This window comes from Streptomyces sp. NPDC085946 (assembly GCF_044540485.1).
In the GTDB taxonomy this organism is placed as follows: Bacteria; Actinomycetota; Actinomycetes; order Streptomycetales; family Streptomycetaceae; genus Streptomyces.
This window is the reverse complement of the sequence record NZ_JBITSF010000005.1, coordinates 109,337-166,027: the sequence shown is the minus strand read 5'-3', so window position 1 is coordinate 166,027 and position 56,691 is coordinate 109,337. Positions and strand designations below refer to the sequence as shown.

Sequence of the window (56,691 nt, the reverse complement as noted above, 5' to 3'; positions counted from 1 at the left end):
CTCGGCGTGCCGGGGCAGCCGGTCCACCGCCAGCCCGGACAGGTCGGTGACCAGCTGCTTGCGCTGCCCGGCCGCGTCCCGCAGGTCCTCGGCCGCCTGGGCCAGGTTCCGGCACGCCCGCACGTCGGCCACCGCGTTGATCACGCTGGTCCGGCTGTCGCCGCTGTCGGCCAGCAGCGCGTCCAGGTCGGCCGCCTGCTGCCGGGCCGGGTCCGCGGACGGCGAGGCGGAGGCGGAGGCGGAGGCGCTGTCCGCGGGGGCCGAGGCGGAGACGGTCTGCCCGTCCTCGCCCTCGTCGCCGCCCTCGCCGCCGGCGAGCAGCGCGCCGGCGCCGACGCCGAGGGCGGCGAGGGCGACGCCGACGACCGCGATGACCGGCACCCGGGAACCGGACCGGCCGCCGCGCCCGCCCCTGCCCCGGCCCCGGCCGCCGCCGTCGCCGGGCGGGGCGTAGGAGGGCTGGGCGCGGTGCCCGGACGGCGCGGGCGGCTCGTCGAAGCGGGGCAGCTGCTGGGTGGCGGCCGGGCCCTCGCCGCCCGCGTCGGCGCGGAAGAGGTTGTCGAACTCGGCGGGCGGCTGCCGGTCCCCGCCGCCGGGCCGCACGCCGTACGGCGCCGCGGCGGCCTGGTCGGCGACCGGCGCGATGTACTGCGTGGCCTCGGCGTCCGGGTGCCCGGCGGACGGCAGCGGCCCGGCACCCGCGCCGGTCCCGCCCCGCGGCGCCCGCCCCAGGTACCGCGTCGACTCGGCGTCCGTCTCGGCGGGCATCTCGGGCGGCAGCGCCCCGGCCCGCACGGGGGGTATGTACTGCGTCGCGCCGTCGTCCGCCGCCGGGACGGGCGGCAGGTACTGGGTGGCCTGCTCGCCCCCGTGGTCCGCGACCGGCGGGAGGTACTGGGTGGCGCCGTCGTCGGCCGGCGGCAGGGGCCCGGGTCCGCCGGGCGCCGGGTAGGAGGGCGCTCCCGGCACGGCGGAGCCGTACCCGCCCGTCTGCTGCCCGGCGGGCGGCTGCGGGGCGCCGTACGCACCGGAGTCCGGGTACGGCTGGACGGCGGGCGGCATGGGCGCGCTCCCGCCGCCCGGCGCTCCGTACCCGCCGGGGCCGGCCTGCGGCGCCGGGTGGCCCGCGGGGGCGTACCCGGACCGCGGGTGGCCGCCCTCGGGGGGCAGGGGCCCCGGGCCCGGCCGGGACGCGGGCTGCTGGGCGCCCCACGCGTCGGGCGCGTCCCACTGCTGCGGCGAGGGCTGGTGACCGTGGCCCGGCGGCGGGCCCTGCTGCTCGCCGGGGCCCCAGGCGCCGCCCCAGGTCTGGCCGCCCGCGGGCGCCGAGGCCGGGGACTGGCCGGCGGGCTGCGGGCCGGGACCCCGGCCGCCGGGTCCGCCGGCCGGTCCGCCCGCGGCGCCCGGCACCACGGGCTCGCCGCCGTCGGAGGGCAGCACGATGCCTTCGCGCGCTTGGCGCGCCGAGGGCTCCTCGCCCTGTCCACTCTGCGTCACCGGGACTCCTACTTATGGGGGACCTTGTGAATCGTCGGCTCACGCTACCGGGTCGCCCGAGCCCGGTGCCAAGCAGCGGGGGGCCTCGCCCCCCGCCCGGTCAGCGCCGCAACGGACCGGTCCCCGTGCGCCGTCGGCCGCACCTCCTCCACGTCAACCCGGTGTTCCCCGCCCGTTCACACGCCACGCGGCCGGCCCGCTCACCGGACCGGCCGCGCGGCGGGGCTCACGCCGCCGTCTGGAGCTCCAGCCGGGCCCCGAACTCCCGCACCACCGGCTCGTCCCGGTACGGCTCCAGCCGCTGCTGGAAGTCCTCCAGGTACTCGGCGCCCCGGTTGGACCGCAGGCCGTCGAGCAGTTCCACGGCCTTCATGCCCGTGCTGCAGGCCTGCTCGACCTCCCGCTGCTGCACCTGGGCCGTGGCCAGCAGCACGTAGCCGATCGCCCGCCGCCGCGCCCGCGAGGCGGGGTGCCCGGCCAGCGCCTCCTGCGCGTGCCGGGCCGCCGCCTCGGCGTGCCCGAGGTCCCGGTGGCAGTGCGCCAGTTCGTCGGCGAGGTACGCCTCGTCGAAGTGCGCGATCCACGCCGGGTCGTCCCCGGAGTCCGCGCCGGCCGCGTCCAGGGCGCTCACCGCGCGCCCCGCCGCCGTCTGGGCGGCGCGCGCGTCGCCCAGCAGGGCGTGCCCGCGCGCCTCGGCCGCGTGGAACATCGCCTCCGCGCGCGGCGTCACCCGGCCGCGCGCCCCTTCCTGCGCCGCGCGCGCCAACTGCGCGATCTCGCGCGGGTTCCCGAGCTGCGCGGCGAGGTGGCTCATGGAGGCGGCGAGCACGTACCCGCCGTAGCCCCGGTCCCCCGCCGCCTGCGCCAGCCGCAGCGCCTGGATGTAGTACCGCTGGGCCAGCCCCGGCTGCCCGGTGTCGACGGCCATGTACCCGGCGAGCTCGGTCAGCCGCGCCACGGCGGCGAACAGGTCCCGCCCCACCGCCTCCCGGTACGACCCGGCCAGCAGCCCGGAGACGACGCTGTTGAGGTAGTGCACGACGACCGGGCGCACGTGCCCGCTGCCGTACTGGTGGTCCAGGTCCACCAGGGCCCGGGTCATGTCCCGCACGGCCGCCACGTCGGACTGCCCCACGCGCGGCCCCGCCGAGCGCGCGACCTGCCCGTCGGGCGCGGAGATCAGCCAGTCGCGGCTGGGCTCCACCAGCGCGGACGCGGCGACGGAGGAGCCGGACAGGAAGTCCCGCCGCCCCACGTCGCTGCGCCACAGCTCACACACCTGCTCGATGGCGCCCAGCACGGTCGGCGAGAACTGGAGGCCGACGCCCGACGCGAGGTTCTTGCCGTTGGCCATGCCGATCTCGTCGATCGTGACCGTACGGCCCAGCTTGCGGCCGAGCGCTTCCGCGATGATCGCCGGCGCCCGTCCCCGCGGCTGCTGTCCGCGCAGCCAGCGCGCCACGGACGTCTTGTCGTAGCGCAGGTCGAGGCCGTGCTCGGCGCCGCACATGTTGACCCGGCGGGCCAGTCCGGCGTTGGAACAGCCGGCTTCCTGGATGAGCGCCTGCAGCCGTTCGTTCGGCTGCCGCGCGACGAGAGGCCTTGCGGCCATGGCGTACCCCCTGAGGCTGCGGTGCCTGCCCACACACCGAGTTGTCCGTGTCTCCAGCGGCCGAACCCCTCACGTCCCGGCGAGGAGATCCGGCCGTGAAGATCAATGCCCCGCCGACATACCGAGAATGCGAGGCTTGCGAGGATTGCCGGGGTAGGACGGGTGCCGACCCCACCCCTGGCTACCCAGCCCCGGCCGCGGATCCTCGCGCGCGCCCCCGCACATGCACCCATGCGCCCCGGGTACGGGTCCGGTGCTCTCCCCCGCGCACGCGCGCCTGCGTAACCCCTGGTGACGCCCGGAGTTGTGTTCATCGTGGAAGAGACGATCCCGGGCACCGAAGCCGCTCAGATCCCGAAGCAGCGCGGGGACTCGCTGCTGGACACCGCCGTTCGCTACGCCGAGGAACGCCACTGGGACGTGTTCCCCGGCACCTGGCTGGAGGCCGTCGCCGGCGTGCAGCGCTGCTCCTGCGGTGACGCGGCGTGCCCCGCGCCGGGTGCGCACCCCGCGCGCCCGGACTGGGAGAGCCAGGCGACCGGCAGCGCGACCGTCGCCCGCCGGATGTGGCAGAAGCAGCCGACGGCGTCGATCCTGCTGCCCACGGGCCGTACCTTCGACGCGATCTCCGTGCCGGAGACGGCCGGGTTCCTCGCGCTGGCCCGCATGGAGCGGATGGAGCTGACGCTGGGGCCGGTGACGCTGACGCCGGACCGGCGCATGGAGTTCTTCGTGCTGCCCGGCGCCGCGGCGAAGGTGCCGGACCTGGTGCGCAAGATCGGCTGGTCGGTGTCGTCCCTGGACCTGAGCGTGCTGGGCGAAGGGGCGTACGTGGCGGCGCCGCCGACGCGGTTCGGGTCGCGGGGGGCCGTGCAGTGGGCCTGCCGGCCGACCCCTGCCAACCGGTGGCTGCCGGACGCGGAGGAGCTGATCTCGCCGCTGGCCTACGCCTGCGGCCGGGACCGCTGAGAGCGCACGCGGCCCTCCGGACCGGCCGCCCCCGTAGGGTGCTTGCTGACGGAGGGAGTTCGGGGTGGGTGGCAGTGCCGTACGGGTGCGGAACCTCTGGAAGCGGTTCGGGCAGCAGGTCGCGGTCGCGGGGATCGATCTGGAGCTGCCCGCGGGCAAGTTCGTCGGGCTCGTCGGTCCCAACGGGGCCGGGAAGACCACCACGCTGTCGATGGTGACCGGGCTGCTGCGGCCCGACGAGGGGACCGTGGAGGTGGTCGGGCACGACGTGTGGCGCGACCCCGTCGAGGTGAAGGCCCGGATCGGGGTGCTGCCGGAGGGGCTGCGGCTGTTCGAGCGGCTCTCGGGCCGCGAACTGCTCGCCTACTCCGGGCGGTTGCGCGGACTGCCCGGCGCCGAGACCGACAAGCGGGCCACCCAGCTCCTCGACGTCCTCGACCTCGCCGGCGCGCAGCACAGGCTCGTCGTCGACTACTCGACCGGCATGCGCAAGAAGATCGGGCTCGCGGCAGCTCTCCTCCACAATCCCGAAGTCCTCTTCCTCGACGAGCCGTTCGAGGGCGTCGACCCGGTCTCCGCGCAGACCATCCGCGGCGTCCTGGAGCGGTACACCGCGTCGGGCGCCACGGTGGTGTTCTCCTCCCACGTCATGGAGCTCGTCGAGTCGCTGTGCGACTGGGTGGCCGTGATGGCGGCCGGGCGGATCCGCGCGCACGGCCCGCTCGACGAGGTGCGCGGCGACGCGCCCTCCCTCCAGCGGGCGTTCCTGGAACTCGTCGGCGCGAGCGGCCGGGACGCCGCGGCCGACCTCGACTGGCTGGGCGGCGGGAACCGGTGAGCACGCCCTCGATCACCCCGGTCGTCGTACGGCTGAAGCTGTCGCTGCTGCGCAACGGGCTGCGGCAGTCCGGCGGCCGGCGGGCCGCGTACGTCGCCTCCGCCGCCGTCGCCCTGCTGTTCGCCGTCCTCCAGCTGGCCGGCCTGGTCGCGCTGCGCGGCACCGCGCACGTCGAGGCCCTGGTCGTGCTGCTGGTCGCGGTGCTGGGGCTGGGCTGGGCGGTGATGCCGCTGTTCTTCCCCGGCGGCGACGAGACCCTCGACCCGACCCGGCTCGTGATGCTGCCGCTGCGGCCCCGCCCCCTGGTGCGGGCGCTGCTCGCGGCCTCCCTGGTCGGCATCGGGCCGCTGTTCACGCTGTGCCTGCTGACCGGTTCGGTGGTCGCGGTCGCGCGCGGGGCGGCGGCGTCCGCCGTCGGGGTGGTCGCCGTCGCCCTGGCGCTGCTGGTGTGCGTGGCCTTCGCCCGGGCCGTGGCCGCCGCCAACGTACGGCTGCTGACCAGCCGCAAGGGGCGGGACCTGGCGGTGCTCAGCGGGCTGGTCGTCGCGATCGGCGCGCAGGTCGTCAACTTCGGCGCCCAGCGGCTCGGTTCGTCCGGGCTGGCGCAGCTCGACCCGGCGGCCGACGTGCTGCGGTGGGTCCCGCCCGCGTCCGCGGTCGGCGCGGTGCACGCGGTGGGCGAGGGGGCGTACGGGACCGCCGCCGCCCAGCTGGCGCTGAGCGCCCTGGCGCTGGCGGTCCTGGTGGGCGTGTGGTCGCGGCACCTGACGCGGCTGATGACCTCGCCCGACGGGTCCACGCTCCCCGCGGCCGGCGCCGCCCGGGAGCGGACCTCCACGGGGCTGTCCCGGCTGCTGCCCGGGGGGCGCACCGGCGCGGTCGTGGAGCGCAGCCTGCGGTACGTGTGGCGCGACCCCAAGACCAAGGCGGCCTGGGTGACCTCGCTGGCCATCGGGCTGCTCGTGCCGGTGTTCAACGCCTGGCAGGGCACCGGCTCGGTGTACCTGTCCTGCTTCGCCGCCGGGATGCTCGGCATCCAGATGTACAACCAGTTCGGGCAGGACACCTCGGCGTTCTGGATGGTCGCGACGACGATCTCCTCGACGCGGGACGCCTACGTCGAACTGCGCGCCCGCGCGCTGGCCCTGCTGGTGATCACCCTGCCGTACGCCGCCCTCGTGACCGTGGTGACGGCCGCCCTGCTCGGCGACTGGGCGCGGCTGCCGGAGGCGCTGGGGCTGTCCTTCGCGCTGCTGGGCGCCATGCTCGCGACCGGCGCGTGGACCTCCGCCCGCTTCCCCTACTCCATTCCCCAGGAGGGCTACAAGAACGTCGCCCCGGGGCAGACCGGGCTCGCCTGGATCTCGGTCTTCGGCGGGATGATCGCGGCCGCGCTGCTGTGCGCGCCCGTCATCGCGCTGGCGGTCTGGGCGAGCGTCAGCGCGGACGGCGAGGGGTGGAGCCGGGTGCTGCTGCCGGTGGGCACGGCGTACGGGGCGGTGCTCGCCGGGCTCGGTCTGCGGTTCGCCGCGCCGCGCACGGCGCGGCGGCTGCCGGAGATCCTGACGGCGGTCAGCAAGGGGTGACGGCGGCGCCCCTTGCTGACCTGCTCAGTGCTCCCGCAGGGTCTCCAGGAACGGCTCGATCGCCGCGCGCCAGGCCTCCGGCTGGTCGTAGTGCACGAGGTGGCCGGCGTCGGCGACCTCCGCGTACTGCCCGCGGGGCAGCACCCGGACCATCTCCTGGGCCTCGGCGCGGCCCAGTTCGCCGTCCAGGCCGCGCACGACCAGGGCGGGGCAGCGGACCTGGGCCAGCTCCTCCCAGTGCGCGTCGTACACCCACGTCTCGCGGGACCTGAGCATCTGCTCCGGCTCGAAGACGGGCCGCCAGCCGTCCGGGGACTCGGTCATCACCTCGGCGTAGAACGCGCCGCGGGCCGGGTTGGGCCGCTCCACCCAGGGGTCGTCCTCGCCGAACCACTTGCGGACGTCGGCGAGCGTGGCGAAGGGGGCGGGCCACGCCCGGAACCACTCGGCCCACTCGCGCTGCGAGGCGGCGCCGAGCGCGGAGGCCCGCATGTCGCACACGATCAGCCCGCGGACCAGGTCGGGGCGCTTGGCGGCGAGCTGCCAGGCGGTCAGCGCGCCCATCGCGTGGCCGATGAGGACGACCGGGGCGAGCCCGAGCTGCTCGACGGCGGCCTCGGCGTCGTCGACGTAGGCGTCCCGGGTGTAGGCGCCCTCCGGCGGCTTCTCGCTCTGGCCGTGGCCGCGCTGGTCGAGCGCGACGGCCCGGTACCGCCCGGAGAGCCAGCGGGCGGTGGACGCCCAGTGCGAGGCGCGGCCCATCAGACCGTGCAGTAACAGCACGCCCGGGGCGTCGCCGGACGGATCCGCCGCCGGGCCGGTCTTGGGCGGATCGCCGAACTCCCAGGCGGCGAGGCGTACGCCGCCCGCCCCGGTCACGTCGATGCGTCGCACCATTGGTCCTGGCACCCCCCAAGCTCCGCTCGGACCGCGCACTCCGCATCGAGTCGGCCGGTCCTGTGAACCGTGTACTGCCTGTCGTGCTGGCCGTGCCTGCTGCTGCTGTGTTCCCGCGGGACCGCAGCGTCCGTCTCCGTCCACATCCCTGGAGCGCGGATTCCGCTTCGCCCGTCACCGCAGACTATCGAATGCGCTTTCGAAAATGCTGTCCCGGTGGGCAACACCCCTCGTTCGAGTGACGTCCCTCAAGGGTTGATCGCCGCCGCCGAGGGGAGATCTTCAGCGGGAGGCGGACCGCTCGGGGAAACCGGTCCGCGGGGGATGACCCTGAGAGCTCGGGGCTCCGGGTCAGCACAGGGGAGGACAGGCCCCGGCGCCGTACGGCGCCGGGGCCCTCCACGTCTCGGCGGCACATCCTCCCGCCCCCTCCCCGGCCGGGCGACATCGCTGTCAGACCGCGGCCAAGAGCCCTTCAGGCCCCATGCCTCACGCGACAGCCTCGCACGCGCAGCGGAAGCGCGCTGCGATTCCACGGACTGGATCTTGGTCCGGACGGGCGGGACGCCCGAGGTGCCGATGTCCCGGCCGCCCGTCAGGGCGACGGGGCCGGCCGGACACGGCCGGTCGCCGTCCGTGTCAGGCCTTGGCGACGAACACGTGGGAGGCGACGTCCGCCTCCATCTCGGCCGCCTCGCCGCCGCTGCCGACCAGCACGCCGCCCGCCGACTCGGTCACGCTCACCACCGAGCCGGGCTGCACGCCCGCGCGGCGCAGCGTGTACATCAGCTGCGCGTCGGTCTGGATCGGCTCGCCGATCCGCCGGACGACCACGGTCTTGCCCTCCGGGCCCGGGTCGAGGTCCGCCAGCGACACCATGCCCGCGTCGAGGAACGGCTCCGGGCCGTCCTTCTCGCCGAGCTCCTCCAGACCCGGGATCGGGTTGCCGTACGGCGACTCGGTGGGGTGGCGGAGCAGCTCCAGGACACGGCGCTCCACGGCCTCGCTCATCACGTGCTCCCAGCGGCACGCCTCGGCGTGCACCTGCTCCCACTCCAGGCCGATCACGTCGACGAGCAGGCACTCGGCGAGGCGGTGCTTGCGCATCACGCGGGTGGCCAGGCGACGGCCCTCCTCCGTGAGCTCCAGATGCCGGTCGGTGGCCACGGAGACCAGGCCGTCCCGCTCCATCCGCGCCACCGTCTGGCTGACCGTCGGCCCGCTCTGGTCGAGCCGTTCGGCGATCCGGGCGCGCATGGGGACCACACCTTCCTCCTCCAGCTCGAGGATGGTGCGGAGATACATCTCCGTGGTGTCGATCAGTCCGGACATACGTGCCCCTCGATTAGCTCTGCCGGAGGCTGGACGCCTCGTCGGCGCGTGCGCTGGCCCTGTCCCCAATTCTGACGCATGCGACCGACAACCGTGCCGCGGTGTGGAAAGCCGGGACGCGGGGTGCGGCTCCGCGCCCGTATTGACACCGCAGTGGTCCAGACCGCACCGTGATCCGCGACACACATGCCGAAGGGAACCCGCATGAGCGACCGCAGCCCGGCCGACCAGTTCCTCACCGCCGCGATCGGCCTGCTGCAACGCCTCCGCGACGAGCAGGCCGGGAACATCACCGCCGCCGGCACGCTGCTCGCCGACACCGTCGCCTCCGGCGGCCGGCTCTTCGCCTTCGGCGCCGGGCACTCCTCCCTCGCCGCGCAGGACCTCGTCTACCGGGCCGGCGGCCTCGCCCTGATGAACCTGCTCGCCGTCCCCGGCGTCGTCGGCGTCGACGTCATGCCGGCCACCCTCGGCTCCGCCCTGGAACGCGTCGACGGCCTGGCGGGCGCCGTCCTGGACAGCTCCCCGCTCCGGGAGGGCGACGCCCTGGTGATCGTCTCCCTCTCGGGCCGCAACGCCCTGCCCGTGGAGATGGCCGCCGGCGCCCGCGCCCTCGGCGTGCGGGTGATCGGCGTGACCTCGGTCGCGTACGCCACCGAGACCACCTCCCGGCACAGCTCCGGGACCTTCCTCAAGGACCACTGCGACCTCGTCCTCGACTCGGGGATCGCGGTCGGCGACGCGGAACTCACCCTCGACAACGTCCCCGCCCCCTTCGCCCCCGCCTCCACCGTCGTCACCACGGCCCTGCTCCAGGCCGTCATGGCCACGACCGCCGCGACCCTCGCCGACCGCGGCATCGAGCCGCCGCTGCTGCGCTCGGGGAACGTGGACGGCGGGCACGAGTGGAACGGCCGCATCCTGGAGGAGTACCGGGACCGGATCTTCTACCGGTTCTGAACCGCCCCGTGCGCAGCCGCCGGCGGCGGACTGCCCTTCACCGGGCCGCCGGCGCCGGCCGCCTCCCGGCCGACCGCTCAGCTCCGGCCGGTCGCCGCCGCCAGGTCCAGGGCCGCCGCGATCCGCACCGCCACGTCCTCCGCGTACACCGCGTCGGACCGCTCGAACGCGCCGCGCCCCGCCGTCCGCAGGAACGTCACCACCCCCAGGGTCCGCCCCCGGCTGCGCAGCACCGCGCACAGCGCGTGCACCGCGTCGGCCGGCCACTGCCGCTCCAGCGCCCACGCCCGCGCCTCCTCCGCCGGCACGGCCCCCGCACCGGCCCGCACCGACCCGGCCCGCTCCACGCACTGCAGCGCCGGATGCCCCGTGTCGTACCGCACCGGCAGTCCGGCCTGGCCCGCGATCCGGCTCGGGCCGGGCGCACCGGAGGGCGTGGCGGCGATCCTCACCAGCCGCACCGGCCCCGCGTGCTCCGCGTCCGGCGGCACCACACCGGCCACCCGGTCGATCAGCGCGTGGTCGGCGAACCCGGCCAGCGCGAAGTCCAGGTGGACGGTCGCCGCCTCCGCCGGGTCCTCGCACTCGGCGGCGGCCCGGGCCGCGCGGTGCAGCTGCTGCGCGCGGAACCGCAGCAGCGACGCCTCCTGCTCGCCCCGCTTGGCCTCGGTCACGTCCTGGAACAGCCAGCCGACCCCGAGCGGGACCGGCTCCTCCGCCAGCGGGGAGGCCAGCCGCAGGAAGCCGCTGCGCCAGCACCGCCGCCGCTCGCCCTCCGGCGTGCGCACGCTCACCCAGATCTCGGCCGGGGCGGGCGGCGCCCCCTCGGCCAGCACGTGCGTCAGCGCGCTCTCCAGCTCCTCCACGCCCTGCGCGAGCAGCTCGCCGAGCGGCCGCCCGAGGACGGTCGTGCGGCCGGTGCCCAGCGCCCGCGCCGCGTGCGCGTTCACCACCGCCGGCCGCAGGTCCGCGTCGACCAGCACGACACCCCAGCTCGCGTCCTCGAACAACGCCTCGCTCAGCGCGATCGACCGCTCCAGGTCGATCTGCGCGTGCACCTCGCTGAACGCGCAGTACACACCGGCCGGCTTGCCGTCCGGCCCGCGCACGGCCGCCGACTGGGTCCGCACCAGCACCCGGCCGCCGTCCTTCGTCAGCAGCGCGAACTCGTGCACCTGCCGCCCCGGGGCGTGCATCGCGGACATCAGCCGCGCCTCGACCTCCTCGGCGTCCGCGCTGCGCACGGCCCACCCGGCGAACCCGCGCCGCCCCACGGCCTCGTCCGCCGTCCACCCGAGGATCCGCTCCGCCTCGCGGTTCCAGTGCGTGACGACCCCGTCGGCGTCGAAGGCGCACAGCGCCGCGTCCATCCCGTCCAGCAGCGCGGCGAGCAGGTCGGAACCGTCCGAGCCGTCCCGCTCGGGCTCGTCCGGCCCCAGCTCGTCGGTGGTCCCACTGATCCGGGAAGCACTCACCTGTACCCCCTGCAGGCTGCGTCCGCGTGTACGGCACGCCGTTCGCTGTTCGCCATCATTCAACTTCAACGTGACCCAGCGCACACCGGGTTCCCGCAAGATTGCGGGAATCGTCGTACGGCGCCGGTTCACCGGCCGGGCACCTTCTTCGAAAAAAACGGTTGATCCGCGGCCGAGAGGTTCTTAAGGTTCCTGGTACACGAGAAGGGAGGTGGTTCGGCAGATGTATGCATACCGGACGCGTGAGGTGGCTGCGGGCTAGCGGCCCGTCACCACATCCAGTGCGGTGCCGGACCAGCACGTGACCGACACGTGCAGCCGGCCCAATCCCAAGCAGTCACCCGACCCGCGAGTCGCCGGTACGTCCGGCCGGCTCCTCCGCTGGAGGAACCCGACTCGCGGGTCGTCTGCGTTCCGGGGGACTCAGCGGGCGATGTCCTCGTAGCCCTCGATCGCGCGCGGGGCGCGGGGGCCCGGGCCGGTGTAGCGGGCCGAGGGGCGGACCAGGCGGCCGGTGCGCTTCTGCTCCAGGATGTGGGCGGACCAGCCGGCCGTGCGGGCGCAGGTGAACATCGAGGTGAACATGTGGGCGGGGACCTCGGCGAAGTCCAGGACGATCGCCGCCCAGAACTCCACGTTGGTGGCCAGGACGCGGTCCGGGCGGCGGGCGTGGAGCTCGGCCAGGGCCGCCTTCTCCAGGGCCTCGGCGACCTCGAAGCGGGGTGCGCCCAGTTCGCGGGCGGTGCGGCGCAGGACGCGGGCGCGGGGGTCCTCGGCGCGGTAGACGCGGTGGCCGAAGCCCATCAGGCGCTCGCCCTTGTCGAGGGTCCGCTTGACGTAGGCCTCGGCGTCCCCGGTGCGTTCTATCTCCTCGATCATGTGCAGGACGCGGGAGGGGGCGCCGCCGTGCAGCGGGCCGGACATGGCGCCGACCGCGCCGGAGAGGGCGGCGGCCACGTCGGCGCCGGTGGAGGCGATGACGCGGGCCGTGAAGGTGGAGGCGTTCATGCCGTGCTCGGCCGCCGAGGTCCAGTAGGCGTCGACCGCCGCGACGTGCTTGGGGTCGGGCTCGCCGCGCCAGCGGATCATGAAGCGTTCGACGACGGACCGGGCCTTGTCGATCTCGCGCTGCGGGACCATGGGCAGGCCCTGCCCGCGGGCGGACTGGGCGACGTAGGACAGGGCCATGACGGCGGCGCGGGCCAGGTCCTCGCGGGCCTGCTCGGCGTCGATGTCGAGGAGCGGTTTCAGGCCCCAGACCGGTGCGAGCATGGCGAGCGCGGACTGGACGTCGACGCGGATGTCGCCGGAGTGCACGGGGATCGGGAAGGGCTCGGCGGGCGGCAGGCCGGGGTTGAAGGCGCCGTCGACGAGCAGGCCCCACACGTTGCCGAAGGAGACCTGGCCGACGAGGTCCTCGATGTCGACGCCCCGGTACCGCAGGGCGCCGCCCTCCTTGTCGGGTTCGGCGATCTCCGTCTCGAACGCGACGACTCCCTCGAGCCCGGGTACGAAGTCGGACATCAGGCGGCTCCTCGTGATGGGTGCGGCGGATGGTGTTGTGGGGGTGGGACCGGCCCCGGCGACGATCGGGCGGGCGACCGGCGGGCGGCATCGTGCCGGTCTGCGGGGGCGGCGGTGCCGTCCTGCGGTTCCGCGGTCGTTGCCGGCGACTCGCGGTCCTGGACGGTCCGGTCCCCCTGTGATGCCCCGTGCGGCGGGTGGTCACCCCCCTCGGCGGCATCAGCACGATATCCCCGGGTGCCGCCGTTGGGGAGGGTTCGCGGCACTGAGTGCCACTCAGTGACGAAGGCCACCGTGCATGCGGCAAGATGACCGGGTGACCGACCGCGACGCCGTCCCCTTCGATCTGGCCTCGATGCGCAAGCAGTACCGGACGGAGGGGCTCTCCGAGTCCGACCTGCCCGCCACTCCCCTGGAGCAGTTCGCGCGCTGGTTCCGGCAGGCCGCGACCGAGGGCGGGATGTTCGAGCCGAACGCGATGGTGGTCTCCACGGCCGACGCCGAGGGCCGGCCCAGTTCGCGCACGGTGCTCCTGAAGCACTTCGACGAGCAGGGGTTCGTGTTCTACACCAACTACGACTCCCGCAAGGCGCGTGACCTGGCCGGGAACCCGTACGTCTCGCTGCTGTTCCCGTGGCATCCGATGGCCCGGCAGGTGATCGTCTCCGGGGTCGCGCGGCGCACCGGGCGGGACGAGACGGCGGCGTACTTCCGCACCCGCCCGCACGGTTCCCAGCTGGGGGCGTGGGCGAGCGCGCAGTCGTCGGTGATCGCCACGCGCGCGGACGTGGATGCGGCGTACGCCGAGCTGGCGGCGCGCTACCCGGAGGGCGAGCAGGTGCCGGTGCCGCCGCACTGGGGCGGTTTCCGGGTGGCGCCGCAGACGGTGGAGTTCTGGCAGGGCCGGGAGAACCGGCTGCACGACCGGTTGCGGTACGTGGAGCAGCCGGACGGGAGCTGGCGGGTGGAGCGGCTCAGTCCGTGACGGGCGCGGGGGCCGGCGGCCGTCCGCCGGTTCCCGTCCGGCGGCGCCGTCAGCGCAGCGCGTCGTCCAGCAGGTCCGCCCACTGGGCGACGACGCGGTCCCGGCGTCCGGCGTCGTCGGTGAGGAGGTTGGCCAGGCCCAGGCCGCGGGCCATGTCCAGCAGGCCCTGCACGGTCTCCCGCACGCCGGGTCGGGACTCGTCGGCCGCCAGGAGCTCCACGGCGATGCGGTGGGTCTCGCGGCCGACGCGGGCCTCCAGTTCGGTGACCCGGGGGCGGAGCTGGTCCTCGTTGGAGGCCGCGACCCACAGGTGGAGGGCGGCGCGGAAGAGGGGGCCGGTGTAGAGGTCGACGAGGGCGGCGACGACGGCCCGGCGGTCACCGGCCGCGCCCTGCGGGAAGAGGGCCCGCAGGGCGGTGGAGCGCTCCTCGGCGACGTACTCGACGGCCGCGGTGAACAGGTCCTCGCGGGTCGGGAAGTGGTGCTGGGCGGCGCCCCGGGAGACGCCGGCGCGTTCGGCGACGACGGAGACCGTGGAGCCCGCCCAGCCGTGTGCGGCGAGGCAGGCCACGGCGGCTTCCAGGAGCCGCTGCCGGGTGGCCCGGCTGCGGTCCTGCTTGGGGAGGCGGTCGACGCGGTCGGCCGCGTTCACAGCACCCATGCGGGATCCCGTCGTTCGAGGAAGGCCGTCATCCCCTCGCGGGCGTCGGCGGAGGCGAAGAGCCGGGCGGACAGTTCGGTCAGTTCGCCCGCCGCCAGGTCGAAGGTCTCCAGCACCTTAGCCGTGAGCAGCCGTTTCGTCTCGGCCAGGGCCCGGGGGGCGGCTCGGCGCAGGCCGTCGAGGACGGGTTCGAGGACGGTGTCGACGTCGTCGCCGGCCGCCGTGAGCAGGCCGGTGCGGACCGCTTCGGCGGCGTCGAAGCGTTCGCCGGTGAGGTAGTGGCGGGCGAGGGCGCGCGGGTCGGTGCGCGGCAGGACCGGCAGGGAGATCACGGCGGGGGCCACGCCGATGCGGACCTCGGTGAAGGCGAAGGTGGCGGTGTGCGAGGCGGCGGCGATGTCGCAGGCGGCGAGCAGGCCGAGGCCGCCGGCGCGGACGTGCCCGGTGACCCGGGCGACGACCGGTTTGCCGAGCGCGACGATCTGCCGGAGCAGGGCGACGAGCGCGTCGGGGGCGGGCGGGTCGCGCAGGTCGGCCCCGGCGCTGAAGGTGGTGCCGGTGTGGGTGAGGACGACGGCGCGGACGGCGTCGTCGCCGTCGCAGTCGTCCAGCGCGTCCGCCAGTTCCGCGACGAGGGCGGCGGACAGGGCGTTGCGGTGGCGGACGGCGTCGAGGCTCAGGGTCTCGACGCCTCGCGCGCGGGTGCGGCCGACGAGGGTCACGCGCCCTCCCTGAGCCGCCGGCGCAGGATCTTGCCGGAGGCGGCGCGGGGGACGCCGTCGACGAAGGTGACGCGGCGGACGCGCTTGTAGGGGGCGGCGCGTTCGGCGACGTACCGCATGACCTCGTGGGCGGAGAGGTCCGGGGCGGTGGGCCGGCGGACGACGTGGGCGTGAGGGATCTCGTTGCCGTCGTCGTCGCGGGCGCCGACGACGGCGGCGTCGGCGATGCCCGGGTGGGTGAGGAGCAGGGCCTCCAGTTCGGCGGGGGCGACCTGGAAGCCCTTGTACTTGATGAGCTCCTTGACGCGGTCGACGAGGAACAGCCAGCCGCCCTCACCGTCGACGCGGCCGACGTCGCCGGTGTGCAGCCAGCCGTCGGGGTCGATCATCGCGGCGGTGGCGTCGGGGCGGCCGAGGTAGCCCTTCATGACCTGGGGGCCGCGGATGAGGATCTCGCCGGACGCGCCGGGGCCGAGGTCCTCGCCGGGGTCGTCGAGGGAGACGATGCGCATCTCGGTGCCGGCGATGAGCCTGCCGACGGTGCCGGGCGGGGCGTCGCGCACGGCGTCCGGGGGGACGACGTGGGTGCCGGGGGACAGTTCGGTCATGCCGTAGGCCTGGACGACGGGCGGCAGGCCGAGGCGCCGCGAGCAGGCGGCGGCGAGGCGGGCGTCCAGGGGGGCGGCGGCGCTGACGACGTACCGCAGCGAGGACAGGTCGTACCGGGTGGCCAGGGGGTGCTTGGCGAGGGCGAGGACGATCGGCGGGGCGACGTACAGGTCGGTGATGCGGTGGGTCTGGACGGCGGCGAGGAACTGCTCCAGGTCGAAGCGGGGCAGCACGACGACGGTGGCGCCCTGCCGCAGGGGCGCGTTCATGAGGGCCGTGAGGCCGTAGATGTGGAAGAACGGCAGGACGGCCAGGACGCGGTCGCCGGGGCCGGCCGGTACGGCGGACCGGAGCTGGGCGAGGTTGGTGGCGATCTGCCGGTGGGTGAGCATCACGCCCTTGGGGGTGCCGGTGGTGCCGGAGGAGTACGGCAGGGCCGCCACGTCCCGCGCCGGGTCGATGTCGACGACCGGTTCGGGGGCGGTGGAGGCGAGCATGTCGGTCAGCGAGCGGTGGCCGGGCGCGCTGTCGCAGACGAGGATCTCCCGTACGCCGCCGGCGAGCCGGGCGGCCCGGCGGGCGGTGTCCAGCAGCGGGGAGACGGTGACGATCCAGCGGGCGGCGGAGTCCGTGAGCTGGGTGGCGAACTCCTCGGCGGTGGCGAGCGGGTGGACGGTGGTGACGGTGGCGCCGGCGCGGGTGGCGGCGTGGAAGGCGAGGGGGAAGGCGACGGTGTTGGGGCTGTGCAGGGCGAGGACGTCGCCCTTGCGCACGCCGGTCTCGGCGAGGGCGGCGGCGACGCGGCGGTGGAAGCGGTCGACCTGTTCGTAGGTGAGGGTGGTGCCGTCCGTGCCGTCGATCAGGGCGGGTGCCGCGCCGAACCCGGCGGCGTGGCCGAGGACGGCGTCGTGGATGGGGAGGTCTACGGGCGGGACGTCTGCGTACTGGCTGCGGAACACGGTTCCTCCTCGCGCGACGGGCACGACGCTGTGCCGTTCAGTACGACTTGGGCAGGCCCAGGCTCTGGTGCGAGACGTAGTTGAGGATCATCTCCCGGCTGACCGGGGCGATACGGGACACCCGTGCCGCGGTGACGAGGGAGGCGAGGCCGAACTCGCGGGTGAGGCCGTTGCCGCCGAGGGTGTGCACGGCTTGGTCGACGGCCTTCACGCAGGCCTCCCCGGCCGCGTACTTGGCCATGTTGGCGGCCTCCCCGGCGCCGGTGTCGTCGCCGGCGTCGTAGAGGCGGGCCGCCTTCTGCATCATCAGGCGGGCGAGTTCGAGCTCGATGTGGGCCTGGGCGAGGGGGTGGGCGATGGCCTGGTGGGCGCCGATGGGGGCGTTCCAGACGGTGCGTTCGCGGGCGTAGGCGACGGCCCGGCCGAGTGCGTGGCGGCCCATCCCGATGGCGAACGCGGCCGTCATGATCCGCTCGGGGTTGAGGCCGGCGAACAGCTGGAGCAGACCGGCGTCCTCGTCGCCCACGAGCGCGTCGGCGGGCAGCCGTACGTCGTCCAGGGTCAGCTCGAACTGCTTCTCCTGCGCGGCGAGTTCCATGTCGATCTTGCGGCGCCCGAAGCCGGGCGCGTCCCGCGGGACGATGAACAGGCAGGGCTTCAGGCGGCCCGTGCGGGCGTCCTCCGTGCGCCCCACGACGAGCGTGGCGTCGGCGATGTCGACGCCGGAGACGAAGACCTTGCGGCCGGTCAGGAGCCAGTCGGCGCCGTCGCGGCGGGCGGTGGTGGTGATGCGGTGGCTGTTGGATCCGGCGTCGGGCTCGGTGATGCCGAAGGCCATGGTGCGGGTGCCGTCGGCGAGGCCGGGGAGCCAGGCGCGCTTCTGGGCGTCGGTGCCGAAGCGGGCGATGACGGTGCCGCAGATCGCCGGGGAGACGATCAGCATGAGCAGGGGGGCGCCCGCCGCGCCGAGTTCCTCGAGGACGAGGGAGAGTTCGGTGATGCCGCCGCCCCCGCCGCCGTACGCCTCCGGCAGGTTGACGCCGAGGTAGCCGAGTCTGCCCGCCTCGGACCAGAGCTCCGCGCGGTCGTGGTCGCGGCCGTGGCGGGTGCCGAGGGCGGAGACGGCTTCTCGCAGGGCCGTGTGCTCTTCGGTGTCCATGGGGGTCCCTTCGGGTGCGGGTGGTCCGTGGCCGGTCGCGCGTTGCCGCGCCCTCAGGTCTCCTCCACCACCGCCAGCAGCGTGCCCGGCTCGACCTGCCGGCCGGGGGCGACGTGCAGGGCGGTCAGGGTGCCGGTGGCGGGGGCGGTGATCCGGTGCTGCATCTTCATCGCCTCCAGCCAGAGCAGGGGCTGTCCGGCCCGTACGGCGGTCCCCTCGGCCAGGCCGTCGGCGACGCGGACGACCGTGCCGGGCATGGGGGCCAGGAGGGAGCCGGGGGCGTGTTCGGGGGCGGGGTCGGGGAAGCGCGGGAGGGCGGTGAGGCGGGTGGAGTTGACGTGGATCTCGTCGCCGTAGCGGGCCACCTCGTAGCGGTGCCGTACGCCGTCCACCTCCAGGACGACGAGGCGGGCGTCGGCGCTCACCACACGGACGCCGTCGGCGGTGAGGCCCTGCCGGGTGTGGTGGTAGCGGACCTCGCGGACCTCGTGGTCCCGGCCGGCCAGGGCGTACCGCTTGACCTGCGGCTGGGAGGGCAGGTTGCGCCAGCCGCCGAAGCGGGAGCGGTCGTGGGCGTCGGCGAGGGCGGCGGCCAGCGGGGCGTGCGGGTCGGGGGCGGGTGCGGTCAGCTCGGGCAGGTGGCGGTCGTAGAAGCCGGTGTCCATGCGGCCGGAGGCGAACTCGGGGTGGCGCAGGGAGCGGACGAGCAGGTCGCGGTTGGTGACCGGGCCGTGGAGCGCGGCCCGCTCCAGGGCCGTGGCGAGCGTGCGGACGGCCTCGGCGCGGGTGGGGGCGTGGGCGACGGCCTTGGCGAGGAGGGGGTCGTAGTGGACGGTGATGTCGTCGCCGTCCGCGAAGCCGGTGTCCAGGCGGATGCCGTCGGGGACGGCGAGGCGGTGCAGGCGGCCGGTCTGCGGGGCCCAGTCCCGGGCGGGGTCCTCGGCGTACAGGCGGGCCTCGACGGCGTGGCCGCGGGCGGGGGGCGGGTCGGCGGGCAGGGCGTGGCCCTCGGCGATCCGGATCTGCTCGGCGACCAGGTCCAGGCCGAACACCTCCTCGGTGACGGGGTGTTCGACCTGGAGCCGGGTGTTCATCTCCAGGAAGTGGGCCTTCTCCCCGGCGACGAGGAACTCGACGGTGCCGGCGCCGGTGTAGGAGACGGCGCGCGCGGCGCGGACGGCCAGGCCGTGCAGCTCGCGGGTGAGCCGGGCGGACAGGCCGGGCGCCGGGGCCTCCTCGATCACCTTCTGGTGGCGCCTCTGCAGGGAGCAGTCCCGGGTGCCGAGCGCCCAGACGGTGCCGTGGGTGTCGGCCAGGACCTGCACCTCGACGTGGCGTCCCCCCTCCACGTACGGCTCGACGAAGACCTCCCCGTCCCCGAAGGCGCTCGCGGCCTCGGCGCGCGCCCCCTCCAGGGCGGCTTCCAGCTCGTCGAGGCGGCGGACGACCCGCATGCCGCGTCCGCCGCCGCCCGCCGCGGCCTTCACCAGGACCGGCAGGTCGGCCTCCGTGACCTCGCGCAGCGGCGCGACGCCCATCAGCTCCTTGGCGCGCGTCTTGGACGCCATCGCCTCGATCGCCTCCGGGGGCGGGCCGATCCAGACCAGGCCGGCGTCCAGGACGGCGCGGGCGAAGGCGGGGTTCTCGGAGAGGAAGCCGTAGCCGGGGTGCACGGCATCCGCGCCGGCCGCGAGGGCCGCCTTCACGACCGCCTCGCCGCGCAGGTAGGTCTCGGCGGGCGCGGCGCCCGGCAGCCGGACCGCGGTGTCGGCCGCGCGCGCGTGCAGGGCGTGCGCGTCGGGGTCGGAGTGCACGGCGACCGTGCGGATGCCGAGCCGCCGGCAGGTGCGGACGACGCGGCAGGCGATCTCGCCCCGGTTGGCGACGAGCACAGAGGTGATCACAGGAAGGTCCCTCACATCCGGAAGACGCCGAAGCCGCCGCGCACGCCCCGGTAGGGCGCGGTGTGGACGGCGGACAGGCACAGGCCGAGGACGGTGCGGGTGTCGCGCGGGTCGATGACGCCGTCGTCGTACAGCCGCCCGGACAGGAACGCCGGCAGCGACTCGGACTCGATCTGCTGCTCCACCATGGCGCGCAGGGCCGCGTCCGCGTCCTCGTCGTAGGGGCGGCCCTTGGCGGCGGCGGACTGGCGGGCGACGAGGGAGAGCACGCCGGCGAGCTGCTGGGGGCCCATGACGGCGGACTTGGCGCTGGGCCAGGCGAACAGGAAGCGCGGGTCGTAGGCCCGGCCGCACATGCCGTAGTGCCCGGCGCCGTAGGAGGCGCCCATGAGGACGGACAGGTGGGGCACCGTGGAGTTGCTGACGGCGTTGATCATCATCGCGCCGTGCTTGATGATGCCGCCCTGCTCGTACTCCTTGCCGACCATGTAGCCGGTGGTGTTGTGCAGGAACAGCAGCGGGATGTCGCGCTGGTTGGCGAGCTGGATGAACTGGGCGGCCTTCTGCGACTCCTCGCTGAACAGCACGCCCCGGGCGTTGGCCAGGATCCCCACCGGATAGCCGTGCAGGGCCGCCCAGCCGGTCACCAGGCTGGTGCCGTACAGCGGTTTGAACGCGTCGAAGTCGGAGGCGTCGACGATCCGGGCGATGACCTCGTGCGGGTCGAAGGGGGTCCGCAGGTCGCCGGGGACGATGCCCAGCAGCTCCTCCGCGTCGTACTTCGGCGGCTCGGCGGGTCCCGGGTCGGGGTGCGCCTTGCGGTGGTTGAGGCGGGCCACGACCCGGCGGGCCTGCCGCAGCGCGTCGTGCTCGTCGACGGCGAAGTGGTCGGCGAGGCCGGACACGCGCGCGTGCATCCCGGCGCCGCCGAGGGACTCGTCGTCGCTCTCCTCGCCGGTGGCCATCCTCACCAGCGGCGGCCCGCCGAGGAACACCTTCGCCCGCTCCTTGACCATGATCACGTGGTCGGACATGCCGGGGACGTAGGCGCCTCCGGCGGTGGAGTTGCCGAAGACGACGGCGACGGTCGGGATGCCGGCCGCCGAGAGCCGGGTGAGGTCCCGGAAGATCGCCCCGCCGGGGACGAAGATCTCCTTCTGGGAGGGCAGGTCCGCGCCCCCGGACTCCACGAGGCTGACGCAGGGCAGCCGGTTGGCGAGCGCGATCTCGTGGGCGCGCAGGGCCTTCTTCAGGCTCCACGGGTTGCTGGCGCCGCCGCGCACGGTCGGGTCGTTGGCGGTGATCAGGCACTCGACGCCCTCGACGGTGCCGATGCCGGTGACAAGGGAGGCGCCGACCGCGTACTCGCTGCCCCAGGCGGCCAGCGGGGACAGCTCCAGGAACGGCGTGTCGGGGTCGAGGAGCAGCTCGATGCGCTCGCGGGCCAGGAGCTTGCCGCGCGCCCGGTGCCGGGCGACGTACTTCTCGCCGCCGCCCGCGAGCGCCTTGGCGTGCTCGGCGTCGAGGTCGGCGAGCTTGGCGAGCATGGCCTCGCGGTGGGCGCGGTGGTCCGGGCTCGCGGTGTCCAGTGAGGAGCCGATGACCGTCACAGAAGGGCCTCCGGGATGTCCAGGCGGCGGGAGCGCAGCCATTCGCCGAGCGCCTTGGCCTGCGGGTCGAAGCGGTGCCGGGCGGCGGCGCCGGCGCCGAGGATGCCCTCGACGACGAAGTTGAGGGCGCGCAGGTTCGGCAGGTCGTGGCGTACGACCCGCAGTCCGGCGGTCTCCGGCAGGAGCCGGCGGAAGGTGTCGGTGGTGAGCGTGTGGGCCAGCCACCGCCAGGCGTCGTCGGTGCGGGCCCACACCCCGACGTTGGCGTTCCCGCCCTTGTCGCCGCTGCGGGCGCCCGCGACCAGGCCGAGCGGGGCGGGGCGGACGGGGCCGGGCGGCAGGGGGTCGGGCAGGGGCGGCGGCGCGACGGGCTCCAGGGCCCGGGCGTGCCGGGCCGGGGCGACGGCGGTCCGGCGTCCGTCGGGGAGGACGGCCACGTGGTCCACGGCCTCCCGGGGGACGTACGCGTCCTCGAACACCCCGTAGGGCGCGCCCTTCCCGGGGGGCGCGAGCACGTGGAAGCCGGGGTAGCTGGCGAGGGCGAGTTCGACGGCGGCGGCGGTGAGCGGCCGTCCGACGGCGTGCTGGTCGGGATCGCGCACCACCAGCCGGAGCAGGGCGCTCGCGGTCTCCTCGGTGGGGGCGTCCGCCCGGTCGGTGCGGACCAGCTCCCACCGCACCTCGGCGGGCGGCGACGGGGCGAGCGCGCCGGCCATCTGCTCGCGCACCAGCGCCGCCTTGGCCTCGACGTCGAGCCCGGTGAGCACGAACACGACCTCGTTGCGGAAGCCGCCGAGCCGGTTGACGCCGACCTTGAGGACGGGCGGCGGTGCCTCGCCGCGCACGCCCTCGATCCGCACCCGGTCGGATCCCTCCTGGGTGAGCCGTACGGTGTCGAGGCGGGCGGTGACGTCGGGTCCGGCGTACCGGGCGCCGGCCGTCTCGTACAGCAGCTGGGCGGTGACCGTGCCGACGTCGACGAAACCGCCGGTGCCGGGGTGCTTGGTGAGGACGCAGGTGCCGTCGGCGTGGATCTCGGCGAACGGGAAGCCGGGCCGGCGGACGTCCCCGTCGCGGAAGAAGGCGTAGTTGCCGCCGGTGGCCTGCGCCCCGCACTCCAGCACGTGCCCGGCGACGACGGCACCCGCGAGACGGTCGTGGTCGTCGGGCCGCCAGCCGAAGTGGGCGGCGGCGGGCCCGGTGACCAGGGCCGCGTCCGTCACCCGCCCGGTGACCACGAGGTCGGCGCCCGCCCGCAGGCAGGCGGCGATCCCGAACCCGCCGAGGTAGGCGTGCGCGGCGAGGCTGCCGGGATGGGAGGCGGTCAGGTCGTCGCCCTCGACGTGCGCGACCCGCACCGGGATGCCGAGCCGCTCCGCCAGCTTCCGTACGGCGTCGGCGAGTCCGGCCGGGTTCAGCCCGCCCGCGTTGGTGACGATCCGCACGCCCCGTTCGTGCGCGAGGCCCAGGCACTCCTCCAACTGCCGCAGGAAGGTGCGGGCGTAGCCGCCGGAGGGGTCCTTCAGGCGGTCCCGGGCGAGGATCAGCATGGTCAGTTCGGCGAGGTAGTCGCCGGTCAGGACGTCCAGGTCGCCGCCGGTGAGCATCTCGCGCAGGGCGTCGAAGCGGTCGCCGTAGAAGCCGGAGGCGTTGCCGACGCGGAGCACGCTCACCGGGCGGCCCCCCGCGCCGGGCGGCCGCCGCCGGGCGGGCCGGCGAAGGCCTGGGCGAGGTCCAGCCAGCGGTCGGCGTCCGGGCCGTCGGCCCGCAGGGCGGTGTCGGCGCGGTGGATCCGCTGGGTGACCAGGAGGCAGAAGTCGAGGGCGGGGCCGGTGACCCGCTGCGGGGCGTCCTCGGGGCCGTACGCCCAGACCGCGCCGGACGGGGCGGTGAGGGTGACGCGGAAGGGGTCGGCGGGGGGCGCGAGTCCGTGGACGACGTGGGCGAAGTCCCGGGTCCGCACCCCCAGCCGGGCCACGTGCCGCAGCCGGTCGGTGGGGGCGGGCACGGCGCCGAGGGCGTCCGCCACGTCCAGGCCGTGCGCCCAGGTCTCCATGAGGCGGGCCGTCGCCGTGGAGGCGGCCGACATGGGCGGGCCGTACCAGGGGAAGCGGGCGCCGGGCGGGGCGGCCCGCAGCGCCTCCTCCAGGGCCGCGCGTCCCTCGCGCCAGCGCGCCAGCAGGGCGGCGGGCGCCAGCCGGGCGCCCTCCTCGGCGCCCTCGTCGACGAAGGAGTCCGGCGCGGCGAGCGCCTTCTCGACCATCACCCGGAAGCCGTCCCCGTCCGTCACCGCGAGCAGCGCCGAGCGGTCGGTCCAGGCCAGGTGGGCGATCTGGTGGGCCACGGTCCAGCCGGGCGCGGGCGTCGCGCGCGCCCACCGGTCCGGGGGCAGTCCGGCCACCAGCCGGTCCAGTTCCTCGCTCTCCTCGCGCAGATCGTCGATCACGGCCGTCGGATCGGACACGGAGCGCTCCCCTCGGGGCACGGCGGTGTGCGGGGCGGTGCGGGGCGGTGCGACGTGGTGAGGAGCATGGCAGCGGGGGAAGAAACAATCAAGCGTGCTTGCATGAATTGGGGCGGGCGGATGCCGGCGGGCGCGTGCGGGGGTACGGGTGCCGGCGGGCGCGGACGCCGCCCGGCACCGAAAAGGGGTGCCAGTACGGCCTCGTACCGGCACCCCGGGGCGTTCGGGTGCTGCGTTGCTGCGGGTGTTACGGGTGGTGCGGGTGTTACGGGTGGTGCGGGTGCCGCACGCGCCGCGGGCGTTCCCGGGCGCGGCCGGCCGGGCCGGGGCGGGAAGTCTCCGGCCCCCTCACCGGCTCAGCCCTTGCGGCGGCGGCTCGCCAGCCAGACCACGACGGCCGCGCCGGCGGCGGCGAGCAGCAGGGTGCGGTTGTCGCGGGCGGCCCGGGCCCCCTGGGCCGTCTTCTGCCGCACCGGCTCGGGCGCCTTCTCCTCCCACAGGTGCCCCGCCTGGACGGCGGTGGCGCGGGCCTGCTCGGCGGCCTGCGCGGCCTTGTCCTTGACCGGTTCGGGCAGCTTCTCCTGCACGCGGGCCGCGGCCTCGGTGACCTTCGTCCTCAGCTCGTCGGCCTTGGCCGCGGCCTGCTCCTTCAGCTCCCGGGCCTTCACGGCGGCCTGTTCGCGCACCTCGGCCGCCTTCTCCTGGGCCTGGGCCTTGACGTCGGCCTTCTCCGCGAGGGCCTCGACCGTCTGCCCGAGGTTCTGGCGGGTCTGCTCGACCTGCTCGCGCAGCTCCTCCGGGGTCGGGGCGCTCTGCTCGTCCTGGCTCGGCTTGCTCATCGGTGGGCGCTCTCCTTGATCTCTGCCACGTCTGCCTTCACGCTCTCGACCGTCCGCTCCGGCACCGGCGGTGCCGCCTGACTGACCTGCTTCTTCCCCGACATCGCCATGACAGCGGCGATCACCCCCAGGACGGCGGTGACGATCAGCGCGGCGGCCCACACGGGCAGCGGCACGGCGAGGGCCGCGATGGCGGTGGCGACCAGTGCCTGCAGCATCAGGAAGCCGACCAGTCCGGCGCCGCCGAACAGGCCGCCGCCCTTCCCGTAGCGCTTGCCCTTCTCCTTCATCTCCGCCTGCGCCAGCCTCAGTTCGCCGCGCACCAGCTCGGTCAGCTGCTGCGAGGCCCGCTGCACCAGCTCGCCCACCGGCTCCTGGCCGGCGTGGTCCGTACGGTGCGCTGACGTGGTGGTTGGCGGCTGCGTACTCGACACGACGATCACCTCCCGTCCGTTGGTCCCTGCCGGGTGCCGTGGAGTCACGGTCCCGTGATGAGCGCGAGTACCCCGAACGGCCGGATTAGCGCCCGGCCGTCACCGGGGCGTCGCGGCCGCGGCGGCGCTACGGCAGGTGCCGCAGCAGCAGGCGCGGGGCGCGGCGGGCGAGCCAGGCCCCGGCCAGCCCGATGACGGCGCCGGCGGCCACGTCGGAGGGGTAGTGGGCGCCGCTCTGGACGCGCTCGGTGGCCACCATGACGGCCGGTACGGCGCACGCGGCACCCGCCAGGGGCCAGGTCGCCGCGACCGCGGCGGTGAAGGCGACGGCGGCCGCGGTGTGTCCGGAGGGGAAGGAGGACGAGTCCGGCCGGTCGTCGACCTCGTCGTGGGGGAACCAGTCCTTGGGGGGCCGCTGCCGGCCGACGAGCTGCTTGGCCACGCCGTTGGAGACGAGCTGCGCGAGGGTGAGCGCCGTCAGGCCCGCGGCGGCGGCCGTGCGGCCGCGCCACCCGCCGGCCGTGGCCATCACCGCGGCGGCGCCGCACCACAGTTTCGAGCTCTCCGCCACCTCCTCCACGGCCGACAGCACGCGGCCGGCCTCGGCGGGGATACGGGTGGCCGCCTGTCGTGTCAGGCGGTGATCGGTCCGGCGCAACTGGGCGGGCATCTCCATGGATTGCCGTTATCCCGAACCGGGCGCCTCACACCACGGGATCACCGGCGGACCGGCCGGGCGCCTCCGGCCGCACGGGCGCGCGCGGCGGCGTCACGGGGAGCCGGCCGCCGCCTTCGGCCGCCCCACCTGGGTCCGTACGGCCCCCATGCTCGCGGCGATGACCAGGGCGATCGCGGCGGCCTGCGGGGCGGACAGGGCCTGGCCGAGGACGAGGAAGCCGGCCGTCGCCGCGAGGGCCGGTTCGAGGCTCATCAGGACGGCGAAGGTGGAGGCGGGCAGGCGGCGCAGGGCGAGCAGTTCGAGGGTGTAGGGCAGCACGGAGGAGAGGACCGCGACGGCGGCGCCGAGGGCGAGGGTCGTCGGGTCGGCGAGCCGCGCGCCCGACTCGGCGATGCCCAGGGGCAGGAAGAGCAGGGCGGCGGCGGTCATGGCGAGGGCGAGCCCGTCGGCCTGCGGGAAGCGGCGGCCCGTACGGGCGCTGAAGACGATGTACGCCGCCCACATGGCGCCCGCTCCCAGGGCGAAGGCGGCCCCCGCGGGGTCGAGGCCCGCGAAGTCGCCGCCGCCCAGCAGGAACACGCCCGCGAGGGCGAGCCCGGCCCAGACGAGGTTGACCGCGCGGCGGGAGGCCAGGACGGACAGCGCCAGCGGGCCGAGCACCTCCAGGGTGACGGCCGGGCCGAGCGGGATGCGCGCGACGGCCTGGTAGAACAGGCCGTTCATCGCGGCCATGGCGACGCCGAAGACGAGGACCGTGCCCCAGTCGCTCCGCGTGTGGCCGCGCACCCGGGGCCGGCAGACGACGAGCAGGACGACCGCGGCCACCAGCAGCCGCAGCGTGACCACGCCGAGGGCGCCGGCGCGCGGCATGAGGGTCACGGCCAGGGCGCCGCCGAACTGGACCGAGACGCCTCCGGCGAGGACCAGGCCGACGGGCCCCAGCGCGCCCCGGCGGCGCGGCGCCCCGGCCGGTGCGGGCGCGGGGCCGGTGTGCGGCGCCGACGGGGTGGCGCCCGGGGCGGACGGGGTGACGGGGCTGGGGGTGGTCACAGGGCCTTCCAGGGAGTTCGGCTCGGAACACGAACGTTCATCGCGATGCACTGCCGAGTCCAGGGTAGTGGACTTCGTCAGGGGCGTGAAGCGTGCATGTGCCTGTCCCGCCCGGGCCCGTCCCGCTCAGCGCCGCGCCAGGTACAGCCCGAGCGCCCGGTGCAGCAGCCGGTTCAGCGGGAACTCCCACTCCCCCAGGTACTCGACGGCCTCCCCGCCCGTGCCCGCCTTGAACCGGAGCAGGCCCACCAGGGGGTCCGACTCCTCCACGGTGCCGGTGATGCCCCGCAGGTCGTAGACGGCGGCGCCCTCGGCGTGGGCGTCGGCGATCATGTGCCACTGCAGGGCGTTGGCGGGCCGCACCTCGCGCCCGCGGGCAGCGGAGGCGCCGTAGGTGTACCAGACGTGGTCGCCGACGGTCAGCAGGGTGGCGGCGGCGAGGACGTCGCCGTCGTGGTGGGCGAGGTAGAGCCGCATGCGGTCGGGGTGCTCGGCGGTGAGCGCGGCGAACATGCGCTGGAAGTAGGACAGCGGGCGGGGGACGAAGCGGTCCCGCTCGGCCGTCTCGGTGTACAGCTCGTGGAAGACCGGCAGGTCCTCCGGGCCGCCGCGGACGACCTTCACCCCGGCCTGCTCGGCCTTCCTGACATTGCGCCGCCACTGCTGGCTGAGGCCGGCGTGGACGTCCTCCAGGGACCGTCCGGCCAGCGGCACCTGGAAGACGTACCGGGGCTGGCCGGCGGCGAAGCCCGTCTCTCCGCCGGACGCGGCCGGCCGCCAGCCGGAGCCGCGCAGCCGGTCGGCGAGGGAGGCCGCGTCCCGGTCGTACGCGGTCGGTTCGACGTCGGCCAGGCAGCCGGCGGCCGGGTCGGCGACCGCCGCCTTCACCGTCTCGGCGTTCCAGCGGCGCACCGCGACGGGCGGCCCCATCCGGACGCAGAAGGCACCCTGCCGCCTCAGGTGCGCGAGCATCGGCTCCAGCCAGGCGTCGAGGGCGCCGTCGTGCCAGTCGATCAGCGGGCCCTCGGGCAGGTAGGCGAGGCACCGCTTCAGCCCGGGCAGGGGGCGCAGCAGGGCCAGCCCCGCGCCGGCGAGGCGGCCGTCCTCGTCGAACCAGCCCAGGCTCTCCGCCCGCCAGTCCGGTTTCACCTCGCCCCAGGACGGCAGTTGCAGCGGGCTGGCGGACGGGCGGCCGGCGGCGAACGCCAGGTGTTCGTCGCGGCTGACGGGCTGGACGCGGAGGGCCATGCGCGGGCTCCTTCAGAGGGGAGGTTTCTCCCATATTGAGGTCTTTCGCCGCATGACGCTCTGTCGGGAGCGGGCGGACGGCTCCCCGCCCCGGGCCGGTCAGGTGCCCTCGCGGCCCTCCCCCAGCCCGTCCGCCAGCACCTCCGCCAGGTGCCGTGCGCGCACCCCCGCCAGCTGCTCCAGCTGCGTCCGGCAGGAGAAGCCGTCCGCCAGGACCACCGTGCCCTCCGGCGACTCCCGCACCGAGGGCAGCACCTGCTCCTCGGCGCAGGCCCGCGACACCTCGTAGTGGCCCCGCTCGAAGCCGAAGTTGCCCGCGAGGCCGCAGCAGCCGCCGCTCAGCTCGCCGTCCAGGCCCGCGGCGGCGCGCAGCCGGCGGTCGGCGGCGTCGCCGAGGACCGCGTGCTGGTGGCAGTGGGTCTGGCCGGCCACCGGGCGGTCCACGCGGGGCGGCCGCCAGTGGGGCGCGTGGCGCTCCAGCGTCTCCGCGAAGGTCAGGACCCGGGCGGCGAGGCGGGCCGCGCGCGGGTCGTCGTGCAGCAGCTCGGGCAGGTCGGTGCGCAGGGCGGCGGCGCAGCTCGGCTCCAGGACGACGACCGGCACGTCCGCGTCGAGCACCGGCGCCATCAGGTCCAGCGTGCGGCGCATGACCGCGCGGGCCCGGTCCAGCTGGCCCGTCGACACGTACGTCAGCCCGCAGCAGACGCGGGCGCGGCGCGCGCCGAGCAGGGCGGTCGCCGCCCGGGTCCGGCCGTCCCCGACGGGGCGCCCGCGCATCCGCAGCGTGGGCGGCAGCGCGACCCGCAGCCCCGCCGCCTCCAGCACCCGTACGGCCGCCCGCCCCACCGAGGGGGACAGGTGCTCGGTGAAGGTGTCGGGCCACAGGACGACCAGGGTGCCGCCGTCGCCCGGCCGGGGCCGCCGCCCGCGCCACCAGCCGGTGAAGGTCCGCGCCGGCAGCCGCGGCAGGTCCCGCTGCGCCGCGATCCCGCCCAGCCGTTTCGCCGCCCGCGCGAGCGGCCCCACCGAGGCCAGCGCGTTGGCCAGGGCCGCCGTGCGGGTGCGCGCCACCCAGCCCAGCCACTCCGGCAGCCGGCCCATCGCGTAGTGGGCGGCGGGACGGCGGCGGCCCGCGTAGTGGTGGTGGAGGAACTCCGCCTTGTAGGTGGCCATGTCGACACCGACCGGGCAGTCCGACCGGCAGCCCTTGCAGGACAGGCACAGGTCCAGCGCGTCCCGCACCTCGGTCGAGCGCCAGCCGCCGGTCACCAGCTCGCCCGCCAGCATCTCGTGCAGCAGGCGGGCCCGCCCCCGCGTGGAGTGCCGCTCCTCGCCGGTGACCCGGAAGGACGGGCACATCACGGCGGGCCCGGACACCGACTCCGTACGGCACTTGGCGACGCCCACGCAGCGCCGCACCGCCGCCGGGAAGTCGCCGCCGTCGGACGGGTAGCCGAAGGCCACGTCGACGGGACGGCGCGGCAGGACCGCGAAGCGCAGGCCGGCGTCGAGCGGGGCGGGCCGCACCAGCACACCGGGGTTGAGCAGGTCGTCCGGGTCCCAGACGCCCTTCACCCGCTCGAAGAGGGCGACCATGTCCGGGCCGTACATCTTCGGCAGCAGCTCCGCCCGCGCCTGCCCGTCGCCGTGCTCCCCGGACAGGGAGCCGCCGTGCGCCACGACCAGCTCGGCGAGTTCCTCGGAGAACCGCCGGAACCGGGCGATCCCCGGCGGCGTCAGCAGGTCGAAGTCGATGCGGACGTGGATGCAGCCGTCCCCGAAGTGCCCGTAGGGCGCGCCCCGCAGGCCGTGCGCGGCCAGCAGGGCGCGGAACTCCCGCAGGTAGGCGCCGAGCCGGGCGGGCGGCACCGCGCAGTCCTCCCAGCCGGGCCAGGCCTCGCTGCCGTCCGGCATCCGGGTCGCCGTGCCGGCGGCGTCCTCCCGGATCCGCCACAGGGCCCGCTGCCCGGCGGGGTCCGTCACCACCCGGGCGTCCACCGCGTCGGCGGCCCGCACGATCGCCCCGGCCCGCGCGCGTGCCTCCGCCGCCGTCTCCCCGCCGGTCTCCACGAACAGCCAGGCCCCGCCGCGCGGCAGCCGGGCCGCCGACGGCACCAGGTCCGCGGCCATGCCCTCCACGGTCAGCGGGCGGTACGGCAGCAGCCCGGCCGCGGCCTCCGCCGCCGCGTTCTCGTCGGCGTACCCCAGCACGGCCAGCGCCCGCGCCCGGGGCGCCTCGACCAGGTCGAGGACCGCCTCCGTCAGCACGGCGAGCGTGCCCTCCGAACCACAGAGCGAACGGGCGACGTCGGCGCCGTTCTCGGGCAGCAGGGCGTCCACCGGGTACCCGGAGATGCGGCGGGGCAGCTGCGGGAACCCGGTCCGCAGCCGCGCCAGCTCGCCCTCGGCCAGCGCCCGCAGGCCCTCCGGCGCCCCGGTCCACCCCCGGCCCGGCCGCAGCCGCTCGCCGCGCGCGGTGACCACCGACAGCTCCCGCACGCTGTCCGCGGTCGTGCCCCACGCCACCGAGTGCGCGCCGCAGGAGTTGTTGCCGATCATCCCGCCGAGCGTGCACCGGCTGTGCGTGGCGGGGTCCGGCCCGAAGCGCAGCCCGTGCGGGGCGGCGGCCTCCTGGAGCCGGTCCAGGACCAGGCCCGGCTGGACGACGGCCGTCCGCGTCCCGGGGTCCAGCGACACGAGCCGGTCCATGTGCCGCGTGAAGTCCAGCACCACGCCCGTGCCGGTCGCCTGGCCCGCGATCGACGTCCCGCCGCCCCGCGGCACGACCGGCACGCCGTGCGCCCGGCACACCTCCAGCACGGCCGCCACGTCGTCGGCGTCCCGCGGCGCCACGACCCCCACCGGCACCCGCCGGTAGTTGGAGGCGTCCATGGTGACCAGCGCCCGCGAGGCGGCGTCGAACCCCACCTCGCCCCGCACGGCCCCGCGCAGTTCCGCCTCCAGGGCCCTGACATCCGCCCGGCCCGCCCGACCCGTCAGATCCGTCATGGCTCCAGGATGCCCGCGGTCCGCCGCGGCCACGGGTCCGTGCCGGCCCGCGTCGCGGCGGGGCGGGACACGGCCCGGGCGCGCCCCCGCGGCACGGCCGGGCTCGCCCCCGCGACACCGTCTCACCCGACGGACGACGTTTCGCCCAGGTTTCCCGGAACGGCTACGCTCCCACCGTGGCCGAGATCCAGATTCCCGCTGACATCAAGCCCGCCGACGGACGCTTCGGTGCGGGTCCCTCCAAGGTGCGGACGGAGGCGCTGGACGCCCTCGCCGCCACCGGTGCGTCCCTCCTGGGCACCTCCCACCGCCAGGCCCCCGTCAAGAACCTGGTCGGTCAGGTGCGCGAGGGCATCCGCGAGCTGTTCCAGCTTCCCGACGGCTACGAGGTGATCCTCGGCAACGGCGGCTCCACCGCGTTCTGGGACGTCGCGACGCACGGCCTGATCGAGAACAAGTCGCAGCACCTCAGCTTCGGCGAGTTCTCCTCCAAGTTCGCCAAGGCCGCCAAGCTCGCCCCCTGGCTCGCCGAGCCCACCGTGATCACCGCCGACCCGGGCACGCACCCCGAGCCCGAGGCCGAGGCGGGCACGGACGTCTACGCGTTCACCCACAACGAGACCTCCACCGGTGTGGCCATGCCCATCGCGCGGGTCGCGGGCGCGGACGCCGGCTCGCTGGTCCTGGTGGACGCCACCTCCGGCGCCGGCGGCCTGCCCGTCGACATCGCCGAGACCGACGTCTACTACTTCGCCCCGCAGAAGTCCTTCGCCTCCGACGGCGGCCTGTGGATCGGCGTCTTCTCCCCGGCCGCGATCGAGCGCGCCGAGCGGATCCACGCCTCCGGCCGGCACGTCCCGGAGTTCTTCTCACTGCCGACGGCGATCGACAACTCCCGCAAGAACCAGACGTACAACACCCCGGCCCTCGCCACCCTCTTCCTGCTCAACCAGCAGCTGGAGTGGATCAACGGCCAGGGCGGCCTGGACTGGGCGGTGCGCCGCACGGCCACCTCGGCGCGCACGCTGTACGGCTGGGCGGAGGACGTGAAGTTCGCCAACCCGTTCGTCGCCGACCCGGCCAAGCGCTCCGCGGTCATCGGCACGATCGACTTCACCGACGAGGTCGACGCCGCCGCCGTCGCCAAGGTGCTGCGCGCCAACGGCATCGTCGACACCGAGCCCTACCGCAAGCTCGGCCGCAACCAGCTGCGCGTCGCGATGTTCCCGGCGATCGACCCGGCGGACGTCGAGGCGCTGACGAAGTGCATCGACTACGTGATCGAGAAGCTCTGACCGCTCCGTACGACGACCAGGGGCGCCCGGCGGCAACAGCCGGGCGCCCCTGGCGCGTTCACCGGGCCGTCCGGCGCGCCGGGGAGGGTGGGCTCCTCACCCCCGCCGCCGCAGCCGCCGCAGCCCGAACAGGGCCGCGCAGGCGGCGGCCGCCACGAGGGCGCCGGTCCTGACGCCGTCGCCGGAGCCGTCGCCCCCGTCGGCCGCCGCGCCCGGGCTCCCGCCGTCCGAGGACGCCTCGCCGCCGCCCCCGGGCGCGTCCTGCGCCTCGACGGAACTGCCCGCGCCCTCGCTGCCGTACAGGATCCGGGTGCCGTCGGCGGAGTAGCTGACGGACTCGCCCTGCGCCTGGAGGGGCACGCCGAGCCGCCCCTCGCGCTGGATCCGCCCGTCGTTCCACGCGTACCAGATGCCGCCGAAGTAGCCGCGCACGGCGAGCTGTTCGCCGTCGGGGGAGAAGGCGGCGTCGGTGGCCCACAGGTCCACGGGGGCGACGGGCCGGAAGACGTTGGTGCCGGAGGCGGAGAGCCGGGCGGGCCCCTCGTACAGGTGGCCGCCCTCCTCGTGCTTGTCGATGAGGTAGACGCGGCCGGTCCGCGGGTGCACGACGAGCGACTCGGCGTCGCGGGGCCCGTCGGAGTACTTCACGACGTACTGGGTGGCCCGGACCGTCCGGTCCCTGAGCTGCCGGGGCTCGGGCAGCCGGTAGATCCACACGTGGTCCCAGACCACGCCGTCGTTGTCGCCGATGTCGCCGACCCAAAGCTGGTTGTCCGGGCCGACGGAGATCGCCTCGACGTCGCGGGGGGTGCCGACGCCGGTGAGGGTGATCCGGGCGACGGTCTCGCCGGTGGCGCCGTCCACGGCGTACAGGTACGGCCCGTCGTCGCTGTCGTTGTGCGTCCAGTAGACGCCGGGGTGCAGGCGCGAGGCGGCCAGACCGCTGGACTCGGTGATGCGCGGGTCCCTGACCTGGAAGCCCTCGTCGCCGTCGGCGGCGGAGGCGGGCCCGGTGGACGCGCCCGTGAGGAGGGCCGCGGCGGCGAGGAAGGCGAACGGTCGGCGCATGACCCAAGACTGCCACCCGCGCGGCGGTTCACGGGGGCGCACCGGATCACGGGCGGGGTGACCGGACTCACGCCCCGCCCGGCACGGTGATCCACGATGATGAACGGATGCTCAGGTTCATGCCCGTCGGTGACTCCATGACGATCGGAAGCGCGGGCGACCACACGTGGCGCTACCGGCTGTGGCAGCACCTGTGCGGGTCGTACGGGCGCCCCTTCACCTTCGTGGGCCCGCGCGAGACCCTGTACGACAAGCAGGCCGGCGCCCCCACGTCGTACGCCTACGCCGAACCGGACTTCCCGCGCGCCCACCTGGCCGGCTGGGGCGAGGGCTGGCAGCACATGGCCCCGCTGATCGGCGAGGCCGTGCGGGCCACCCGGGCGGACGTGCTGCTGGTCTCCCTGGGCCTGATCGACCTGGGCTTCTACACCAACGCCGAGCAGACGGCGGACAACGTGCGCGGCTTCGTCGCCGGGGCCAGGGCGGCCCGGCCCCGGGTGCGCATGGTCGTGCTGCCGGTCGTCCCGAACGTCCGGGCGGCCTCCGAGCCGGACTTCGCGGCGGAGGTGGACCGCTTCAACGAGCTCCTGGCGAAGACGGCCGCCGACCTCGACACCCCGTCCTCGCCCCTGCTCCTGGCCTCCCCGCCCCCCGCGTACGACCTCCACACCGACACCTACGACGGCACCCACCCCAACGCGAGCGGCGAGCACAAGATCGCGGCGGCCTTCGCGGACGCGATGCACCAGGGCTGGGGGCTCGGGGAGCCGTACGGGGCGTGACCGCCCGGGCCGGCCCGGTGACCGGCGGGTTCCCCCGCGGCCGACACCGCGCCCGCGCGCGCTTGCCTGGAGTCCACTTCACGTCGTTGTCTTGTGAACCATGGAGTACACACAGCTCGGACGCACGGGACTCAAGGTCAGCCGCCTCGTCCTCGGCACCATGAACTTCGGTCCGCAGACCGGTGAGGCCGACAGCCACGCCATCATGGACGCGGCGCTGGACGCGGGCATCAACTTCTTCGACACCGCCAACGTGTACGGCTGGGGCGAGAACAAGGGCCGCACCGAGACCATCATCGGCAACTGGTTCGCCCAGGGCGGCGGACGGCGCGACAGGACCGTCCTGGCCACCAAGGTGTACGGGAACATGGACCCGGACGGCGCCGCCGTCTGGCCCAACCACGACCGGCTCTCCGCCCTCAACATCCGGCGCGCGGTCGACGCGTCGCTGAAGCGGCTGCGGACGGACTACATCGACCTGTACCAGTTCCACCACATCGACCGCAGCACTCCGTTCGAGGAGATCTGGCAGGCGATCGACGTCCTCGTGCAGCAGGGCAAGATCCTCTACGTCGGGTCCTCCAACTTCCCCGGCTACAAGATCGCCCAGGCCAACGAGCTCGCCGCCCGGCGCGGCGGCACCATCGGCCTGGTCAGCGAGCAGTGCCTGTACAACCTCGCCGAGCGCCGCGCCGAGATGGAGGTCATCCCGGCCGCGCAGGAGTACGGACTCGGCGTCATCCCCTGGTCGCCGCTCCAGGGCGGTCTGCTGGGCGGCGTGCTGAAGAAGGAGGTCCAGGGCGGCCGCCGCGCCTCCGGCCGGGCCGCCGACGCCCTCGCCGACCCGCGCACCCGCGACCGCATCCAGGCGTACGAGGACCTGCTCGACAAGCACGGCGTGGAGCCGGGCGAGGCCGCGCTGGCCTGGCTGCTCACCCGTCCCGGCGTGACCGGGCCGATCGTCGGCCCGCGCACCGCCGAGCAGCTCGCCTCCGCCCTGCGCGCGGTCGAGCTGGAGCTGCCGGAGGAGCTGCTGGCCGGGCTGGAGGAGATCTTCCCCGGCCCGGGGCCCTCCCCGGAGGCGTTCGCCTGGTGACCGGCCGGCGGCCCGGAGGCCGGTGACCGGCCGTGCCGGGCCGCGGCGGCGGCTACTTTCCGACGGCCGCCGCCACGGCCACCACGACGAACATCAGCACGAGCGCACCGGCCATGATCCGGTTCCGGGTTTTCGGGTCCACGGCATCGAGGTTAACCGGACGCGCCGAGGTTCCAGCGGGCGACCGCCTCGTAGCGGGGCTGCTCGCCCGCCACCCCGGACGTCGGCAGGTTGCTGCGGACCAGGACCAGCTCCGCCACGGTCCAGGTCCGGCCGGTGAACGCGCCCAGGGCCGCCACGTACGGCCGGACGTCGGCCGCCGCGCGGCTGCGGGCCACCGTCAGGTGGGCCTGGTAGCGGCGGTGCTCCCCCATCGGCACGCCCGCCTTGCGCGCCGCCGCCTCGCACCGGTCGGCCAGCAGCCGCAGGGTGCGCAGGTCGCCCTCAGCCCCGGTCCACAGCGCCCGTCCGCGGCCGAACTGCCCGCCGCCGCGCAGCGCCAGCGGGAAGGGGTCCGTGCGCCGGGCGACCCGCTCCAGGCGGGCCGACAGCTCCGGTACGAGGCCGTCGTCGACCTCCCCGTAGAACGCCAGGGTGAAGTGCCAGCCGGGGCGGCCGGTCCAGCGCAGCCCCGCCGCGCCGGGCAGCTTCCTCAGTTCGGCGACCTCGGCGGCGAGCTCCCGGGTCACCTCGTCGGGCGGCAGGACGGCGACGAACAGTCTCATGCCGTCACTGTTCCAGACGGCCGCCCGCGGCGGGGCGTCCTCACGCCGCCGCCGTCAGCTCCTCGCGCCTCTCGCGCGGCACGAAGCGCACGCGCGGGTGGCCGCGGTGCCAGCCGACGGACAGCCGCAGGTTGCCGACGCGGGCCAGGATCAGGCCGATCACCACCGCCGCGACGGCCGCGACCGCTCCGCCGGCCGCGAGTCCGACCCGGGCGCCGTAGGTGTCGGTGATCCAGCCGACGACCGGGGCGCCGACCGGCGAGCCGCCGAGGAAGACCATCATGTACAGCGCCATGACACGGCCGCGCATGGCCGGGTCGGTGGCCATCTGGATGCTGGTGTTCGTGGTGACGTTGACCGTCATGCCGAACAGGCCCAGCGGGACCATCAGCAGCGCGAACATCCACAGCGCCGGGCTGGCGGCCGTCACGATCTCCAGCGTGCCGAACACCAGCGCCGCGCCGGTCAGCAGCCGCAGCCGCGGGGCCGCGCGCCGGGCGGCGAGCAGGGCGCCCGCGACCGAGCCGACCGCCATCAGCGTGTTGAACATGCTGTAGGCGCCCGCGCCCGCGTCGAACACGTCGTCCGCGAAGGCCGACAGGTAGACGGGGAAGTTGAACGCGAACGTGCCGACGAAGCCGACCAGGACGATCGGCCAGATCAGGTCCGGGCGCCCGGCGACGTAGCGCAGGCCCTCGCGCAGCTGTCCCTTGCCGCGCGGGGCGCGCTCGACGGTGTGCAGCTCGCGGGCGCGCATCAGCAGCAGGCCGGTCAGCGGCGCGACGAAGGACAGGCCGTTGAGCAGGAACGCCCAGCCGGTGCCCACGCCGGTGATCAGCAGGCCCGCGACGGCGGGGCCGACCAGGCGGGCGGACTGGAAGTTCGCCGAGTTCAGGCTGACCGCGTTCTGCAGCTGGCCGGGCCCGACCAGCTCGGAGACGAACGACTGCCGGGCCGGGTTGTCCACGACCGTGGCGAGGCCGACGGCGAAGGCGGCGACGTACACGTGCCAGACCTGGACGTGGCCGGTCAGGGTCAGGGCGGCCAGGGCGAGCGCGGTCAGGGCCATCGCCGTCTGCGTGACGAGCAGCGTGGGCCGCTTGCGCAGCCGGTCGACGAGGACGCCGCCGTAGAGGCCGAAGAGCAGCATCGGCAGGAACTGCAGGGCCGTCGTGATGCCGACGGCCGCCGAGGAGCCGGTGAGGCTGAGCACCAGCCAGTCCTGGGCGATGCGCTGCATCCAGGTGCCGATGTTGGAGACGACCTGGCCGAGGAAGAACAGGCGGTAGTTCCTGATCCTCAGCGAGGAGAACGTCGAGGACGCGCGGGAGGGCCTGCGCAGCGGATCGGCCGGGGAGTCGTGGGGAGTAGGTGCGGGGGCGGAAGCTGCTCCGGGTCCCGTACTCAAAAGGGTTCGCCTCCTTGTCATGCCTGCTTACAGATGTGCGAGCTTCTCCAGCACGGGGGCGGCGGCGCGCAGTTTCGCCCACTCGTCCTCGTCGAGTCCCTCGACCAGCGTGGCCAGGAACGCGTTCCGCTTGCGGCGGCTCTCCTCGAGCATGACCTCGGCCCGCTCGGTGCGCGTGACGACCTTCTGGCGCCGGTCGTCCGGGTGCGGCTCCAGCCGGACCAGGCCCTTGGCCTCCAGCAGGGCCACGATGCGGGTCATCGACGGCGGCTGGACGTGCTCCTTGCGGGCGAGCTCGCCCGGGGTGGCCCGGCCGCACAGCGAGAGGGTGCCGAGCACCGACATCTCGGTGGGGCTGAGCGACTCGTCGACCCGCTGGTGCTTGAGCCGGCGGGAGAGGCGCATCACGGCGGAGCGGAGGGAGTTCACGGCGGCAGCGTCGTCGCCATGGCTGAGGTCCGACATGTCTTTAGCATAACTCATTACCCTCGCTAAAGACCAATCGGAGCGCGCGTCCCTGCCCGTGACACCGGCCACTGAATCCCCACCACGTCACTCGTACGAGTGACCCAGCGGCCGAACGTCGCACACCGCCCGTGGGAGTACCGCGACCCTCGTGGCCATGGGGACCGACGTGCTCAGCCTGCGCATCGACCGCGACCTGCTCGAACGGCTCCGGGAGCAGGCCGCGAAAAGAGGAATGAGCGTCCAGGACTATGTCGTCCGGACGCTCGTGCGCGATGACTTCGACGCGCGGTTCCAGGCCGCCGTCGAGGAGACGGAGCGGTTCTACGGCGTCCCGTGACCGCGGGGGCCACGGGACGCCGTCACGCTCAGGTCAGGCCCAGGGCCGGCATCAGGTAGTAGAAGGCGAACACCGCCGACACCACGTACATCGCCGCCGGCACCTCGCGGCCCCGGCCGGCCGCCAGGCGCAGCACCGTGAAGGTGATGAAGCCCATGCCGATGCCGTTGGTGATCGAGTAGGTGAACGGCATGACCAGCATCGTCACGAAGGCCGGCACGGCGATCGTGTGGTCGGCCCAGTCGATCTCCTTGACCGAGCCCGCCAGGATCAGGAAGCCGACCGCGACCAGGGCGGGGGTGGCGGCCTGCGACGGGACCATGGTGGCGACCGGCGTGAGGAACAGGGCGACGGCGAACAGCGCGCCGGTGACCACGTTCGCGAAGCCGGTGCGGGCGCCCTCGCCGACGCCGGCCGTGGACTCCACGAAGCAGGTGGTGGCCGAGGAGGAGCTGGCGCCGCCCGCGGCGACCGCGATGCCGTCGACGAAGAGCACCTTGTTGATGCCGGGCATCTGCCCCTGGGCGTCGGTCAGCCTGGCCTCGTCGGAGACGCCCATGATCGTGCCCATGGCGTCGAAGAAGCAGGACAGCAGCACGGTGAAGACGAACAGGACGCCGCTGAGCACGCCGACCTTGGCGAAGCCGCCGAACAGGCTGACCTCGCCGATCAGGCCGAAGTCGGGGGTGGAGACCGGGTTGCCGGGCCACTTCGGGGTCGTCAGGCCCCAGGACGGCACGGTGGCGACCGCGTCGATCACGACCGCGAGGGCGGTCATCGCGACGATGGAGATGAGGATCGCGCCGGACACCCGGCGCACGATCAGCGCCAGCGTGAGCAGCACGCCGAGGACGAAGACCAGCACGGGCCAGCCGAGCAGGTGACCGCCGGTGCCGAGCTGGAGCGGCACGGTGGTCTGGGCGGCGTCCGGCATCCGGGTCACGAACCCGGCGTCGACCAGGCCGATCAGCATGATGAACAGGCCGATGCCGATGGCGATGGCCTTGCGCAGCCCGTAGGGCACGGCGTTCATCACGCGCTCGCGCAGACCGGTGGCGACCAGCAGCATGACCACGAAGCCGGCCAGCACCACCATGCCCATGGCGTCCGCCCAGGACATCCGCGGGGCGAGCTGGAGGGCGACGACCGAGTTCACGCCGAGGCCGGCGGCCAGCGCGATCGGCACGTTGCCGATGACGCCCATCAGGAGGGTGGTGAACGCCGCCGCCAGCGCGGTCGCGGTCACCAGCTGGCCGTTGTCGAGCTGGTGCCCGTACATGTCCTTGGCGCTGCCGAGGATGATCGGGTTCAGCACGATGATGTAGGCCATCGCGAAGAAGGTGGCGAAACCGCCGCGGACCTCACGGGCGAGCGTGCTGCCCCGCTCGGAGATCTTGAAGTAGCGGTCGAGGGCGCCGTACGCGGGGCGGCCGCCCGGCTGCTCGGGGGCGGGAACCTGGGCGGTGGCCGAGGTGGACATGTGCGGAGACCTCATCACCATGGGCGCCCCCCGATGCCCTTTGGTGTTTCCTACGAATGAAAGCGGTCAGAGACAAACGGTTTCAGTATGAACATACGTCTCGGCAAACGCCATCTCCGCGCGTAGAACGGAGTGCCTCGTAAGCTGTGCGCATGGCGAAGTGGACACCCAGGCACGAGGCGCCGGAGCCCCTGGAGGGGCCCGTGGTCGCCACCATCACCGGCGGCACCATCCTCTGGTTCGTCCTCTTCCTCGCGCAGCTGCCGTTCTACGGCTGGTTCGACGACCGCGGCACCACCTGGTGGGTGTGGACCTGCCTGGCGGGCGGCGGCCTCGGCCTCATCGGCGTCTGGTACGTCCGCAGGCGGGACGCGGCCCTCAAGCGGGCGGCGGCGCAGCGGGAAGCGGCGCGGCGGGAAGCGGCGCCCACGGCCGAATAGGTCCTCCGCCCACGGCACGACACGCGACGGCGCCCGTCCTCCCCAGGTCGGATCTTCCCGACGGCCGGCGGGTGAACGCCCTCCCGCGCACGTACCGTCGAAGGCATGACGCATCCCGACGCGGACGCCAGTGCCCACGCCGGCCCCGCGCGCGCCGCCGCGGCCGCCCCGTCCGTGACCGGCCTGACGGCCTCGGAGGTGGCCGAGCGGGTGGCGCGCGGGCAGGTCAACGACGTGCCGGTGCGCAGCAGCCGGTCCGTCGTCGACATCGTCCGCGCCAACGTCCTCACCCGCTTCAACGCGATCATCGGCGTGCTGTGGCTGATCATGCTGGTGGTCGCCCCGATCCAGGACGGCCTGTTCGGCTTCGTCATCCTCGCCAACACCGGCATCGGCATCGTCCAGGAGTGGCGGGCGAAGAAGACCCTCGACTCGCTCGCGCTGATCGGCGAGGTGCGGCCCACCGTGCGCCGGGACGGGGCCGCCGCCGAGGTCGGCACCTCCGAGATCGTGCTCGACGACGTCCTGGAGATCGGCCCCGGGGACAAGGCCGTGGTCGACGGCGTCTGCGTCGAGGCCGACGGGCTGGAGATCGACGAGTCGCTGCTCACCGGCGAGGCGGACCCGGTCGTCAAGCACCCCGGCGACCCGGTGCTCTCCGGCAGCTTCGTCGTCGCGGGCGGCGGCGCCTTCCGGGCCACCAAGGTCGGCCGCGAGGCGTACGCCGCGCAGCTCGCCGAGGAGGCCTCCCGCTTCACCCTCGTCCACTCCGAGCTGCGCTCGGGCATCTCCACGATCCTCAAGTACGTGACGTGGATGATGGTCCCGACCGCGATCGGCCTGATCGTCAGCCAGCTGGTGGTGGAGGACGACGACCTGGGGGACTCCGTCGCCCGGACCGTCGGCGGCATCGTCCCCATGGTCCCGGAGGGGCTGGTGCTCCTGACCTCCGTCGCCTTCGCGATCGGCGTGATCCGGCTCGGCCGCAAGCAGTGCCTGGTCCAGGAGCTCCCCGCCATCGAGGGCCTCGCCCGCGTCGACACCGTCTGCCTCGACAAGACCGGCACCCTCACCGAGGGCGGCATGGACGTCACCGGGCTGCGGGCCCTGGACGGCGCGGACGAGGCGTACGTCCGCCAGGTGCTCGGCGCCCTCGGCACGTCCGACCCGCGGCCCAACGCCTCCCTGAAGGCGATCGCCGACGCCTGTCCGGCCCCCGCGGACTGGCGGTGCACCGCGGCCCTGCCGTTCTCCTCCGCGCGCAAGTACAGCGGGGCCTCCTTCGACGAGGCCGACGGCGGCTCCGGCACCTGGCTGCTGGGGGCGCCCGACGTGCTGCTGCCCGAGGACGACCCGGCCCTCGCCGAGACCGTCCGGATGAACGAGCAGGGCCTGCGGGTGCTGCTGCTCGCCCGGGCCGAGCGGGAGCTCGACGACCCGGAGGCGGCGAGCGGGGTGAAGCCCACCGCCCTGGTCGTCCTGGAGCAGCGGCTGCGGCCGGACGCCGCCGACACCCTGCGCTACTTCGCCGAGCAGGACGTCAGCGCCAAGGTCCTCTCCGGCGACAACGCGGTGTCGGTCGGCGCGGTCGCCGCCAAACTGGGCCTGAGCGGCACCGCCGTCGACGCGCGCCGGCTGCCCGCCGACCGGGACGGCATGGCGCGGGCGCTGGACGGCGGCACGGTGTTCGGGCGGGTCACCCCGCAGCAGAAGCGGGAGATGGTGGGCGCCCTGCAGGCCCACGGGCACACGGTCGCGATGACCGGCGACGGCGTGAACGACGTCCTCGCCCTGAAGGACGCCGACATCGGCGTGGCGATGGGCTCGGGCTCGGAGGCCACCCGGGCGGTCGCGCAGATCGTGCTGCTGGACAACAGCTTCGCCACCCTGCCGTCGGTGGTGGCGGAGGGCCGCCGGGTCATCGGCAACATCACCCGGGTCGCGACCCTGTTCCTGGTCAAGACGGTCTACTCGGTGCTGCTGGCGATCCTGGTGGTGTGCTGGCAGGTCGAGTACCCGTTCCTGCCGCGCCACCTGACGCTGCTGTCGACGCTCACCATCGGCGTCCCGGCGTTCTTCCTCGCCCTGGCCCCGAACCGGGAACGGGCGCGGCCGCACTTCGTGCGGCGCGTGATGCGGTACGCGATCCCCGGCGGGGTGCTGGCCGCGGTGGCGACCTTCGCGACCTACCTGATCGCCCGTCGGCACTACACGGGCGCCGGTGCGCTGGACGCGGAGACCAGTGCCGCGACGCTCACGCTGTTCCTGATCTCGATGTGGGTCCTGGCGATCATCGCCCGCCCCTACACCTGGTGGCGGATCGCGCTGGTGGCGGCGATGGGCGGCGCGTTCCTGCTGGTGCTGGCCGTGCCGTGGCTCCAGGAGTTCTTCGCGCTGAAGCTGGTGGGCGTGACGATGCCGTGGGTCGCGGTCGGCATCGCCGTGGTCGCGGCGGCCGCCCTGGAGCTCCTGTGGAGGAGGGTCGACCGCCGCGTGCCCGCCTAGCGGCTCCCCGCGCCCCTGGCTCGGGGCGCGGGGAGCCGCGCGGTCACGGGGTGTCCTACTGCACGTCGACGAAGTCACCCGTGGCGTTGACCGCCGGGGTGGTCGTGGTGCCCGCGAAGGACCAGCGGAAGTAGCCGTCGACGGAGGCGGTGACGGTGGTCTTCAGCTCGCCCGTGGAGTTCGACGTGATGGTCTTCAGCGTCGTGTAGGTGCTGGAGTCCTTCTTGCGGAACTGGAGCTTCACGGGCTGGTTGGTGTAGCCCGCGTACTTGAAGGTCTCCCAGTTGGCCCGGGAGAGCTTGCCCGTGACGGTGATGGTCTTGCCCTTGACGACCGGCTCCGGCGAGGCGTTGACCGTCAGCTTGGAGTAGCGCTGGACCAGGGTGGTGCCGAGGCCGCCTTGGTCGGCGTAGTCGCCGGTCACGTAGTCGAGGGCGAGCGCGCCGCCCTTCCAGGTGCCGGCGTGGGCGTTCAGCAGCTCCCCGTCCGCCGGGTAGACGTCGATGTTGCCCTTGCAGGTGGCGGTGGTCGCCGAGGTGTCGGTGCAGGTGGCCGCGTAGTCGCCGAACAGCATGTTGTCCGGCGTGTCGAACGCGCCGCGGTAGATGTACGGACCCGTGGCGAAGTCCTCGGAGTGGATGTCGACGTCCGCGCCGTGGGTCAGCGTGTAGGTGACCGTGGTGGAGACCTTGTTGGTCGTGCCGACCTTGACCGCCTGGGCGATCTTGAAGTTGGAGAACGTGATGTCCATCTCGGCAGCGGCGGCGGTGCTGAACGCGGCCTTGTCCGACGTGCCGTGGGCGGCGGCGAAAGCCGCGGCGGCGCTCTCGCGGTACGTCGGCGCCTCGCCGGCCTGGGCAGCCGGAACGGCGAGGGCGGAGAGGGCCAGGGCGCCGGTGACGGCGGCCACGGTGGCTCGTATGCGCATGCGATCCCCACGTGGAGAAAGGGGTCCCGTGCTGGTCGTTCCCTACGGCTCGTCGTCCGCACGGGACCCAAGTGATCGTGGAGTCTGTTGACTCACGTGATCAGATACGCCACTCCCGCGAATGGTTGTACGGCTGATGAAAGTTTTGTGCGGGACTTCCCGGCGTCAGTCGAACCACCGGTCCCGCGCCAACTCCCCCGTCCGCGACGGGTCCTCCAGCAGCGCGGCGACCTCGAACTGCCGCGGCCACTGCCCGGCCGCCCAGGCGAGCCCCGCGGCGACGCCCTCCAGGGTCGAGGCGTGCAGCACCCCGTCGTCGGTCAGCCGCCAGTCGATCTCCACGCCGTCGACGACGAGTTCGTCGTGCTCGACGTACGAGGCCGGGGTCCGCGGGCCGAGCAGCACCCGCACCGGCTCCGGTACGTCGTGCTCGGCGCCCCGGGAGTCCACCGAGCCGGTGACGGACTCGCTCAACCGCCGGACCTGGAAGAGTTCGGCCAGGTCGGCGGCGCGCGACGGCCGCACCGGCAGCAGCGGGACGCCCCCGGTGAAGGGCAGCAGGTCGGGCGAGTCGACGACCACGGCGTCGGCCGCGTCCACGACCTCCACCCGCCCGTCGACGACCGCGCGCAGCTCCTCCGGCAGGGTCACCTGCTCGGGGTCCAGTTCGGCCAGCGCGCCGTACAGGGCGTGCAGCTGGGCGGCGGTGACCTCCCGGTCGGGGTCGGCCAGGCGGTCCAGCAGCTCGGCGGCGCCGCCCGGCTCGTCGAGGAGGGCGGCCACGGAGGTCCGCACCCCCAGCGCCCGCAGCACCTGCTCGTCGTCGAAGCCGGTGGCGTCGGCCTCGTCGTACAGGCCGCGCAGCAGCGGGTCGCCGCCGGCGGCGCGCAGCCCGGCCGGGCGGCGGCCGTCGAGCACCGGGTGGCCGCGCAGCCACCAGGCCGTGTACGGCCGGACGACCTCGTGGGTGCCGTCGGGCAGCAGGATCCGCACCGGCTCGACGAGCGCGTCCCGCAGCGGCGGCCGCGACAGCAGGGCGAGGGCCTGCGGCCACCGGTCGTCGTCGACGAGGTCGAGATCGCGTACGGCGACGATCTCGGTGGCGACCGGCGGGACGGGCGAGTCGGGGAAGCGGTCGAGGATGTCCTCGCACCACACGTCGACGGCGTCCAGCAGCCCGGCGTCGTCCGGCTCGGTGAAGTCCCCCTCGCGGGGCTCCAGTTCGTCCGGGTCGAGGACGACGTCGGTGGCGCGCACCAGGGCGAAGCCCACCAGCACGCCGCAGGCGGCCAGCGGCTGCTCGCCCCACTTCCCGGCCAGCTCGGCGTCGACGGCGGCGAGCTCGCCCTCGCGCATCACCGAGGCGAAGGGACCACCGGGGAAGACCAGTTCGCAGGCCGGCGACAGCTCGCCGTCCTCGTCGGGCAGCGCGAGCGCGCCGAGCCAGGGCTCCTCGCCGGGCTCCAGGCCCGCGTCCCGCACCAGCCCCAGCACGACCTCGGCGAGCTCCTCGGCGTCGAGGGCGTCCTCCTCCCAGCCGATGCCGCCCCCGTCGTCGAGGGAGGCGGCGACCGCGGCCCGCACCTGCGGGGTGGTGAGCACCGCCCGCGCGGTGGCGGGCAGCGCGCCGAGCTTCTCCAGGAGGGGGTGGGCGGCGTCCGGGTGGGCGACCTTCAGGCCGAGCCGGGCCAGCACCTCCGGGTCGATACGGGCGGTGTCCGCGCCGGGCAGCAGCACCTGCCGGGGGCCGATCGCGGTACGGCCGTCCGCCAGCGGCACCGGCAGCCCCGACAGCCGGTCGGGGTCGACCCCGGCCAGGCTGTCGTACAGCCGCCGCCACCAGCCCGGTTCCTTCTCCAGCCCGGCCAGCCGGTCCACGGCGTCGGTCAGCGGCACCCGGGCGACGCCCAGGGTCCGCAGCTCCGCGCGCCGTTCCAGCCCGGCGGGCAGCAGGGTGGGCAGCACCTCGGCGAGGACCCGCACGGTGTCGGCGCCCGCCCCCTCGACGATCTCGGCGTCCCGGGGCCGCAGGGACTCGGGCAGGTCGTCGGTCTCCGGGTCGCCCGGCGCGGCGGCCGGGGGCAGGAAGGACGTGCGGGGCAGCCGGTCGAGGACCGCCCGGCGCAGGGCGCCGTCCAGCTCCCCCGTGCCGAGCGGGCCGGGCACCAGGTCGATGATCCCGGCGGTCACCGGCCGCCAGTCGGCGAGGAGTTCGGCGTACGCCTCGGCCGCGCGCTGCACGAGGAAGTCGGTCAGCGGGCCGGGGGCGGCGTGCCGGCGGGTGGAGTCCAGCGGGAACGAGGCGATGAGCAGGGCGGGCACGCCGAGCGGCTCGTCGCTGGGGGTGGGCGCGTGCACGACGGGGCTGGTGCGCGGCCGGGCGGGGCTGCCGTCGGCCTCGACGGGCACCGCCCAGGTCACGGACCAGTGGGGCCGCAGCCGCTCCTCCACGGGCCGGTCGGCGAGCAGGTCGGGGGTGAGCGGGCCGTGCGCGGCGGACGTGCGCCAGTGGGTGACCCCGCCCACCGAGTCGTCCACGACGGTGAACGGGCCGTCGGTGCGGCGGACGAGCGTGCGCGGGGCGTCGCCGTCGATCTCCACGACGACCTCGGTGAGACCGGGCAGGGCGAGCAGCAGCGCGTCGTCGACGGCGCGCAGCAGCCGCTCGGCGAGGCCCGCGGCGGCCGTGTCCCGCAGCGGCAGGATGACGGCCGTGTCGTACGGGGCGGGGGCGGTGCCCTCGGCGGCGAACGGGAGCCGCAGCAGCGGCACGTGCCCGTCGCGGCGGCGGATCTCGTCGCCGAGGCCGGGGCTGTGCCGGGCGACGTCCCCGGCGAGCTCGCGGGCCTCGGGCAGGGACCAGCGCACCCCGCCGTGCCGGCCGACGACGGCGGGCTCGTCGGTGACGGAGAGGACGGCGGCGAAGCCGACGCCGAACCGGCCGACCGCCTTGTCCTGGGTGTCGCGCTTGGCGGAGGCGCGCAGCGTGGACAGCGACTCCACGCCCGCCGCGTCCAGCGGGGCGCCGGTGTTGGCGGCGACGAGGACGCCGTCGCGCAGGGTCAGGCGGAGCAGGCCGGGCACCCCGGCGCGGGCGGCGGCGTCGGCGGCGTTCTGGGCGAGTTCGACGACGAGCCGGTCCCGGTAGCCCCCGAGGACCAGGTCCTCCTCGGCGTTGGCGTCCTCGCGGAACCGGGCGGGGCTGGTGGCCCACGCGTCCAGCACCCCGCGCCGCAGACGTGCCGTGCCGAACGGGTCCGCGCCCTCGGCGGCAGGCCGTACGAACTTGCTCACGTTCACTCTCCTCATCGGCGTGACGACGAAGGTATCGCGAGCGGGAGCCGCCGCGTTCCCGGCACCGGCGCCACCGGGCGACGCGGCCGCGGGCCCGCCGGGACCCGCCCGGCGGCGATCGGCCGCGAAACCCTCAGGAGTGCCCCAGGTCCGCCGACGACTCGTCCTCGGTGACCGTCACCGACCCGGAGTCGGCGGCCGGCCGCAGCGGGAACGGGTCCACCCGGGTCTCGTCGATCACCGGCGGGGCCGGCTGCGGCGGCTTGGGCATCACCGCGGCCTCGGAGTGCCCGCCGCAGCCGTAGGCGAGCGAGACGACCCGCCCGTCGGCCGGGGAGAACTCGTTGGCGCAGACGCCGAAGGCCTGGCCCAGCGAGCCGCCGATGGCCACGAGGAAGCCGCAGCTCACACAGGCCGCGGGGGCGGCCTGGGCCATCGGGGTCTTGGAGCCGAACGCCTCCTCCCAGCGGTCGGCGGCGCTGTGCAGGCCGTAGCGGGACAGCACGCGGGCCCGCCGCATGCCCAGTTCCTCGGCGACGGCCGCGATGGAGCCGCGCGAGGGGGCGACGGGCAGCCCGGCCGGGGACCCGGCCGTGACGTCGGCGTCCTCGGCCTCCGCCAGGTCGGCCATCTCCCCGGAGACCGCGGCGTTCGGCGCCGGCTCGTCCTCGCCGGAGTAGCCCGGCTCCAGCCGCAGGTCCTCGGCGTCGGTGGGCAGCAGGTCGCCGGGGCCCATGTCGCCCGGGCGCAGCCGCTCGCTCCACGGCACCCACTCCGGCGCGAGCAGCGCGTCGGGGCCGGGCAGCAGCACCGCCTCGTCCACCGTGACGACCTTCGCGCGGGACGCGCGGGCCACCGTCACGGCCCAGCGCCAGCCCCGGTACCCGAGCTCCTTGCAGGCGAAGAAGTGCGTGACGACGCGGTCGCCCTCGGACACCAGGCCCTCGTGCTCGCCGACGACCCCCGGAGCGGCGGCCTCCTCGGCGGCGGCGCGGGCGAGGTCGACGGCCTCGGCGCACAGACGGTCAGGGGTGCGGCTTCGCGTTGTCGCTGCGCTCACAGGTATCGCTTCTCTCCATACGCCGTCTCACGAGTGCGCCGCTCCCAGCGCGGAGGGCGGACGGAGCGGACCGGGGGACCGCGTCGACGTCCGCGCCGACTCGTGCCCGGGCGCGCCTCCATCCATTCTGCGGGATGGCTGAGATACGCACGCTACCCTTCCGCCGCGCCCCGCGTACACCGACGGTCGCGATCGCGGCCGCGCGGCGGGTGTTTCCCGCCCCGCCGCGGCTCGCTGGGCCAGACAGGCACACCACCGGCCCCGTCCACGCGCCGACGGCACTACGGACGGGCATCTCGGGGCACTATGAACGTCGTGGCAGCCGCGAGGACGCCCCAGGGCGCCACCGGGACCGGTGGGCCGAACGGGGCCAAGGGGAGCAGCCGGCGCAGCGGGCCGGGCCGGACGGGCGGCCCGCTCCGCGCGGTCGGCCGTGCTCTGCACCTGCCCGTGACCGGGACCGCCCGGGGCATCCGCAGAGCGACCCACGCGCACGGCGCGGGCGAGTCCGGCCTCGGCAAGCTGATCGAGCTGCACGGCGTGAACGGCGCCGGCGACGTCATGATCACGGTCGCGCTCGCCTCCACCGTGTTCTTCTCCGTGCCGACCGACGAGGCCCGCGGCCGGGTCGCGCTGTACCTCGCGATCACCATGGCGCCCTTCACGCTCCTCGCGCCGGTGATCGGCCCGCTGCTGGACCGGATCCCGCACGGCCGCCGCGCCGCGATGGCCGGGGCGATGTCCGCCCGGGCGCTGCTGGCGCTGGTGCTGTCGGGCGCGGTGGTCAGCGGCGGCATCGAGCTGTACCCGGCCGCGCTCGGCGTGCTGGTCTCCTCCAAGGCGTACGGCGTGGTCAGAAGCGCGGTCGTGCCCCGGCTGCTGCCGCCCCGCTTCTCCCTGGTGAAGGCCAACTCGCGGGTGACGCTCGGCGGGCTGCTGGCGACCGGGATCGCGGCGCCGGTCGGCGCGGGGCTCCAGCAGATCGGGCCGCGCTGGCCGCTGTACGGCGCCTTCCTGCTCTTCGTCGCGGGAACCTTCCTCTCCTTCACGCTGCCGCCGAAGGTGGACTCGGCCAAGGGCGAGGACACCGCGCTGCTCGCGGCGGACGAGCGGCACCTGCACGGGCCGCACCGCAAGCCGGTCAAGCGTCCGGGGCTGCGCACGGTCGGCCCGGCCGTCACCCACGCCCTGGGCGCCAACGCCGCCCTGCGCTGCCTGTCCGGCTTCCTGATCTTCTTCCTCGCCTTCCTGCTGCGCGAGCACCCGATGACCGGGCAGAGCGCGGCGGTGTCGCTGGGGATAGTGGGCGTGTCGGCGGGCGCGGGCAACGCGCTCGGCACGGCGGTCGGCGCCTGGCTCCGGTCCCGGGCGCCGGAGATCATCATCGTGACGGTGGTGGCCTGCGTGGCGGTCGCGGCGGTCACGGCCGCGGTGTTCTTCGGGGCGGTCCTGGTGGCGGTCCTGGCGGCGATCGCCGGGTTCGCGCAGGCCCTGGCCAAGCTGTCCCTGGACGCGCTGATCCAGCGGGACGTGCCCGAGCTGGTGCGCACCTCGGCGTTCGCGCGTTCCGAGACGCTGCTGCAGATGTCCTGGGTGCTGGGCGGCGCCATCGGCATCGCGCTGCCGCTCAACGGCACGCTCGGCCTGGCGGTGGGCGCCGCCGTCGTCGGCACCGGCTGGCTGCTCACCGTCCGCGGGCTGGTCGGCTCGGCCCGGCGCGGGGGCTCCGCGCGGGCGCGCGTGGCGTAACGGTACGGGCACGCCGCACCCCACGTGGGAGGACCGCCCGGTGTGCCCGATAGCCTTCGTCCTATGACCACGTTGCTCCGCGGCGCAGCCGCTGATGGATACCGCGTTGTGCGTCGCCGCCGCGCCGTCGCCGTCACCGGCGTCGTGTGCGCCGGACTGCTCGTCCTGTCGGCGTGCGACAAGCCGACGCCGGTGTCCACGATCACCGTCGGCAGCGACTCGGTGAACGCCGAGGCCACCTGCGGCGGCGAGGGCGAGGCCCTGAAGGCCGCCGACCTCACGAAGTGCCTGAAGGACACCGACATCGAGACCGTCACGGTCGACCCCGACGAGACGGTGCGCTTCGGCGTCGACCCGGACGTCGCGGACGAGGGCTGGACGATCCTGATGAACGGGCAGCCGCTGACCGACTCCAGCACGAAGACCTACCGCACCATCCCGGGCAGCGTGTTCTTCAACGCCCAGTACGGCGCGCAGGGCAACTCGACGCTGGTGTCGATCAAGGAGGGCGAGAAGAACACCACCGCCCTGTGGAACTTCAAGCTCAAGAAGGACGCCTGATCCCTTCCGCCGGGCCGCGCGTGCTGGTGGCCACCGCCGTTCCCGTGGAGCGGGACGCGGTGGCCGGGGCGTTCGCGGGGCCCGTACGGGAGGTCTCCCTGCCCGGCGCGGCCCTGCACCGGGTCACCGGCGGCCCCGATCTCCTCGCGGCCGGAGTGGGCCCGGCGCTCGCGGCCGCCGCCACGGCCGCCGCGCTCACCGCGGCCGCCCTGGACGGCCGCCCCTACGGCCTGGTCGTCTGCGCCGGGATCGCGGGCGGCTTCCTCCCGGACGCCCCGCCCGGCTCCCTCGTCGTCGCCGACGAGATCACCGCGGCCGATCTGGGGGCCGAGACGGCCGAGGGGTTCGCGCCGGTGACGGAGCTCGGGTTCGGGACCGTCACCCACCGGCCGCCCGCGGCGCTCGTCCGGCGGGCCGCCGCCGCGGCCGGCGCCCGCACCGGCGCCGTGCTGACCGTCTCCACGGTGACCGGGACGGCCGCACGCGCCGCCGCCCTGCGCGCCCGCCACCCCACCGCCCTGGCCGAGGCCATGGAGGGCTTCGGGGTCGCCGAGGCGGCCGCCGCGCACGGGGTGCCGGTGCTGGAGGTGCGGGCGGTGTCCAACCCCGTGGGCCCCCGCGACCGGTCCGCGTGGCGGATCGGCGACGCCCTGGCCGCCCTCGCGGACGGCTTCGTGAAGCTTTCGCCCGTACTGGAGGTGGAACCGGCATGACCGGTGAGCGGCTGCGGATCGCGTACTCCCCCTGCCCGAACGACACGTTCGTCTTCGACGCCCTGGCCCACGGCCGCGTCCCCGGCGCCCCCGCCCTGGACGTGACCTTCGCGGACATCGACGTCACCAACGGCATGGCCGAGCGCGGCGAGCTCGACGTGCTGAAGGTGTCGTACGCGGTGCTGCCGTACGTCCTCGACGACTACGCGCTGCTGCCCTGCGGCGGCGCGCTGGGGCGGGGCTGCGGGCCGCTGGTGCTCACCCGGGAGGCCGGGACCGACCTGACGGGGCGGACGGTCGCGGTGCCGAGCGAGAGGTCGACGGCGTACCTGCTGTTCCGGCTGTGGGCGGCGGACACGCTGCCCGGCGGGGTCGGGGAGATCGTGGTGATGCCGTTCCACGAGATCATGCCGGCCGTGCGGGACGGGAAGGTGGACGCGGGCCTCGTCATCCACGAGGCGCGCTTCACCTATCGGAACTACGGCCTGCACAAGCTCGCCGACATGGGCGAGCACTGGGAGCGCACCACCGGGCTGCCGATCCCGCTCGGCGCGATCATCGCGAAGCGGTCGCTGGGCGCGCAGGCGCTGCTGCGGCTCGCCGACGCCGTCCGCGCCTCCGTGCGGGCCGCCTGGGACGACCCGGAGGCCTCCCGCCCGTACGTGATGGAGCACGCCCAGGAGATGGACCCGGCCGTCGCGGACCAGCACATCGGGCTGTACGTCAACGAGTTCACCGCCGGCCTCGGCGAGGACGGCTACGCGGCCGTGCGCGGACTGCTGACGCGCGCGGCGGCCGAAGGGCTGGTGCCGCCCCTCGGCCCCGACGCGCTGCGGTTCCCCTGAGGCGTCAGACGTCCAGCTGGTCGGCGACCGCGCGCAGCAGGCCGGCGATCTTCTTGCCGGAGGCCCGCTCCGGGTAGCGGCCCTTCTCCAGCATGGGCGTGATGTTCTCCAGCAGGGTCGTCAGGTCCTGGACGATGGAGGCCAGCTCGTCGGGCTTCTTGCGCTGCGCGGCGGCGACCGACGGGGTCGGGTCCAGCACGGTCAGGGAGAGCGCCTGGTCGCCGCGCTGCCCGGCGACGACGCCGAACTCGACGCGCTGGCCCGGCTTGAGCGTCTCGACTCCGGCGGGGAGGACCGAGGAATGCACGAAGACGTCGCCGCCGTCGTCGCGGGAGAGAAAGCCGAAGCCCTTCTCGCTGTTGAACCACTTGACCTTGCCGGTAGGCACGTCTGTCCTCGTCCTCGTACTCGTCGGAAAACTGCTTCTGGAAACGGCTCTTGATAGCACTGGGGCGGGCCGTTCCGACCCGCCGGTTCCAAGGCTAATGGTCCACAGGCCGGTGACAAGACGTCACCGGCTTGTTCCTTCGCGCTGGGAACTACCCTGGTGGGGTGCGTGACAAAACCCAAACGAATTCCGCCGCGCCCGGTGACCGCCTGGTCCGTGCCGGTGCCGTCGTCTTCTTCATCGGTGCGGTGGCCACTCTGGTCACGGTGGCCCCGCTGTTCCTCGGAACGACGCCCTTTCCCACGTACATGTTCGGATTGAGCATGCTCATGGCGGTGGGATTCCTGATGGCCGGCGCGGGCGTGCTCCGTTCCGTCGCGGCCGGACGGCGTCAGGCCCGCGCCGGGCGATAGGGCGCGCGCCCGGGGTGGTCCGAGAACCACCCCGGGAATTCCGTCAGGGCGGGGAGGACGACGTCCGCGCCGGCCGCGCGCAGTTCCTCGGCCGGGCAGGGGCCGGTGGCCACCGCGACCGACAGCGCGCCGGCCGCCCGGGCACCGCGCACGTCCCCCACGTGGTCGCCGACGTAGACCGTGGCGCCGTACTCGCGCAGCGCCTCCGCCTTCTGCTCGGCCCACAGGTCGCCGATCACGGCGTCGGGCTCGATGCCGAGGTGGGCCAGGTGCAGCTTGGCGTTCGGCTCGTACTTGGCCGTGACGACGATCGCGCGTCCCCCGGCCTCCCGCACGGCCTCGACCGCCTCGCGGGCGCCGGGCAGCGCGGGCGTGGCGGTCACGGCGATCGCCGGGTACATCGCGCGGTACAGGTCGGCCGTCGCCTCGACCTCCGCGGCGGGGAACCAGTGCGCGAGCTCCTCCACCAGGGGCGGACCGAGCCGCGTCACCGCCAGGTCGGCGTCGATGTACGTCCCCGTCCGCTCGGACAGCGCCAGGTAGCAGGCGCGGATGCCGGGGCGGGAGTCGATGAGGGTCATGTCGAGGTCGAACCCGACGGTCGGCGCGGGCGCGGTCGTGGAGGCCATGGGGGCCATTGTGCCCAGGCGGCCCGGCCCGCGGGCAGCGCCCCGGGCGGCCTACCCGCGCCGCTGCGACCGCCACACCAGGAACAGCGCCGACGCCACGGCCGCGCCCCGCACCACCCACGGCCACGTCTCGGCGAGCGCGTCGTTCATGTGCCCCGCGGCGACGGGGTCGCCCCAGCGGCCCTCCGTACGGCCCCACAGCCACACCAGGCCGGCGGCGGCCGCCAGCCCCGGCAGCACCATGACGGCCAGTTTCGTCTCCGCCTGGGTCAGCCGGCGCGAGGTGTAGGCCAGGGCCCAGCCGACCAGCAGGGCGAACCAGTTCCCGAGCGCGGCACCGACGACGAGCAGCCCGGCGGCGACCAGCAGCAGGGGATTGCGCCGGCCGCCGGCGGGCAGCCGCGGCAGGCGGCGCCGGGCCGCCGGGGGCGCCGCGGCCTCCGGCTCCTCCTCGACGGCGGCCGGCGCGGCCTTCCCCACGGCCGCCGTCCGCCGCCCGTCCTGCGCCGCGGTCCTCGACGGCGGCGGCTTGAGCAGCTCCGGGATCTCCACCCCGCCCACGAAGCCGGGCACCTCGTCGCCGACGCCGAACGGGCTGCTGTCCACCCGCCACCAGTCCGGCTGCGTGGCACCGTCCCCGAGCTCGTGGGCGCTCGCCAGGTGCGGCGGGGCCGGGACGCCGGCGGCGGGGTCCGGCTCGCCGGCGGGCCGCGCCGGGCGGGGCCGCGGCACGACACGCCGCAGGACGCCCCGGGCGCCCTCGCCGGGCTCCCGCGGCTCGCGGTCGCGCTGCACGGGGACGGCGGCGGGCGCGGCGACCGGGGAACCGGCGCCGCCGGTCTCCCCGGCCGCCGCGGCGACCACCTCGTCGGGCGTGCCGATGCGGTGCAGGATGCGGCGGACGGCGGCGGGACTGTCCACGGGCGTCCTCGCCCGGCGCCGGTCGATCTCGTCGCGCAGGTCCGCGACCAGGCGCATGCGCGCGGCCGACGGCAGCTGCCGCTGCTGCGCCACGTCGCCGACGCGGCTCAGATACTCGTAGACGACCTGGTCGCTCTCGATCCCCACGAAGTCCCCTCCGGGGCAGGTGCATGCGCTGAAGGCGTGCGACGACGGTACCGCGTCCCCGGGGGTGCCCGCGGCGCGTCGCGCCCCGCCCGCCCGGACCGGCGGGGACCGGGGGCGCGACCCCGGGCTCACCGGTACGCGGACGGCCCGGCCGCCGGAGGCGACCCGCTACCGTTGACCGGATGAGCACCGAGGAGACGACCGCGGCCCCCCGTTCCCTCGCGGAAGCGCTCCGCGCCCGCGACGACCGCTCCCTGGCCGCCCTCCTGCGCAGCCGTCCCGACCTCATCACGCCCGTCCCCACCGACCTCACCCAGCTCGCCACCCGCGCCGCCACCCGGGCCTCGGTGGTCCGCGCCCTGGAGCGCCTGGACCGGTTCGCGCTCCAGACGGCGGAGGCCCTGGCCGTGGCGGCGGACCCGGCGTCCTACGACGACCTGCTCGGTCTCATGGCCGGCGACGACCGGGACCCGGCCGTCGTCGCCGCCCTGCCGCACGCCCTCGGCACCCTGCGCGAACAGGCCCTGGTGTGGGGCGGCGACGACCGGCTGCGGCTGGTGCGCACCGCGCGGGAACTGCTCGCGCCCTCCCCGCAGCACCCGTCCCCGACGGGCCTCGGGCCCACCGTCCAGGAGGCCGCCGCCGGCATGTCCCCGGGACGGATCCAGGAGATCGTCGCCACCGCCGGGCTGCCCTCGACGCACGACGCGGTCTCCGCCGTGGCCGCCCTGACCGCGCTGTTCACCGACCGCGGGCGGATGGCCGCGCTGCTCGCCGCCGCCCCCGCCGACTCCCTCGACGTCCTGGAGCGCCTGGTGTGGGGGCCGCCGTACGGGCAGGTCACCCCGGACCCGGCGGCGCGGCTGCGCTGGCTGCTGGACCGCGGGCTGCTGCTGCCGACCGCGCCCGGGACGGTCGTCCTGCCGCGCGAGGTGGCGCTGCACCTGCGGCGCGGGCGCGCGCACCGGGCGCCCGAGCCGGTGCCGCCGCCCGTCGAGACCGCGGCCGGCCACAGTCCCCGGGTGGTGGACGCCACCGCGGCCGGCCAGGCGCTGACGGCGCTGGCGACCGTCGAGGAGCTGCTGAAGGACTGGGACGAGGGCGGCCCGGCCGTGCTGCGGGCCGGCGGGCTGAGCCTGCGGGACCTGAAGCGGACCGCGGTCGCCCTGGACGTGTCCGAGCCGGTCGCCGCGTTCTGGGCCGAACTGGCGTACGCGGCCGGGCTGGTCGCCTCCGACGGCGAGGCGGACGAGCGGTACGCGGCGACCCCCGCCTACGACGAGTGGCGCGAGCTGCCCGCCGCCGAGCGCTGGGCGCGGCTGGCCACGGCGTGGCTCACCGCCACCCGGACGGCCGGGCTGGTCGGCGGGCGGGACGCCAAGGACCGCACGCTGTCGGCGCTGGGGCCGGGCCTGGACCGGTCGGCGGCGCCCGAGGTGCGCCACCGGGTGCTGGCGCTGCTGGCGGGGCTGCCGCAGGGCGCGGCGCCCTCCGCCGACTCCGTGCTGGCCCGGCTGCGGTGGGAGCGGCCCTCGCGCGGGCCGCAGAAGGACGACGACCTGCGCGGCCGGCTCGCCCGGTGGGCGCTGTCCGAGGCGGAGCTGCTGGGGATCACCGGCCGGGGCGCGCTGTCCGGGCACGGGCGGGCGCTGCTCGGCGCGCCCGCGCCGAAGGCGCCGGAGACCGGCCCGGCCGACACCGCCGGTCCCGGCGACAAGCTCCCCGTCCACCACCGGCCCGCGCCGCCGCTCGCGCCCCTCTCCCCCGCCGAGCAGGCCACGGCCTCCGCCACCGCCGCCCGGCTCCTCGCGCCCCTCCTGCCCGAACCGCTGGACCACGTCCTGCTCCAGGCGGACCTGACCGCGGTGGCCCCGGGCCCGCTCCGGCGGCCGCTCGCCGACGTGCTCGGCGTGCTCGCGGACGTGGAGTCCAAGGGCGGCGCCACCGTCTACCGGTTCACGCCCGGCTCGGTGCGCCGGGCCCTGGACACCGGGCGGACCGCCGCCGACCTGCACGCCTTCCTGGCCGCGCACTCCCGTACGCCGGTGCCGCAGCCGCTGGCGTACCTGATCGACGACGTGGCCCGCCGGCACGGGCACCTGCGGGTGGGCGCGGCCTCGGCCTACGTGCGCTGCGACGACGACGCCGTGCTGAGCGAGATCCTCGCCGACAAGCGGGCCGCCGGGCTCGGGCTGCGGCGCCTCGCGCCGACCGTGCTCGCCGCGCAGACCGGCCCGGCCGCCCTGCTGGAGGGGCTGCGGGCGATGGGGTTCGCGCCGGCCGCCGAGTCGGCGGAGGGCGACGTGCTGATCGCCCGGGCGCAGGCGCACCGCACCCCGCCGCGGACGGCTCCCGAGCCGGTGCCCGACGGGCCGCCGGTCCCCGACGACACCCTGCTCGCCGCCGCGATCCGCGCC

The 56,691-nt window shown here is 75.2% G+C and carries 47 protein-coding genes and 1 pseudogene (2 of these 48 only partly in view); 17 read left to right on the top strand and 31 right to left on the bottom strand.

All coding sequences use genetic code 11. The features are described 5' to 3' along the window. Both ACIF8T_RS12995 and ACIF8T_RS12990 read right to left on the bottom strand, forming a co-directional pair. On the bottom strand, positions 1-1,497 hold the 5' portion of the coding sequence (locus ACIF8T_RS12995; RefSeq protein WP_400034234.1) for a hypothetical protein. 252 nt of this gene lie to the left of the window's left edge; only the first 1,497 of its 1,749 coding nucleotides appear in the window; it begins with the start codon at positions 1,495-1,497; its stop codon lies off the left edge, out of view. A gap of 226 nt (positions 1,498-1,723) precedes the next feature. Beyond that, on the bottom strand, positions 1,724-3,109 hold the full coding sequence (locus ACIF8T_RS12990; RefSeq protein WP_400034232.1) for a transcriptional regulator: 1,386 nt from the start codon (positions 3,107-3,109) through the stop codon (positions 1,724-1,726). 306 nt (positions 3,110-3,415) lie between these two features. On the opposite strand from ACIF8T_RS12990, the gene ACIF8T_RS12985 reads away from it, so the two are divergent. The 3 genes from ACIF8T_RS12985 (at position 3,416) to ACIF8T_RS12975 (ending at position 6,502) form a co-directional block, all read left to right on the top strand. Beyond that, positions 3,416-4,078 (top strand): bifunctional DNA primase/polymerase, encoded by a 663-nt coding sequence (locus ACIF8T_RS12985; protein WP_400034230.1) that lies wholly within the window; start codon positions 3,416-3,418, stop codon positions 4,076-4,078. Positions 4,079-4,142: 64 nt separating this feature from the next. Beyond that, positions 4,143-4,916 (top strand): ABC transporter ATP-binding protein, encoded by a 774-nt coding sequence (locus ACIF8T_RS12980; RefSeq protein WP_400034228.1) that lies wholly within the window; start codon positions 4,143-4,145, stop codon positions 4,914-4,916. Next, entirely contained in the window at positions 4,913-6,502 is a 1,590-nt protein-coding gene (locus ACIF8T_RS12975) for a transporter (RefSeq protein WP_400034226.1), read from the top strand. Before ACIF8T_RS12980 ends, ACIF8T_RS12975 begins: the two co-directional genes overlap by 4 nt. Positions 6,503-6,526: 24 nt before the next feature. Here the strand turns inward: ACIF8T_RS12975 and ACIF8T_RS12970 are convergent, their stop codons facing one another. Then, positions 6,527-7,399: an alpha/beta fold hydrolase gene (locus ACIF8T_RS12970; protein WP_400034224.1), complete on the bottom strand. Its 873-nt coding sequence runs from the start codon at positions 7,397-7,399 to the stop codon at positions 6,527-6,529. A gap of 639 nt (positions 7,400-8,038) precedes the next feature. Continuing rightward, positions 8,039-8,731, bottom strand: a complete 693-nt coding sequence (locus ACIF8T_RS12965) for a metal-dependent transcriptional regulator (RefSeq protein WP_400034222.1) — start codon at positions 8,729-8,731, stop codon at positions 8,039-8,041. A gap of 204 nt (positions 8,732-8,935) precedes the next feature. Between ACIF8T_RS12965 and ACIF8T_RS12960 the strand changes: the two genes are divergently transcribed. Beyond that, the gene (locus ACIF8T_RS12960; RefSeq protein WP_400034220.1) at positions 8,936-9,691 is read left to right on the top strand and encodes an SIS domain-containing protein; all 756 of its coding nucleotides are present in this window, start codon (positions 8,936-8,938) and stop codon (positions 9,689-9,691) included. Between the two features lie 77 nt (positions 9,692-9,768). Here ACIF8T_RS12960 and ACIF8T_RS12955 read toward each other — a convergent pair whose 3' ends face one another. After that, positions 9,769-11,166 carry a PAS domain-containing protein gene (locus ACIF8T_RS12955; protein ID WP_400034218.1) on the bottom strand — a complete coding sequence of 466 codons (1,398 nt, stop codon included), beginning with the start codon at positions 11,164-11,166 and terminating at the stop codon, positions 9,769-9,771. 423 nt (positions 11,167-11,589) lie between these two features. Continuing rightward, complete coding sequence (locus ACIF8T_RS12950; RefSeq protein WP_400034216.1) at positions 11,590-12,690, bottom strand: citrate synthase 2; 1,101 nt, start codon at positions 12,688-12,690, stop codon at positions 11,590-11,592. 298 nt (positions 12,691-12,988) lie between these two features. Here ACIF8T_RS12950 and pdxH point away from each other — a divergent pair, with 298 nt between their 5' ends. Further along, a complete protein-coding gene (pdxH, locus tag ACIF8T_RS12945; protein ID WP_400034214.1) occupies positions 12,989-13,675 on the top strand; it encodes a pyridoxamine 5'-phosphate oxidase in 687 nt (228 codons plus the stop codon). A gap of 49 nt (positions 13,676-13,724) precedes the next feature. Here pdxH and ACIF8T_RS12940 read toward each other — a convergent pair whose 3' ends face one another. The 14 genes from ACIF8T_RS12940 to ACIF8T_RS12875 all read right to left on the bottom strand — a co-directional run bounded on the left by ACIF8T_RS12940 (position 13,725) and on the right by ACIF8T_RS12875 (position 31,022). Beyond that, positions 13,725-14,336 (bottom strand): TetR/AcrR family transcriptional regulator, encoded by a 612-nt coding sequence (locus ACIF8T_RS12940; RefSeq protein ID WP_400034212.1) that lies wholly within the window; start codon positions 14,334-14,336, stop codon positions 13,725-13,727. Next, positions 14,324-15,058 (bottom strand): enoyl-CoA hydratase family protein, encoded by a 735-nt coding sequence (locus ACIF8T_RS12935; RefSeq protein ID WP_400034210.1) that lies wholly within the window; start codon positions 15,056-15,058, stop codon positions 14,324-14,326. Before ACIF8T_RS12935 ends, ACIF8T_RS12940 begins: the two co-directional genes overlap by 13 nt. Then, positions 15,055-16,626, bottom strand: a complete 1,572-nt coding sequence (locus ACIF8T_RS12930; RefSeq protein ID WP_400034208.1) for a 4-coumarate--CoA ligase family protein — start codon at positions 16,624-16,626, stop codon at positions 15,055-15,057. The genes ACIF8T_RS12935 and ACIF8T_RS12930 overlap by 4 nt, the downstream gene beginning before the upstream one ends. Before the next feature lie 37 nt (positions 16,627-16,663). Continuing rightward, entirely contained in the window at positions 16,664-17,785 is a 1,122-nt protein-coding gene (locus ACIF8T_RS12925; protein ID WP_400034206.1) for an acyl-CoA dehydrogenase family protein, read from the bottom strand. A 53-nt stretch (positions 17,786-17,838) separates the two neighbouring features. Continuing rightward, the gene (locus ACIF8T_RS12920; RefSeq protein WP_400034204.1) at positions 17,839-19,689 is read right to left on the bottom strand and encodes an acetyl/propionyl/methylcrotonyl-CoA carboxylase subunit alpha; all 1,851 of its coding nucleotides are present in this window, start codon (positions 19,687-19,689) and stop codon (positions 17,839-17,841) included. Between the two features lie 11 nt (positions 19,690-19,700). Continuing rightward, positions 19,701-21,341: an acyl-CoA carboxylase subunit beta gene (locus tag ACIF8T_RS12915; RefSeq protein ID WP_400034202.1), complete on the bottom strand. Its 1,641-nt coding sequence runs from the start codon at positions 21,339-21,341 to the stop codon at positions 19,701-19,703. Next, positions 21,296-22,972, bottom strand: a complete 1,677-nt coding sequence (locus ACIF8T_RS12910; protein WP_400034200.1) for an acyclic terpene utilization AtuA family protein — start codon at positions 22,970-22,972, stop codon at positions 21,296-21,298. The genes ACIF8T_RS12915 and ACIF8T_RS12910 overlap by 46 nt, the downstream gene beginning before the upstream one ends. After that, complete coding sequence (locus ACIF8T_RS12905; RefSeq protein WP_400034198.1) at positions 22,969-23,763, bottom strand: TIGR03084 family metal-binding protein; 795 nt, start codon at positions 23,761-23,763, stop codon at positions 22,969-22,971. Before ACIF8T_RS12905 ends, ACIF8T_RS12910 begins: the two co-directional genes overlap by 4 nt. A 356-nt stretch (positions 23,764-24,119) precedes the next feature. Next, positions 24,120-24,602, bottom strand: coding sequence for a DUF3618 domain-containing protein (locus tag ACIF8T_RS12900; protein WP_400034196.1), 483 nt, complete (start codon positions 24,600-24,602; stop codon positions 24,120-24,122). Further along, complete coding sequence (locus ACIF8T_RS12895) at positions 24,599-24,970, bottom strand: phage holin family protein (RefSeq protein ID WP_400034713.1); 372 nt, start codon at positions 24,968-24,970, stop codon at positions 24,599-24,601. The genes ACIF8T_RS12900 and ACIF8T_RS12895 overlap by 4 nt, the downstream gene beginning before the upstream one ends. A 193-nt stretch (positions 24,971-25,163) precedes the next feature. Then, positions 25,164-25,712, bottom strand: coding sequence for a phosphatase PAP2 family protein (locus tag ACIF8T_RS12890; protein WP_400034194.1), 549 nt, complete (start codon positions 25,710-25,712; stop codon positions 25,164-25,166). A 93-nt stretch (positions 25,713-25,805) separates the two neighbouring features. After that, entirely contained in the window at positions 25,806-26,765 is a 960-nt protein-coding gene (locus ACIF8T_RS12885; RefSeq protein ID WP_400034192.1) for an EamA family transporter, read from the bottom strand. A 126-nt stretch (positions 26,766-26,891) separates the two neighbouring features. Then, positions 26,892-28,013 (bottom strand): lipid II:glycine glycyltransferase FemX, encoded by a 1,122-nt coding sequence (locus tag ACIF8T_RS12880; RefSeq protein ID WP_400034190.1) that lies wholly within the window; start codon positions 28,011-28,013, stop codon positions 26,892-26,894. Between the two features lie 99 nt (positions 28,014-28,112). Next, positions 28,113-31,022, bottom strand: a complete 2,910-nt coding sequence (locus tag ACIF8T_RS12875) for an FAD-binding and (Fe-S)-binding domain-containing protein (RefSeq protein WP_400034188.1) — start codon at positions 31,020-31,022, stop codon at positions 28,113-28,115. 176 nt (positions 31,023-31,198) lie between these two features. Between ACIF8T_RS12875 and serC the strand changes: the two genes are divergently transcribed. After that, entirely contained in the window at positions 31,199-32,317 is a 1,119-nt protein-coding gene (gene serC / locus ACIF8T_RS12870) for a phosphoserine transaminase (RefSeq protein WP_400034186.1), read from the top strand. A 96-nt stretch (positions 32,318-32,413) separates the two neighbouring features. On the opposite strand, the gene ACIF8T_RS12865 is transcribed toward serC, so the two are convergent. After that, positions 32,414-33,385 (bottom strand): WD40 repeat domain-containing protein, encoded by a 972-nt coding sequence (locus tag ACIF8T_RS12865; RefSeq protein WP_400034184.1) that lies wholly within the window; start codon positions 33,383-33,385, stop codon positions 32,414-32,416. A 107-nt stretch (positions 33,386-33,492) separates the two neighbouring features. Here ACIF8T_RS12865 and ACIF8T_RS12860 point away from each other — a divergent pair, with 107 nt between their 5' ends. Both ACIF8T_RS12860 and ACIF8T_RS12855 read left to right on the top strand, forming a co-directional pair. Beyond that, on the top strand, positions 33,493-34,167 hold the full coding sequence (locus ACIF8T_RS12860) for an SGNH/GDSL hydrolase family protein (protein ID WP_400034182.1): 675 nt from the start codon (positions 33,493-33,495) through the stop codon (positions 34,165-34,167). Between the two features lie 100 nt (positions 34,168-34,267). Continuing rightward, positions 34,268-35,263 (top strand): aldo/keto reductase, encoded by a 996-nt coding sequence (locus tag ACIF8T_RS12855; protein ID WP_400034180.1) that lies wholly within the window; start codon positions 34,268-34,270, stop codon positions 35,261-35,263. A gap of 152 nt (positions 35,264-35,415) precedes the next feature. Here the strand turns inward: ACIF8T_RS12855 and thpR are convergent, their stop codons facing one another. The 3 genes from thpR to ACIF8T_RS12840 are packed head-to-tail and all read right to left on the bottom strand — an operon-like array spanning position 35,416 to position 37,861. Beyond that, positions 35,416-35,988, bottom strand: coding sequence for an RNA 2',3'-cyclic phosphodiesterase (thpR, locus tag ACIF8T_RS12850; RefSeq protein WP_400034178.1), 573 nt, complete (start codon positions 35,986-35,988; stop codon positions 35,416-35,418). A gap of 40 nt (positions 35,989-36,028) precedes the next feature. Next, complete coding sequence (locus ACIF8T_RS12845; protein ID WP_400034176.1) at positions 36,029-37,396, bottom strand: MFS transporter; 1,368 nt, start codon at positions 37,394-37,396, stop codon at positions 36,029-36,031. A gap of 27 nt (positions 37,397-37,423) precedes the next feature. Next, positions 37,424-37,861 (bottom strand): MarR family winged helix-turn-helix transcriptional regulator, encoded by a 438-nt coding sequence (locus tag ACIF8T_RS12840; RefSeq protein ID WP_400034174.1) that lies wholly within the window; start codon positions 37,859-37,861, stop codon positions 37,424-37,426. Positions 37,862-38,018: 157 nt separating this feature from the next. Between ACIF8T_RS12840 and ACIF8T_RS12835 the strand changes: the two genes are divergently transcribed. Continuing rightward, the gene (locus ACIF8T_RS12835) at positions 38,019-38,201 is read left to right on the top strand and encodes a ribbon-helix-helix protein, CopG family (RefSeq protein ID WP_400034172.1); all 183 of its coding nucleotides are present in this window, start codon (positions 38,019-38,021) and stop codon (positions 38,199-38,201) included. Positions 38,202-38,229: 28 nt separating this feature from the next. Here the strand turns inward: ACIF8T_RS12835 and ACIF8T_RS12830 are convergent, their stop codons facing one another. Continuing rightward, positions 38,230-39,681 (bottom strand): NCS2 family permease, encoded by a 1,452-nt coding sequence (locus tag ACIF8T_RS12830; RefSeq protein ID WP_400034170.1) that lies wholly within the window; start codon positions 39,679-39,681, stop codon positions 38,230-38,232. 152 nt (positions 39,682-39,833) lie between these two features. On the opposite strand from ACIF8T_RS12830, the gene ACIF8T_RS12825 reads away from it, so the two are divergent. Together ACIF8T_RS12825 and ACIF8T_RS12820 are read left to right on the top strand one after the other, a co-directional pair. Beyond that, the gene (locus ACIF8T_RS12825; protein WP_400034168.1) at positions 39,834-40,121 is read left to right on the top strand and encodes a DUF2530 domain-containing protein; all 288 of its coding nucleotides are present in this window, start codon (positions 39,834-39,836) and stop codon (positions 40,119-40,121) included. A 105-nt stretch (positions 40,122-40,226) separates the two neighbouring features. Beyond that, positions 40,227-42,626, top strand: a complete 2,400-nt coding sequence (locus ACIF8T_RS12820; protein WP_400034166.1) for an HAD-IC family P-type ATPase — start codon at positions 40,227-40,229, stop codon at positions 42,624-42,626. A 55-nt stretch (positions 42,627-42,681) separates the two neighbouring features. Here ACIF8T_RS12820 and ACIF8T_RS12815 read toward each other — a convergent pair whose 3' ends face one another. The 3 genes from ACIF8T_RS12815 to ACIF8T_RS12805 all read right to left on the bottom strand — a co-directional run bounded on the left by ACIF8T_RS12815 (position 42,682) and on the right by ACIF8T_RS12805 (position 47,908). Beyond that, the gene (locus ACIF8T_RS12815; RefSeq protein ID WP_400034164.1) at positions 42,682-43,554 is read right to left on the bottom strand and encodes a hypothetical protein; all 873 of its coding nucleotides are present in this window, start codon (positions 43,552-43,554) and stop codon (positions 42,682-42,684) included. 165 nt (positions 43,555-43,719) lie between these two features. Next, on the bottom strand, positions 43,720-46,848 hold the full coding sequence (locus ACIF8T_RS12810; RefSeq protein WP_400034162.1) for a sacsin N-terminal ATP-binding-like domain-containing protein: 3,129 nt from the start codon (positions 46,846-46,848) through the stop codon (positions 43,720-43,722). 133 nt (positions 46,849-46,981) lie between these two features. Continuing rightward, positions 46,982-47,908, bottom strand: coding sequence for a DUF3027 domain-containing protein (locus ACIF8T_RS12805; RefSeq protein WP_400034160.1), 927 nt, complete (start codon positions 47,906-47,908; stop codon positions 46,982-46,984). 315 nt (positions 47,909-48,223) lie between these two features. Here ACIF8T_RS12805 and ACIF8T_RS12800 point away from each other — a divergent pair, with 315 nt between their 5' ends. From ACIF8T_RS12800 to ACIF8T_RS12785, 4 genes and pseudogenes are all read left to right on the top strand, one after another. Next, on the top strand, positions 48,224-49,657 hold the full coding sequence (locus tag ACIF8T_RS12800; protein WP_400034158.1) for an MFS transporter: 1,434 nt from the start codon (positions 48,224-48,226) through the stop codon (positions 49,655-49,657). 63 nt (positions 49,658-49,720) lie between these two features. Next, a complete protein-coding gene (locus ACIF8T_RS12795) occupies positions 49,721-50,218 on the top strand; it encodes a DUF2771 domain-containing protein (protein ID WP_400034156.1) in 498 nt (165 codons plus the stop codon). Between the two features lie 26 nt (positions 50,219-50,244). Next, positions 50,245-50,938: pseudogene (locus tag ACIF8T_RS12790) on the top strand (futalosine hydrolase). Then, complete coding sequence (locus tag ACIF8T_RS12785) at positions 50,928-51,776, top strand: 1,4-dihydroxy-6-naphthoate synthase (protein WP_400034154.1); 849 nt, start codon at positions 50,928-50,930, stop codon at positions 51,774-51,776. Before ACIF8T_RS12790 ends, ACIF8T_RS12785 begins: the two are co-directional and overlap by 11 nt. Before the next feature lie 4 nt (positions 51,777-51,780). Here ACIF8T_RS12785 and ACIF8T_RS12780 read toward each other — a convergent pair whose 3' ends face one another. After that, positions 51,781-52,164: a cold-shock protein gene (locus tag ACIF8T_RS12780; RefSeq protein ID WP_400034152.1), complete on the bottom strand. Its 384-nt coding sequence runs from the start codon at positions 52,162-52,164 to the stop codon at positions 51,781-51,783. Positions 52,165-52,328: 164 nt separating this feature from the next. On the opposite strand from ACIF8T_RS12780, the gene ACIF8T_RS12775 reads away from it, so the two are divergent. Then, positions 52,329-52,577, top strand: a complete 249-nt coding sequence (locus ACIF8T_RS12775) for a hypothetical protein (protein ID WP_039932946.1) — start codon at positions 52,329-52,331, stop codon at positions 52,575-52,577. Here ACIF8T_RS12775 and ACIF8T_RS12770 read toward each other — a convergent pair. Next, on the bottom strand, positions 52,556-53,215 hold the full coding sequence (locus ACIF8T_RS12770) for an HAD family hydrolase (protein WP_400034150.1): 660 nt from the start codon (positions 53,213-53,215) through the stop codon (positions 52,556-52,558). The two genes, ACIF8T_RS12775 and ACIF8T_RS12770, sit on opposite strands and share 22 nt — an antisense overlap. Before the next feature lie 42 nt (positions 53,216-53,257). After that, the gene (locus ACIF8T_RS12765; protein WP_400034148.1) at positions 53,258-54,274 is read right to left on the bottom strand and encodes a hypothetical protein; all 1,017 of its coding nucleotides are present in this window, start codon (positions 54,272-54,274) and stop codon (positions 53,258-53,260) included. 182 nt (positions 54,275-54,456) lie between these two features. Between ACIF8T_RS12765 and ACIF8T_RS12760 the strand changes: the two genes are divergently transcribed. Then, positions 54,457-56,691: the 5' portion of a helicase-associated domain-containing protein gene (locus ACIF8T_RS12760; RefSeq protein ID WP_400034146.1), read on the top strand. 309 nt of this gene lie beyond the right edge of the window; only the first 2,235 of its 2,544 coding nucleotides appear in the window; the start codon lies at positions 54,457-54,459; its stop codon lies off the right edge, out of view.

Bases quoted from the DNA above. Each gene is read 5' to 3' on its own strand.
- ACIF8T_RS12950 (WP_400034216.1), bottom strand. From the start codon at position 12,690: ATGTCCGACTTCGTACCCGGGCTCGAGGGAGTCGTCGCGTTCGAGACG.
- ACIF8T_RS12890 (WP_400034194.1), bottom strand. From the start codon at position 25,712: ATGGAGATGCCCGCCCAGTTGCGCCGGACCGATCACCGCCTGACACGA.
- ACIF8T_RS12925 (WP_400034206.1), bottom strand. From the start codon at position 17,785: ATGGACACCGAAGAGCACACGGCCCTGCGAGAAGCCGTCTCCGCCCTC.
- ACIF8T_RS12990 (WP_400034232.1), bottom strand. From the start codon at position 3,109: ATGGCCGCAAGGCCTCTCGTCGCGCGGCAGCCGAACGAACGGCTGCAG.
- ACIF8T_RS12785 (WP_400034154.1), top strand. From the start codon at position 50,928: ATGACCGGTGAGCGGCTGCGGATCGCGTACTCCCCCTGCCCGAACGAC.
- ACIF8T_RS12970 (WP_400034224.1), bottom strand. From the start codon at position 7,399: ATGGTGCGACGCATCGACGTGACCGGGGCGGGCGGCGTACGCCTCGCC.
- ACIF8T_RS12770 (WP_400034150.1), bottom strand. From the start codon at position 53,215: ATGGCCCCCATGGCCTCCACGACCGCGCCCGCGCCGACCGTCGGGTTC.
- ACIF8T_RS12815 (WP_400034164.1), bottom strand. From the start codon at position 43,554: ATGCGCATACGAGCCACCGTGGCCGCCGTCACCGGCGCCCTGGCCCTC.
- ACIF8T_RS12900 (WP_400034196.1), bottom strand. From the start codon at position 24,602: ATGAGCAAGCCGAGCCAGGACGAGCAGAGCGCCCCGACCCCGGAGGAG.
- ACIF8T_RS12795 (WP_400034156.1), top strand. From the start codon at position 49,721: ATGACCACGTTGCTCCGCGGCGCAGCCGCTGATGGATACCGCGTTGTG.
- ACIF8T_RS12835 (WP_400034172.1), top strand. From the start codon at position 38,019: ATGGGGACCGACGTGCTCAGCCTGCGCATCGACCGCGACCTGCTCGAA.
- ACIF8T_RS12860 (WP_400034182.1), top strand. From the start codon at position 33,493: ATGCTCAGGTTCATGCCCGTCGGTGACTCCATGACGATCGGAAGCGCG.
- ACIF8T_RS12830 (WP_400034170.1), bottom strand. From the start codon at position 39,681: ATGTCCACCTCGGCCACCGCCCAGGTTCCCGCCCCCGAGCAGCCGGGC.
- ACIF8T_RS12915 (WP_400034202.1), bottom strand. From the start codon at position 21,341: ATGGCTGCGCTCCCGCCGCCTGGACATCCCGGAGGCCCTTCTGTGACG.
- ACIF8T_RS12880 (WP_400034190.1), bottom strand. From the start codon at position 28,013: ATGGCCCTCCGCGTCCAGCCCGTCAGCCGCGACGAACACCTGGCGTTC.
- ACIF8T_RS12875 (WP_400034188.1), bottom strand. From the start codon at position 31,022: ATGACGGATCTGACGGGTCGGGCGGGCCGGGCGGATGTCAGGGCCCTG.
- ACIF8T_RS12820 (WP_400034166.1), top strand. From the start codon at position 40,227: ATGACGCATCCCGACGCGGACGCCAGTGCCCACGCCGGCCCCGCGCGC.
- ACIF8T_RS12965 (WP_400034222.1), bottom strand. From the start codon at position 8,731: ATGTCCGGACTGATCGACACCACGGAGATGTATCTCCGCACCATCCTC.
- ACIF8T_RS12865 (WP_400034184.1), bottom strand. From the start codon at position 33,385: ATGCGCCGACCGTTCGCCTTCCTCGCCGCCGCGGCCCTCCTCACGGGC.
- ACIF8T_RS12940 (WP_400034212.1), bottom strand. From the start codon at position 14,336: ATGGGTGCTGTGAACGCGGCCGACCGCGTCGACCGCCTCCCCAAGCAG.
- ACIF8T_RS12855 (WP_400034180.1), top strand. From the start codon at position 34,268: ATGGAGTACACACAGCTCGGACGCACGGGACTCAAGGTCAGCCGCCTC.
- ACIF8T_RS12825 (WP_400034168.1), top strand. From the start codon at position 39,834: ATGGCGAAGTGGACACCCAGGCACGAGGCGCCGGAGCCCCTGGAGGGG.
- pdxH (WP_400034214.1), top strand. From the start codon at position 12,989: ATGCGGCAAGATGACCGGGTGACCGACCGCGACGCCGTCCCCTTCGAT.
- ACIF8T_RS12840 (WP_400034174.1), bottom strand. From the start codon at position 37,861: ATGTCGGACCTCAGCCATGGCGACGACGCTGCCGCCGTGAACTCCCTC.
- ACIF8T_RS12960 (WP_400034220.1), top strand. From the start codon at position 8,936: ATGAGCGACCGCAGCCCGGCCGACCAGTTCCTCACCGCCGCGATCGGC.
- thpR (WP_400034178.1), bottom strand. From the start codon at position 35,988: ATGAGACTGTTCGTCGCCGTCCTGCCGCCCGACGAGGTGACCCGGGAG.